Here is a 57,227-nt window from a genome sequence, read left to right on the forward strand (position 1 = left end):
CGTCCGGGCCGTAGGCCGGCGCAACCATGCCACCGACCATGCCGCCAACGACCTCCGCGGCCACGCGGGGACGCCGCACGGTCTCGCCTTCGACGATCCGCCAAGCCGTGCGATCCGCCATCAGAGCAGTCAGCACCGCATGGTTGAGCTTGTGACCGCCACGGACCGAACGATAGGTTCCGAGCATCGGCAGGCCGGCCAGCGCTAGATCGCCGATCGCATCCAGCACCTTGTGGCGGGCACATTCGTCGGCGTAGCGCAGACCTTCGGGATTGAGCAGGCGGTCCTCGTCGAACACAAGCGTGTTGTCGAAGGACGAACCGAGCGCGAAGCCGGCGCTCCACAGTCGCGACACGTCGCTCATGCAGCCGAAGGTGCGGGCGCGGGCGATCTCGCGGCGGAAGCGCTCGGGGCTGAGCTCGAAATGATAGGCTTGGCGGCCGATCACGGGGTTGGTGAAATCGATTTCGGCTTCGACCCAGAAGCCGGAGCTGTTTGGACGCAGCTCGCCCGTGGAGGCGCCGATGGTCACCTGGACCGGCTTGAGCACCTGAATGTAGCGCCGCGGAGCCGACTGATTGACGATCCCGGCCTGGTCGATGGCAGCGACGAACGGTGCCGCACTGCCATCCATGATCGGAACCTCGGGACCATCGACCTCGATCAGCGCATTGTCGACACCCATGCCGCGCAGCGCGGCGAGAACATGCTCGGCGGTGGACACCAGCGGACCGTTGCGGTCACCGAGCACCGTCGCCAACTCGGTGGCGATCACCGAGCCGAAGGACGCCTGGACCTCGCGGTCGGCGCCATCGAGGCCGGTGCGGAGGAACACGATCCCCGCATCGATCGGCGCAGGCCCGATCGTCAGGCTGACAGGCGCGCCAGAGTGGACGCCTACACCGGTGACGGTGGCTTGCGAACGAAGCGTTGTTTGCCGGCTGAATTTCATCGACGATCGCCCAAGACCCCGCCTGATCCCTCGTCAGCCCGCCCCTCGCGAACCGACTCACTTTCAGGCATCCCCAAGTCACGGCAGAACTTAACGAGAGCCCCAAAGAGCGCCAACTCACGCTTCTTTACGGATTGTTACCCCATCTCTGCCGTATTCGCGCCAACCCTTAACCAAACTGGAACGAGGCCTTAACCCTCCCGGTTCCCGATCTAAACACCGAAAGAATAATTAATCATTTAAAATCAGTTAGTTGAACGGCAATCACGGAGCCCCGGCGGCCCATGGAAAAGGCCCGGCTCTCGCGAGCCGGGCCTGTTCAGCACCATCAGGGCTGTAACAATTCTCAGGTTGCCTGCCGGCGGAGGAAGGCCGGGATATCCAAATGGTCGTCTCCCTGTGGCGCCGGGGACACAGGCGCAGGACGGCCATGGACGTCCAGACCCTGCGGCGCGGGACGGCGGGCATATTCCGAGACAGGCGATTCGTGGCTCGCAACCTGCTGAGCAACGTTCCGCTGCGACTTACGTTCCGGCAGGGGCGGCATCTGCGGCATGGCAGGACCCGCGGTCCGCACCGGCAGCGGCGGCTCGGCGTCCTCGTCCCGGCGGCCGAGACCGACATTGGCGAGACGCTGCAGCAGCGACATTCGGGTCTTCTGCGGATGCTCGTCGCCCTCGTCGCCCCTCGCCTGACGGATCTCGGCCTGGGCCGGCATCGGCAGGTCCTCGAACTTGGGCATGCGCGGCGCGCGGACCGGAACCCGCTCAGCGGCCTGGGGAATGAAGGTCTCGGGCGGGGCCGCCGGCTCGATCGGAGCCGCGCGCTGCGCCTCGGGCTCCGGGAACAGGGACGGCTTCTGCGCAATCGGGCGGACCGTCACGTCGCCATAAGAGGCTGCCGGCGCCGGGGCAGCCGAGGGCGCGGGCTCGCTTGCCATTGCGGCGGCAACGGCGGCCAGCGTGTCGCGCTCGAGATTCGGCGCCGGACGCGGCGCAGGCGCCATCGGCGCGGGCGCCGCGGCGGCGACGGCCGGAGCCTGCGACGCCTGCTGCTCGAGCTTGGCGGCGCGTTCAGCCAGGCGCTGATTGTCGGCGCGCAGGCGCGCAGTCAGATCGGCGAGGCGGCTTTCAGGGAGACCCGCGGCAGCGGTCGGGGCGGCGGCAATCGGAGCGACAGCCGCCGCCGGCTGTGAGGTCGTGACGTTCCGGTTGAACTGCGCCTGCTCGATGCCGGTCGCGACCACCGAGACCCGAATCAGCCCGTCGAGCGATTCGTCGAAGGTGGCGCCGACGATGATGTTGGCGTCCTGGTCGACCTCCTCGCGGATACGGGTCGCAGCTTCGTCGACCTCGAACAGCGTGAGATCCTTGCCGCCGGTGATCGAGATCAGGAGGCCGCGCGCGCCCTTCATCGACGAATCGTCGATCAGCGGGTTGGCGATGGCGGCTTCGGCGGCGGTGAGCGCGCGCTTGTCGCCGGAGGCTTCGCCGGTGCCCATCATCGCCTTGCCCATCTCACGCATGACAGCGCGGACGTCGGCGAAGTCGAGGTTGATCAGGCCTTCCTTGACCATCAGGTCGGTGATGCAGGCGACGCCGGAATAGAGCACCTGGTCGGCCATCGCGAAGGCGTCGGCGAAGGTGGTCTTCTCGTTGGCGACCCGGAACAGGTTCTGGTTCGGGATGATCAGCAGCGTGTCGACGACCTTGTGCAGCTCGGAGATGCCCGACTCCGCGGTGCGCATGCGGCGCGCGCCCTCGAAGTGGAACGGCTTGGTGACGACGCCCACGGTGAGAATGTTCATCTCGCGCGCGGTCTTGGCAATGACCGGAGCTGCACCGGTGCCCGTTCCGCCACCCATGCCGGCGGTCACGAACACCATGTTGGCGCCCGAGAGATGATCGCGGATCTCGTCGATCACCTCCTGCGCGGCGGCGGCGCCGACGTCCGGCTGCGAGCCGGCGCCGAGGCCTTGGGTCACCTGCGTGCCCATCTGGATGATGCGCTGAGCCTTGGACATGGTCAGCGCCTGCGCGTCGGTATTGGCGACCACGAAGTCCACCCCCTGCAGGCCGGCCGTGATCATGTTGTTGACGGCGTTGCCGCCCGCGCCGCCGACACCGAACACGGTGATCCGGGGCTTCAGCTCGTGGATATCAGGAGGGGTAATAGTGAGTGCCATGATTGCCTCTCGATCACGCGCGGGTGGGTTCGCCCCGGCCGCCGGCCGCGGTTGGTGTTGTTGAAAATCGCATGGGGTGGAAGCCGGTCATCAGAAGCCCTCGCGTAGCCATCGTCCGACCTTTCCGAAGTAGCCGTCGGTTCCTGTCCCGACCTGCCGCGTATGCCGCGGTTCGACGTGTTCCAGGTGCGCGTATTGCGGATAGACCAGAAGCCCGGTGGGCACCGCGAAGGCGGCGTTCTTGGCCTCGTTGGGGAGACGGCCGAAACCGAGCGGACGGCCGACGCGCACCGGGCGGTCGAGGATCCGGGTCGCAAGCTCGACCAGCCCCGTCAGCTGGGAGGCGCCTCCGCTAAGGACGACGCGCGCCTTGGGTTCTGCCGCAAAGGGCGAATCCTTCAGCCGGTCGCGGACCATTTCAAAAATCTCCTCTGCGCGGTGCCTGACGATGTTCGCGATGGTGGCGCGGGACACGATCTGCGGAACATCCCGCTCGTTGTCACCGGCCGTCGGAACAGACATCAACTCACGCGCGTCGGACCCGCCAGTCAGCACCGTGCCATATAACGTCTTGATTCGCTCGGCATCTGCAATGCACGCTGATAGTCCGCGCGCAAGATCCATGGTCACGTGATGCCCGCCGAGCGCAAAACCGGAGGCATGGACGAAGCGGCCGCCGGAATAGATCGCGATCGTCGTGGTGCCGGCCCCCATTTCGACCACCGCCGCGCCGAGATCGGCCTCGTCGTCGGTCAGCACCGACAACCCGGCAACATACGGGCTTGCCGCCATGGCCTCGACGTTGAGGTGGCAGCGCTCGACCACGAGCATCAGGTTCTTGGCCACGGTGGCGTCGGTCGTGACGACGTTCATGTCGACGCCGAACTGCCGCGCCAGCATGCCGCGCGGGTCGCGGATGCCCTTCACGCCATCGAGCGTGTAGCCGACGGGCAAGGCATGCAGCACCGCGCGCCCGTCACCGGTGGCGTGGTGCATGCCGGTTGAGGTCACGCGGCTGACATCGGCCTGGGTCACGGCGCCGCCGCGAATGTCCGAGGTGGCCTCGATCAGATGGCCCATGACGCGGCCGCCGGCGACCGGCAGCAGCACGGACTCGACCCGCACCTTGGCCATGCGCTCGGCCAGCGCGACCGCCTGCCGCACGGCCTGCTCGCATTCGACGGGATCGACGACGGCGCCGGCCTTGACGCCGCGCGACTGGATCTGGCTGTAGCCGATCAACTCGACCGTGTGGGTGCGGCCGCGCAGCGCGTCGCTGGGCGGCGCCGGCTTCAGCCGCGCGATCATGCAGGCGATCTTGCTGGTGCCGACATCGAGAGAGGCCACAAGCGCGGTGCGCTTCTGGCCCATCGGGCGCGTCTTCGGAGTCTGGCGATCGAAGCCGGTCATGCGTCACCGGCCTTCTTCTTGGACTTCTTGTCCTTGAACAGCTCGTCGTGCGCCTTCGCTGCGTCCTCGGACAGTTGCACCGTCAGCCGGTCCGACAGCCGCAAGTCGATGGCGACGATGTCGCGCGAGAACAGCTTGTCGTCCTGGTCGAGCTGGGTCAGGGTCGCGAGCGCATTACCGACATCGTGCTCGGGCAGGCGAATATCGAGGCCGTCCTTGGTCCGCAGGTTCCAGCGACGCTCGCCGACGAACACGGCGGCCTTGGTGACCGCGCGCACCTGCGGGTAGCGGGCGAGCAGCGCCAGGAAATCACGCGCGCGGCTTTCGGCTCCCTTGCCGACCACGAGCGGCAGGGTCAGGAAACGGCGCGAGACATATTGCTCGAGCACGGCGCCGTCATCGGCGATGACCGAGAGGCGGCCCTCCTGCTGCCAGAGCGCGAACGCCTTGCGCTCGACGACGTCGATCTGCAGTTGGTTCGGAAAGAACTTCTGCACCGTGGCGTCGGCGATCCAGGGGTTGGCCTTGAGCCTGTCGCGCACGGCGGCGGCATCGAGGAACAGCAACGAGGAGCGGCCGGTGACGCCGCCGACGGCGAGGATCTCGTCCTGGGTGAGCTGCTTGCGGCCATTGATCGCCACGGCCGTGATGCGGAAGCCGGCCGCATTGGCCAGGGCATTGCGGGTGTCGGACAGGGCCGCGCTGACGTCCTGGGCGTGGCCGCCCTTGACGATGCCGAGCCAGACGCTGCCGAACAAGAGCACCACGGTCGCCACGGTGCCGAGCCGGCGCGGCAAATAGCGCTCGACGAGCTCGACCACGCGCGGCGGCGCCTCGCGCTCGACCATCGGCGCGCGCGCGGCCTGCATCGACGCCAGATCTCTTCGGCTCGACCGCCAGCCTTGCTTCGTGCCGCCGTGCGCGAAGCCGATACGCGGAAGGCGGGCCGAGACATACTCGCGCAGCAGGATTGCCGCGCCAAGGGCAGCGGCTTTCAGGTTCGCTTGAGGCCTCTGCGATCGAGCGAGGCGTCCTGCACCATCCATTGCACGAGCTCATCAAACTGTTGCGCCCGCAGATACTCGCGGACCCACGCCTGCGCTCCCGGCCCGCCGGACGCTGGTGACGTCGCGATGCGTGACGTCACGACCCGGCAGCCGAGCACCACTGAGGCGCCAGCATTAACCTTCGGACGTCCTGGTAAACAAAAAGTAAAATCGGTCCGGGGAGACGAATTTTTTCTCCGATTTATGAGGACCTTGCCCGGAATTCTTAAGCATTTTACGGGTTACAGGAACCACCGGGAGACGCCGGGCCGGGTTCCTGCGGGGCGTCTACCGAACGCCGGATCGACGGCTGCGCCCCTCCGCCAAGGCGATCTGCTGATTGAGGAAATCGACAAAAGCGATCCCCTGCGCCGCGAGCGCCTTGGGATACAGCGAGGCCGCGGTCAGCCCGGGCAGCGTATTGGTCTCGAGATAAACGGGACCATTGGCCGAGACGATGAAGTCGGTCCGCGAATAGCCGCCGCAGGACAGCGCGCGATGCGCCTTGATCGCCTCCGTCTGCAGCGCGACCGTCACCTCCGGACTGAAGCGGCCGGGACAGATCTCCTTCGTCGCCGCGGCGAGGTACTTCGCGAAATAGTTGAAGGCGCCGTCGGCGGGGAGGATCTCGATCGGCGGCAGCGCGATCAGCGAGCCGTCTCCCTGCTCGAGCACGCCGCAGGTCGCTTCCGTTCCGGTGACGAACGGCTCGATCAGGTACTCCTCGGTCGCGGCCGCCGCTTTGACGGCAACGAGGTCCTGGCTGGCGTTGACGAAGATCAGCCCAAAACTCGATCCGTCCTTCACCGGCTTGGCGATCAGCCGGCCGTAGCGCGCCAGCGCCGCTTCGGCGTCATCGAACGCGACGCCCTCGGCCGCTGTGACCCCGCCGAGCACGGCGAAGCGCTTGGCGGCAACCTTGTCGAAGGCGAGGTGCGAGGCGGCCGAGCTCGAGCCGGTGAACGGCACGCCGCGAAGCTCGCACATCAGTTGAAGCTCGCCATTCTCCGCCCGGCCACCGTGGAGACCGAGCACCAGAACCCGATCCTCGGCCCTGGCGCGATCGAGCGCCTCGGCGAGCGTCCCGATACTCTCACCATCGGCGGTGAACGGCTCCTCGAACGGCTTGGCATGAGCCGTGAGCGCCGGGCCGCTCGCCTGATGCACCGTGTCGTCGGCCTCCCAGAACCAGAGGTCAGCCTCGGGCAGCGCGGCATGCAGCGCTTTGGCGCTGGCGACCGAGACGAGGCGCTCCTTGTTGGAGCCGCCGAACAAAATCGTGGTGCGCATCAATGTCTTCTCGGTTGATCTCACAACCGCAGTCGCGATTGCGCTGACGTCACTTGAGCAGGGGGGGCGATCAGCTCGCCTTGACTCCGATCCGCTTGATCTCCCACTGCAACTCGATGCCCGAACTCGCCTTGACCCGCTCGCGCACGGTCTCGCCGAGAGTCTCGATGTCGTCAGCGGTGGCGTTGCCGGTGTTGATCAGGAAGTTGCAGTGCATTTCTGAAACCTGGGCGCCGCCGACCTTGAGACCGCGGCAGCCGGCGGCATCGACCAGCTTCCAGGCGGAATGTCCCGGCGGATTCTTGAAGGTCGAGCCGCCGGTCTTCTCGCGGATCGGCTGCGCCGTCTCACGATGCGCCTGCACCTCGGCCATGCGCGCCCGGATCGCCTCCGGCGCCGACGGCGTGCCGCGGAAGCGCGCTGCCGTGAAGATCAGCGACGGATCGACGCCGCTCGCGCGATAGGTGAACTTCATCTCGGCATTGTCGAAGCGGTGCGTCTTGCCATGGCGGTCAATCGCGATCGCCTCGACCAGGATGTCCTTTGTCTCGCCGCCATTGGCGCCGGCATTCATCCGCAGCGCGCCGCCGATCGTGCCGGGAATACCGAACAGGAATTCCAGGCCCGCGAGATTGGCCGACGCCGCGATCTCGGCGACGCGCTTGTCGAGCGCGGCGGTGCCGGCGGTCACGATATCGCCCTCCGCCTTGACCTCGCCGAACGCGCGCGGCGCCAGCCGGATCACGACGCCCGGCACGCCGCCGTCGCGCGCGATCAGGTTGGAGCCGACGCCGATGACGTAGAGCGGCAGATCACTGGACAGGTGCTTGAGGAAGTAGGCGAGGTCGTCGGCATCCGCCGGCGTGAACAGCACCTGCGCCGGTCCGCCGACGCGAAACCAGGTGAGAGGCGCGAGACTCTCGTTGGCGAGGAGCCGCCCGCGCAGCTCCGGCATTGCGGCTTTGAGCTCGGGGGTGACGTCGGGGAAACTCACGCGGCTGCTCTCACATCGTGCGCCGACATCGTCAGGGTCGGCACGCACTCTCCGTTCCCTCCCCCCTTGTGGGGGAGGGTCAGGGAGGGGGGTGAGCCCCAGGTGCCGGCGCTCGTGGTCCCCCCCTCTCCACCTCTCCCCCACAAGGGGGGAGAGAGCAGAGTATGCCGCGTAGCTGCCAGCTCGCCCAACGACACCGCCCTCATCCCAGCGCCTTCAACTCGCCGGGCAGCGCGTAGGCCCATTGCGTGATGTTGTTGCCGGCGCCGAGGCACACGACGAGATCGCCCGGCTTGGCGAGGCCCTTGACGATGCCGGCGAGGTCCGCGGCCTTCGGCAGCGGCACCACGTCGCGATGGCCGTGGGCGCGCAGGCCGAGCACGAAATGGTCGCGATCGACGCCTTCGATCGGGGCTTCGCCTGCTGCATAGACGTCGGCGACGACGACGGCGTCCGCATCGTTGAAGCAGGTGCAGAACTCCTCGAACAGGGACTGCAGGCGGGTGTAGCGATGCGGCTGCACCACAGCGATGATCTTGCCATTGGTGGATTCGCGCGCCGCCTTCAGTACCGCCGCGATCTCGACCGGATGGTGACCGTAGTCATCGATCACGGTAACGCCATTCCATTCACCGGTGCGGGTGAAGCGGCGCTTGACGCCGCCGAAGCCAGCAATCGCCTTGCGGATGGCCTCGTCGGACAGGCCGAGCTCGCGCGCGACCGCGATCGCCGCCGTTGCGTTCGAGGCATTGTGCCGGCCTGGCATCGGCAGCGCGATGTCGGCAATCTCGTGCGTCTCACCGCTCTTGCGGTCGCGGAACACGACCTTGAATGACGAGCCGCCGCCCATCGGCGCGAGGTCGACAAGGCGGACATCGGCCTGCGGGTTGACGCCGTAGGTGATGATGCGGCGGTCCTCGATCTTTCCGACCAGCGTTTGCACCACCGGATGATCGATGCACATCACGGCGAAGCCGTAGAACGGCACGTTCTCGACGAAGGCGCGGAAGGCATCCTGCACGGCCTCGAAGGTCTTGAAGTGATCGAGATGCTCGGGATCGACATTGGTGACGATGGCGACATCCGCCGGCAGCTTCAGGAAGGTGCCGTCGCTCTCGTCGGCCTCGACCACCATCCATTCGCCGGCGCCGAGCCGCGCATTGGTGCCATAGGCATTGATGATGCCGCCATTGATGACGGTGGGATCGAGCCCGCCAGCATCGAGCAGCGCCGCGACCATCGAGGTGGTCGTTGTCTTGCCATGGGTGCCGGCGATGGCGACGCAGCTCTTCAGCCGCATCAGCTCGGCCAGCATCTCGGCACGCCGGACGACGGGAATGCGCTGGGCGCGCGCTGCCATCAGCTCGGGATTGTCGCGCTTGATGGCCGTCGAGACGACGACGACGTCCGCACCCGCGATGTTCTCGGCCTTGTGCCCGACGCTGACGGTGATGCCCTTCTCGCGCAGGCGTGCGACGTTCGCATTGTCCGAGGCGTCCGAGCCCTGCACCGTATAGCCGAGATTGCACAGCACCTCGGCGATACCGCTCATGCCGATGCCGCCGATCCCGACGAAGTGGATGGGTCCGATCTCGCGCGGCAGTCTCATGGGGGCATCTCGTCTCAAGGGTTCCGGGCGCCCGGTGGGAGGGGAGCGGCCGCGAATCGTCAGCCCTTCTTGCAAGACATGACCGACCTGGACAAGTCCGGCCAGGCCGTAAGAACTGCCAAATTCTCAGCCGTTCGCCCGATTTTGGCCGATTTTGGCAGCCCAGCCGGCGCGATCGGCCAGGAGTTCCCGCTCGATCCCACCTTTCACAAATTGTTAAGCGCGATCCCACGCTGCCCCCTCCCAACAGGATACCTGCAATTTTTGCGCGCTCACCGCGTCAGTTCGCGTGGCATGAGTAGCGGGCGGCCGGCGTGCCGGGCACGCATATTTCAATCTTTGATGGAGAACCCTCGTCGATGTGCTCGCTGTGTGAAACGCACCCTCCCGTATTGTCCCGGCGCCGGCTGCTCGGCGGCGGCGCAGTGCTGGCTGCCGCGGCGGTCGGCGCACTTCCGGCGTTTGCCAAAGAAGCCAAGCAGGCGAGCGACAGCGCGATGCCCCCCAACGCCATCTCTCCGGACGACGCGATGAAGCGCATCGTCGATGGCAACGCGCGCTACGTCGCCGGCAACCTCGACAACAAGGATTTCTCGGCCGGCCGGGCAGCGCGCGCCGCGGCCCAATACCCGATCGCCGCGATCGTGAGCTGCGCCGATGCCCGGGTCGCCCCCGAGCTGGTGTTCGATCAAGCGCCCGGTGAGCTGTTCGTGGTCCGGGTCGCCGGCAATTTCGTCAACGACGACGGTCTCGCCAGCCTCGAATATGGCGTCAAGTTCCTCGGCACGCCTCTCGTGCTGGTGCTCGGTCACAGCGGCTGCGGCGCCATCGATGCGACGATCAAGGTACTCAAGGACGGCACCAAGCTGCCAGGCCACCTGCCCGCACTGATCAATGCACTCAAACCCGGCGTCGAGGCTGCGATCGCGAAGAAGCCGCAGGATCTGCTGGCCGAAGCCACCGCAGAGAACGTGCGCAGCAACGTCCGGCGCCTGTCGACCGCCAAGCCGATTCTCGGCCGCATGGTCGCCGAGGGCAAGGTGAAGATCGTGGGCGGCATCTATGACATCGGCACCGGCCGGGTCACGATGATCTGACGCCTCAAGCTGGCCGCAGCACGCGATCCGCACGCGCGGCTGCGGCCGCGAGCCAACACACCTGGTGGCAGAACCAGGCCTCCACGGAGGCCACGAAACCCGGCGTCAGTATCAGATGCCGGCGCCCGTCGCCGAAGCGCAGCAGACCGCGCCCCTCCATGGTCGTCAGCAGGTTGCGGATATGGGAGCGCGAGACGCCGAGCGAGGTCGCAAGCTCCGCCGTCGAAATCGCGACGGCCTCGCGCCCAACGGCGGACCGGGCGACGAGCGTCAGCGCCAGATGGATGCCGCTGTCGTGCTCGTCGGTCCAGGCGAGATCGGGAAATCCCGTCAGGGGCCGATTGTCGCGGCACAGCCAGCTCGCACATTGCCGGATCGTCTCCGCATAGAACGCGGCGTCATCCTGCAGACGAAGGCTCAGTCCGCCGGCATGCGTCAATCGGGCGTGGCAATCCAGATGCATGGCAAGCCAGCCTCGCAGCCCCTCGAGGATGACGGGGCCGGGCACCAGGTAGCGGATACGAGCATCCTCGGGATCGCGCTCGACGGTCACCAGCGACAGACCGCGCAACACCGCGACGAACGCCGCCGTCTGCCGCGGACCCGGCAGCCGCCTCTGCAGGCGTGTCAGGGTCGGCCGCTCGACCGGCTTGCGCGCCGACATGTGCATCATCACGATGTGCGCAGCGATTTCCGTCGGAGCGCGCTGACCGAACAGCTTGATCATCAGGCGTTGACCGCGCAGCGGCGCAATCAGCTGGTCGCAAAATCCGACGAGCACAGGCACAAAGGACGGATGGCGCCGCAAGTGCATCGGATGATCGTCAAGCAGGACAGCGCCATTGTCGGAGCTCCGGTTCATCATGGGATCACCGTGCGCTTGCGCGACTAGAGCGCCGCCGTCCTGATCACGAGATCGGCCAGCCGTTCCGCGGCATCGAGCCGCCCGGCTGTGCGCGCAGCCTGGGCCATCGCGGCGAGACGCGTCGGCTCGGCGGCGAGCGCCGAGATCTCGGAGGCCAGCCTGTCGGAGGTGAATTCGCTCTGCACGATCCGGATCGCGGCGCTCGCGTCCGACAGCACGCCGGCATTCGCGAACTGGTCCTGGTCGATGGCGCCCGGCAGCGGCACCAGGATCGAGGGCCGGCCGATCGCGGCGAGCTCGGCCACGGTGCCGGCGCCGGAACGCGAGATCACGAGGTGATTGGCGGCGAGCCGCGCCGGCAGGTCGGTGAAGAAGGGTTGCAGATCGGCATTGATCTTGAGCCGGTCATAGACCGCGCGCACCCGCGCCATGTCCTCCTGGCGCACCTGCTGGGTCAGCACCAGACGGCCCCACAGCGCCGGCTCCAGCCGCTCGATCGCGCCGGGCACGATGTCGCTCATGATGCGCGCGCCCTGGCTGCCGCCGACGACGAGCAACCGCAGCGGCCCGGCGGTCTCCGGCGGGACATAGGGCACGCCCGCGGCTTCGAGGATTGCAGGTCGCATCGGGGTGCCGACCGTGGTCGTCTTGCCGGCCAGCGCGGGATCGCGGTCGAGCACGCCCGGCAACGAGGTTGCAATCGCCTTCACATGCGCGGACAGGAAACGATTGGCGCGGCCGAGCACGGCATTGGCGTCGTGGATCAGGCTGGGCACGCCGGCGAGGCGCGCCGCCAGCAGCGGCGGCACGGTCGGATAGCCGCCGAAGCCGATCACGGCCGCGGGCTTGAGCCGCCGCATCAGGTTGAAGGCCGCGATGGTGCCGGTGCCGAGCAGCAGCGCGGTGCGCGCGAGCGCGACCGGCGAGCGGCTGCGCACCGTCTCGCTCGGCACCACGTCGATCATGTCCTTGGTGAACAGGCCGCTGTAGCGCAGCGCGCGCGCGTCGGTGACGAGACGGACGCGATAGCCGCGCCTGATCAGCTCGACGCCGAGCGCTTCAGCCGGAAACAGATGGCCGCCGGTGCCGCCGGCCGCGAGCAGAATGAGAGGCGCGGTTGAGGTCATGCGCGCTTGTTTACAGGCAATGTCTCGTCATTGCGAGCCAGCAGCCTAAGCGTAATTGCGCAGCGCGCCGGCTGCGTCGCCGGCCTCGAGCTCCATCCGCGGCCGCTGTCGGGTCAGCGCCAGCATCATGCCGACGCCATAGGCCAGCGACACGATCGAGGAGCCACCGTAGGAGATGAAGGGCAAGGTCATGCCCTTGGCCGGGATCAACTGCAGATTGACCGAGATGTTGATGGCCGCCTGGATACCGAACAGGATCGCGAGGCCCGAGGCCGCGAAGCGCGCAAAGCTATCCTCGGTCGCATAGGCGCGCGACAGCGTGCGGATCACGATGAACGCAAACAGCGCGACCAGCGCCAGGCACAGGATGATGCCGAACTCCTCGGCAGCGACCGCGAACACGAAATCGGTGTGGCTGTCCGGCAGGCTGCGCTTGGCGATGCCCTCGCCCGGCCCCAGCCCGAACCAGCCGCCGTTGGAGAACGCCTCCATCGCGGTGTCGACCTGGAAGGTGTCGCCGGAGGCCGGGTTCATGAAGCGCTTGATGCGGCCGGCGACGTGCGGGACCAAGAGATAGGCGCCGAACAGGCCGGTGGCGGCGGCGCCCGCGAGGCCCGCAACCCAGATCATGCGCATGCCGGCGATGAAGAACAGCGAGCCCCAGACCATCAGGATCAGCATGGTCTGGCCGAAATCCGGCTCCATCACCAGGAGCGACACCAGCATCAGCAGCAGCACCAACGCCATCGTGGTCGCCGGCATGTCGGGCCGCCGCGCGGATTCCGAGAACAGCCAGGCGGAAACGACGACGAAGGCCGGCTTCGCCGCCTCGGACGCCTGGATGTTGACGCCGATCAGCGTGATCCAGCGCCGCGAGCCCTTCACCTCCGGGCCGATCGCGAGCGTCAGCACGATCAGCACGATGGCGATCGTGAACACCACCAGCGCGCTGCGCCGGATCTGGCGCGGCGACAGGAAGGAAACGCCGATCAGCACGATGAACGACGGCAGCAGGAACAGGACGTGGCGGTTGAAGAAGTGGAACGGATCGAGCCCGATCCGAGTCGCCACCGGCGGGCTGGCCGCGAGCGACAGGATCACCCCGCACAGCATCAGCGCGAGGATGGAGCCGAGCAGCGGCTTGTCGACCGTCCACCACCAGTCGGACAGCGGATTGCGTTCTTCACGGGAGAGCATCGGGCGTCCACCTGAGCCGAGTGTCAGCCCATTGGCACCCAGGATGGTTATCGAAGGGTTAAGAAAATCGCTGGCAATGCTGCCTCAGGCCACCCGCTCCACGCCCGGCAACGCCTGCACCAGGTCGCGGAAATGCGTGCCGCGGATTTCGAAGTTGCGGAACTGATCGAAGGAGGCGCAGGCCGGCGACAGCAGCACCACGACATCCTTCAGTCCCGAGGCCTCCGCATCGGCGGCCGCCTGGGAGACCGCGACCTCCAGCGTGCCGGACATGTCGTGCGGCACCTTGTCGCCCAGCGTGCCAGCGAACTCCGCGGCCGCCTCGCCGATCAGATAGGCCTTGCGGATGCGCGGGAAGAAACCCGCGAGGCCGGTGATGCCGCCGGCCTTCGGTTTGCCGCCGGCGATCCAGAAGATGTCGGCGAAGGACGACAATGCGTGCGCGGTCGCGTCTGCGTTGGTGCCCTTGGAGTCGTTCACGAACAGCACGTTGCCGCGACGGCCGACCTGCTCCATGCGATGCGCCAGGCCCGGGAAGCTGCGCAGCCCCTGCTGCAGCACGTCCTCCTTCACACCGATCGCGAGCGCCGCGGCGGCGGCGCAGGCCGCATTCTGAGCATTGTGCTGGCCGCGCAGCGAGCCGATGCCGCCAAGCCGGGCGACCTCGCTGCGGGCCCCGCCTGCACTGCACACAATCGTCTCGTGCTCGACATACAGCCCGTCCGCCAGCGGGTTCTTAACCGAGATGCGCACGACGCGCTTGCCGGCCCGGTCGAGCCGGTCGGCGATCGCGCGCGAGAAACCGTCGTCGACGCCGACGATCGCGGAGCCCTTGGACTGGACATTCGCCACCAAGCGCTCCTTTACGGCCGCGTAGTTCTCGATCGTGCCATGCCGGTCGATGTGATCCTCGCTGACATTGAGCAGGATGCCGACGCTCGGATCGAGCGATGGTGTCAGGTCGATCTGGTAGGACGACATCTCGATGACGTGGACGCGGCCCATGCGCGGCGGCTCGAGGGACAGGATCGCGGTGCCGATATTGCCGCCCATCTGGGTGTCGTAGCCGGCGACGCGCATCAGATGCGCGATCAACGCCGTCGTGGTCGATTTGCCGTTGGTGCCGGTGATCGCGACGAACGGCGCATCCGGCGCGTGCCGCCTGCGCTCGCGGCAGAACAGCTCGATGTCGCCGATCACCTCGACCCCGGCCTCGCGCGCCTTCAATACGGTCCAATGCGGCACGGGATGGGTCAGCGGCACGCCCGGCGCCAGCACCAGCGCGGCGAAGTTCGCCCAGGAGACGGTGCGCAAATCGGCGGTGATGAAACCCGCCTTCGCCGCTTCCGTCATCCGATCGGCGCCGTCGTCGGCCGCGATCACTTCGGCGCCGCCGGCCCGCAGGGCATGACACGAGGCCAGCCCCGAGCCGCCGAGCCCGAACACGGCGACGGTCTTGTCGGCAAATGCGGTGACGGGGATCATGTCAGCGCAGCTTCAGCGTCGAGAGACCGACCAGCGCCAGCATCACCGAGATGATCCAGAACCGGATCACGATCTGCGGCTCGGTCCAGCCGAGCTGCTCGAAATGGTGGTGGATCGGCGCCATCTTGAATATGCGCTTGCCGGTCAGCTTGAACGAGGCGACCTGCACGATCACCGACACGGCCTCCAGCACGAACAGGCCGCCGATGACAGCCAGCACGATCTCGTGCTTCACCGCGACCGCGATCGATCCGAGCATGCCGCCGAGCGCCAGCGAGCCGGTGTCGCCCATGAAGATCGACGCCGGCGGGGCGTTGAACCAGAGAAAGCCGAGGCCCGCGCCGAGCACCGCGCCGCACAGAACGGCAAGCTCACCAGTGCCCGCGACATAGTGGATCTGCAGGTAGTCCGAGAACACCGCATTGCCGGCGAGATAGGCGATCAGGCCGAAGCTGGCGGAGGCGATCATCACCGGCACGATTGCCAGGCCGTCGAGCCCGTCGGTCAGGTTCACGGCATTGCCGGCGCCGACGATGACGAACGCTCCGAAGATGACATAGAGCCAGCCGAACTTGATCACCAGATCCTTGAAGAACGGAATGGCAAGCCCGGTCGAGGACGGATCGCGCCCGAGCCGCACCAGCGCGTAACAGGCGACCAGAGCGATCGCAGCCTCGATCAGCAGACGCAGTCTGCCGGCAAAGCCGGAATGCGACTGCTTGGTCACCTTCAGATAATCGTCATAGAAGCCGACGAAGCCGAAGCCGAGTGTCACCGCGAGCACGATCCAAACATAGGGGTTGAGCGGATTGGCCCACAGCACGGTGGAGACGACGAGGCCCGACAAGATCATCAAGCCGCCCATCGTGGGCGTGCCCTTCTTGCTGATGATGTGCGATTGCGGGCCGTCGGTGCGGATCGGCTGGCCCTTGCCCTGGCGCAGGCGAAGATGATCAATGATCCAGGGCCCGAACAGGAACACGAACAGCGCCCCGGTGACGACGGCGCCGCCCGTACGGAACGTGATGTAGCGGAACACGTTCAGCAATCCGCGAAAGACGGACAGGCTCGGAAACGTATTCGTCAGCTCGATCAACCAGTAGAACATCCAACCCGCCTATGCCGCCTCACCGAGACCGCGAACACGAATTCGGTCGCGAATCCGGTCCAGCCTCTTTTAACCATGATCGGGGCCGGGTGCGAATCATAGCCCGGCGGAATGACCCATCCGGCACGACCGCTTCGACCACCAGTGGAAAATATCCTTCTGCCGCGCCGCGATATCGCCCGATTTTCAAGTGGGCCGCTGCAGCGCCGCGGCGAGCTTCGACACGAACTTATTGACCCAGAAGATCTTCTTGCTGCCCTTGATGACGACGACGTCGCCCGGCGCAAGCAGCGCCGCGACCCGACCGGGATCCAGAGTCACCGGATCCTCGTGCCAGCCGAGCCGCTTCGCGTGAGGCAGGCTGTCGAACAGGTGACGCATCAGCGGACCGACGCAATAGACGCCGTCGACCCCCGCGAGATGAGCGACCATCCCCTGATGATAGGCCGGCGCCTCGTCGCCGAGCTCGAGCATGTCGCCGATGATGGCGATCCGCCGTCCCCGCACCGGTCGCGCCTGCAGACTGTCGAGCGCCGCCGCCATGCTGGCCGGGTTGCCATTGAAGCTGTCGTCGATCAGAACAATGTCGCCGACGGTCTGCTCGACGCCACGGCCGGTCATGATGCCGACATCGCCGAGCGTCGGCGCGAGCAGCGCTGGATCGAGCCCGGCCGCTGCGATGGAGGCGAGCGCCGCCAGCGCATTGTGCAGGCGATGCGGCGCCCCCGGCGTCAGCGTGAAGGCGACGCGGCGACCGGCGATGTCGGCGCTCACATCCCAGGTCTCGCCGCGCGAGTCGTGCGAGAGCTCGCGGACGTCAGCGCCGCCACCGAAGCGGATCACCTTGCCGGTCCATTCCGGTGCTGCGAGATCGGCCGGCAACACGAGGACGCCGTCAGCCGGCAGCCCAAGCGCGATCGAGACCTTCTCTTTCCTGATCGCTTCCAGGCTGCCGAGCTTCTCCAGATGCACCGGCTGCACATTCACGACCAGCGCCACCGTCGGCTGCGACAGCTCCGTCAGCCGCGCGATCTCGCCTTTTTGATTCATGCCCATCTCGACGACCCACACCGAAGCGGAGGGATCGGCGTTGCACAGCGTCAGCGGTACGCCCCAGAAATTGTTGAAGCTCGACGGACTCGCAGACGCACCGGGATAGGCGGCGATGAACTCCTTGGTCGAGGTCTTGCCGGCGCTGCCGGTCAACCCGATCACCGGGCCATGGAAGCGCGCCCGCGCGGAGCGCGCCAGCGCCCACAGCCCATCGATCAGCGTGTCCGGCACCACGAGCTGCGGCACCGTGATCCCATCGATCCTGTGGGGAACGATCATCGCCACCGCGCCGGCCGCTTCGGCATTCGCCGCGAACTCCCAGCCGTCGCGGCTGGAGGCGAAGCTCGATACGAAGCCGCCACTCGGCGTGCCACTCAGTGCCACGAACAGGCTGCCGGGCTTCACCGCGCGACTGTCCTGCGTGACGAAGTCGATCGGGGTCTCCGGGTAGTCGCCGGCGAGGCCGAGCGCGCGCGCCGCCTCTGCCACGGTCCACAGCGCCTTCGTCATGATGTCCTCGCTGCCAACGCGTCCGCGACCGCTTCATGATCGCTGAAATGCAGAATAGTGCTGCCGATGATCTGTCCGGTCTCATGGCCCTTGCCGGCGATCACGAGCGCATCGCCGGGCTGCAGCTCGCCGATCGCGACGCGGATTGCCTCCGTTCGGTCGCCGATCTCACGCGCACCGGGCGCGGCGGCCAGGATTGCAGCGCGGATCGCAGCCGGATCCTCGCTGCGCGGATTGTCATCGGTGATGATGACACTGTCGGCCTCTTCGGCGGCGATCGCGCCCATCAAAGGGCGCTTGCCGGTGTCACGGTCGCCGCCGGCGCCGAACACGACGACGAGCTTTCGCGGAGCATAGGGCCGCAGCGCATGCAGCGCCTTGGCGAGCGCATCCGGCTTGTGCGCGTAGTCGATGAAAATGGGTGCGCCATTGTGCTCGCCGACCAGCTCGAGCCGGCCCTTGGCGCCCTCGAGCTGCTCGAGCGATTCGAACACCGCTTGCGGATCGCTGCCGGTGCCGATCGCGAGGCCCGCCGCGACCAGCGCGTTCTCGATCTGAAACGCGCCGACCAGCGGCAGGCGGACCGCATGCATGCGGCCGCAATGCTGGATCTGGAGCTGCTGCGCAAAGCCGTCGATTGCAACGGCCACGAGGCGAATGCCCTCGCCTGCACCGTCGCCATGCGTCCCCACCGTCATCAGGCGAAGACCGCGCGTCTGCGCCGCAGCGATGACTTCCGGCGAGCACTCATGATCGGCCGAGATCACCGCAGGCCCGCCCGGCGGCACGAGATCGCGGAACAGCCTCAGCTTGGCGTTGAGGTAGTGCGCGATGTCCGGATGATAGTCCATGTGGTCGCGCGACAGGTTCGTGAACCCGCCGGCCGAGACCCTGACACCGTCGAGCCTGAACTGATCGAGCCCGTGCGACGAAGCCTCGAACGCTAGATGGGTGACGCCATCCTGCGTGATCTCGTCGATCTGCCGATGCAGCGCGATCGGATCTGGCGTCGTCAGCGAGCCGTAGACGGTGCGCTTGTCCGACACCAGCCCGACGGTGCCGATGCTGGCCGAGCTGTGGCCGAGGCGCTGCCAGATCTGGCGCGTGAAGGCCGCGACCGACGTCTTGCCGCTGGTGCCGGTGACGGCGGCAATCGTCGCCGGCTGGCGCGGATAGAACCGGGACGAAGCGAGCGCGAGTGCCCGCCGCGGGTTCGGCAGCGCGATGAATGGAACGGCCAGCCCTGTTCCAGGGCCCGCCGCGCCGGCCACGGCGACCGCACCGGCCGCGATTGCCGCCGCAATAAAGCGGGAGCCATCGGTCTTGGTGCCGGAGAGTGCAAAAAACAGGTCGCCGGGCCGCACGGCTCGGCTGTCGACGGCGAGGCCGGATATCTCGACTGCGGCGATGGGAGCGTCGAGCGTCGCCTGATCGCCCAGGAGGTCGTGAAGTTTCATCCTGGTTCCGTGCCAGTCCTGGCCCCGCCCGGGATGGCGGCAGCTCCAAAGCCTGCGATTCGACGACGGCTTACTGTGTCAGCCGCGATGCCGCAAGAATTTGGCGGTCGGACGGCGGGAGGTCGAAACGGGGCTCAATTCCCAGCAGCGGCCCGATCCGGGAGATCACGTTGCCAGCGGTCGGCACCGCGTTCCAGCCCGAGGTGATGAAGCCATAGGTTTCCTTCAGCGGCTGCGGCTCGTCCAGCATGATCAGGAGCTGGTATTTTGGCTTGTCCGCCGGGATCACGGCGGTGAAGAGGGTCAGCACCTTCTTCTTGGCGTAGCGGCCGTTGATCACCTTCTCGGCGGTGCCGGTCTTGCCGCCGATGTAGTAGCCCTTCACGTCGGCCTTGCGCGCGGTGCCGACCTCGGCGTTCAGACGCATCAGATACCGCATCTTCTCCGAGGTCTCCGGCTTGATCACGCGCTTGGCGACCTGCATCGCCTCTGCCTCGGTGCGCTTCATGAAAGTCGGCGGGATCAGATAGCCGCCATTGACCAGCGCACTGACGCCCATCACACCCTGCAGCGGCGCCACCGCCATGCCGTGACCGAACGCGATCGTGACCGTGTTCAATTCGCCCCAGCGCTTGGGCAGGATCGGCGAGGCGCTCTCAGGCAGCTCGGTGCGCAACCGGTCGAACTGGCCCATCTTGCGCAGGAACGCCTTGTGCGCTTCCACGCCCTGCGTCAACGCGATCCTGGCGGCGCCGACGTTGGACGAGAAGTAGAACACTTCCTTCATGTTGAGGAAGCGGCCCTTCGGCTCGTCGTCATGAATCGCGAACTTGCCGTAGTGCAGCGGCCCGCGTGCATCCCACAGCGAATTGAGATCATATTTGCCGGTGTCGAGCGCCATTGCCAGGGTGAACGCCTTGAAGGTCGAGCCCATCTCGTACACGCCCGTGGTCAGGCGGTTGATCCGGTCGGGATCGTGCGCTTCCTTCGGGTTGTTGGGATCGAAATCCGGCAGCGACACCATGGCGATGATCTCGCCTGTCCTGACATTGACGACGAGACCGGAAGCTGCCTTGGCCTTGAACTTGTCCTTGGCCTTGAGCAGTTCGTCGCGCAGCGCGTGCTCGACGCGCAGATCGACCGAGAGCTCGATTGGGCGCTGCAGGCGATCGGTGGCGAAGCCCGCGCGATGCAGGTCGGCAAGGCCCTGATTGTCGAGCCACTTCTCCATGCCGGCGATGCCCTGGTTGTCGATGTTCACCAGGCCGATCAGATGGGCCACCTCGTTTCCGGTCGGATAGACGCGCTTGTTCTCGCGCAGGAAGCCGATGCCCGGCAGGCCGAGGCGATGAATGTCCTGCTGCTGCTTCGGCGTCATCTCGCGCTTCAACCAGACGAAACCCTTGCGCGACAACAGTCGGTCGCGGACCTCGCCCGTATCGAGATCCGGCAAGGTCGCCGTCAGAAGCTCGATTGCCTCGTCCTTGTCGATGAGACGACGCGGCTCGGCGAACAGGCTCGGCGTCTTCACGTCGGTGGCGAGAACGGCGCCATTGCGGTCGACGATATCGGGGCGCGCGGTGGCGATGGCGTCCTGCTGCGCGGCGCGCCGCGCGCTCGGACCATCCGAGCCGATCGCGAACATCACGAGGCGGCCGCCGATGACCGCGTAGACGGCAGCAAAGGCAATGATCGCGAGGCCGACTCGCGCGCGCGCCTTGGCAGTCCGATCGACATCGCGCCCATACAGCAGCGTGCGCACCAGACGTTGCCGCCAGGGTTCCTGCGGCTTGACGTCGGGCCGAAGCTGATCGGTCATTGCTGATCCTCCGGGCGACGCACCGACCCGGTCACGGGGGGCTCTTCGTTGATCGCGTCGATCGCATCGATCATCGATCCGATCGGATCCGGATTGTCCGGTCGCGCAAATCGCGGCGGCCGCTCCGGCAGATTCTTCAGGCTGTCGTATTGTGTGGCGTTGAGCGGCTTCAGCGGCAGATGCCGCTCGACCAGCCCTTGCAGCCGCAGCGGCGCGTCGAGCTTGGCCCATTCCGCGCGCAACACTGCGATGGCCTCGCGCTGCTCGCGGATCTCGGCGCGCAATTGCAGCACGCGCTCGACCCGCGCCGTGGAGTCCATCTTGATGCGATAGACATAGGCCGCCGCGAAGATCAGCGAGCAGATCACGACGAGATGCAGGAGGCGCATCGGTCACCCTCCTCGCAGGACATCGGCCAGCCGCGGCCAGGGCGACGAGGATGCCGAAGCGTGCGCCGGCGCCGCCGTGCGCTCGGCACCGCGCAGCTTGGCGGACCGCGCCCGCGGATTGGCTTCGGTCTCAGCCTCCGCGGCCACGACCGGCTTGCGGTTGAGCAACTGGAAGCTCGGTGCCTCCTGCGCGATCTCGGGCAGATGGCGCGAGCCGCCGCCGGTCCTGCTGCGCTCGGCGAGGAACGTCTTGACGATGCGGTCCTCGAGCGAATGGAACGAGACGACCGCCAGCCGGCCGCCCGGCGCCAGCACGCGCTCCGCTGCCGACAGCGCCTGTTCGAGCTCGTCCAGCTCCTCATTGACGAGAATCCGCAGCGCCTGGAACGTGCGCGTCGCCGGATGGATGTCGCCAGGCTTGGATCTCACCACGCGCGCGACGATGTCGGCGAGTTGCCGCGTCGTCGTGATCGGCTGTTCCTTGCGCGCGGCGACGATGGCCCGCGCCACGGCGCGGGAGTGCCGCTCTTCGCCAAAGATGTAGATGACGTCGGCCAAAGCGCGCTCGGCAGCGTTGGCGACGACATCGGCGGCCGTCGGTCCCGTGCCGCCCATCCGCATGTCGAGCGGGCCGTCGAACCTGAACGAGAAGCCGCGCGCGGCGGAGTCGAGCTGCATCGAGGAGACGCCGACATCCATCACGATGCCATCGACATGCGCAAGGCCTCGCGATGCACAGATGTCGGCCAATGCCGAGAAACGGTTCTCGACCAGTGTCAGGCGACCGCCCGCCTCAGTGAGGAGACCTGCGCCGCCGGCGATTGCGGTGCTGTCGCGATCGATCCCGATGACGTGTGTTCCCGCCGTTGCCAGGATCAGGCGCGTATAGCCACCGGCGCCAAAGGTCGCATCGACGTAGGTTCCGCCGCCACGTGGCGCCAGCATCTCGACCGCTTCGGGGCCGAGCACCGGGATGTGTCGCTGGTCAGCCGTGCTCACCCGGCCGCTCCGCACGCGCGCCGTTGCTTCAGACTGACTTTGGTTGGCAGCGAGCCCATCGCGCCCTCGATCCTCGCGCCCCGTCAATTCGCCAAGCCATCTCCCGGGACGCTCCGTCATCCGTCGCGCCGTCACAACATCAGCAGCACGATCCGGCCATGTCGAGATCCTCGATCCGACAGCGATCGCGCGGCGCCGGAGCGCCCCGGAACCGCTTTCGATCGTGATCTGCCGTGCAGGACCTTGCATCGTGGCGGCTTGCCGTCCCGAAAGCCGGCTTGGCTCTTCACCACTCAGTAACGGCGTTTAGCGTTAACAAACCGTTGATGGTCTGTGGCGGATGTTGGGCACTTGGACCGCGAGGCGGAGCTGCCCGGTAGACCTTTCGTCCTGCTCGCCGCCGTGCCGTTCGGCGGACCGGCGATCGCGATACAACGGTCCGCTCAATAGCGAGGGCTCGCATGCGATTTCGATTGCGGCTGGGTCATGTAAAAGAGTAGTGCCTGCCCATATCCGGTTTGAGCCACCGCCGCCGCCGTCCGCTTCGAGTCGTTCATGCCAAGTCCCTCCGACAAGCCGGAATCGAAGCGTCCTCGTGCGCTGCCGGTCCCCAAAGGCGTTTCCAACCTGCCGGTCTTCACGCCGGACTCGTCGGTTGCCTCCGACGTGATCCCGTCGGCCAATTTCGGCGAGCGCAAGGGTGGGCGCCAGCCGGACATGATCATTCTTCATTACACCGGCATGCCGGATGTCGAAGGGGCGATCACCAAGCTGTGCACCGCCGGCAGCGAGGTCTCCGCGCATTACGTCGTGCTCGAGGACGGACGCATCGTCCAGTGCGTGCCGGAGGCCTTGCGCGCTTGGCACGCGGGTCTCTCGTCATGGGACGGCGAGGAGGACATCAATTCCTGCTCGATCGGCATAGAGATCGTCAATCGCGGCCACGATTGGGGCTATCCGGATTTCCCACCGCGGCAGATCGCGGCGGTCATCGCGCTGTGCCGGGGCATCATGCTCCGCCGCAATGTCCCGGCGCATCGCGTGCTCGGACATTCCGACGTTGCACCCGCGCGCAAGAAGGATCCGGGTGAGAAATTCCCGTGGCATTCGCTGGCGAATTCGGGCGTGGGCCACTGGGTGCAGCCGGCGGCGATCACCAAGGGCGAGACGCTGAAGCTCGGCAGCATCGGCGACGACGTCAAGGGCTTGCAGAAGGCGCTCGCCAAATACGGCTATGGCGTGCCGATCACGGGTAAATTCGACGGCATCACCATGGACGTCGTCACCGCGTTCCAGCGGCACTTCCGCCCCGAAAAGATCGACGGCATTGCCGACCGCTCGACCTTGTGGACGTTGCATGCGCTGCTGACGAGCCTGCCGGCCGAGGATCAGGCGCCGCGCGTCTGACACGTCAGGCCTCCACATCGAGCTCACCGAGCCGCCGTGCATAGAGACGCTTGAGCGGCGCGAGCTGCGTGGCTGCGCTCGCCTCGCGGTAGGCGGCGCGCGCCTCGTCGCGCCGACCGAGCCGCCGCAGAAGGTCTGCCCGCACCGCCGGCAGCAGATCGTACTGCTTCAATCCGCCGCGCGCGGCCAGCGCATCGACCAGTGCCAGCGCCCGCGCCGGGCCGTCGACCATCGAGACAGCGGCCGCATGATTGAGCTCGATCACAGGCGATGGCGCGATCCGCAGCAGAACCTCGTAGAGCCCCACGATCTGCCGCCAATCCGTTTCAGCGTAGCTGGCGGCCTGAGCATGAAGCGCGGCAATCGCGGCCTGGACCGTATAGGGCTGCGGGAGCCCCTTCATGCCCAGGGCCTGTTCGACCAGCCCAAGCCCTTCGGCGATCTGCTCACGATTCCACAGCGAGCGGTCCTGCTCCTCCAGCAGGACGATGTCGCCCGCCGCATTGGTACGGCCGGCGCGCCGCGCATCGTGCAGCAGCATCAACGCGAGCAGGCCCTTGATGTCGCGCGCCTCCGGCATCAAGCCAAGCAGCAGGCGACACAGCCGGATCGCCTCGCGCGCGAGATCCTCGCGAATCAGCTCGGTGCCTGAGGTCGCGAGATAGCCCTCGGTGAACACCAGATAGATCACGGTCAGGACGCCGCGCAGCCGCTCCTCGAGCGCATCGCGTCCCGGCACCTCGTAGGGAATCCCGGCGAGGCGGATCTTCTGCTTGGCGCGCACCAGGCGCTGCGCCATCGCCTCCTCGCCGGTGACAAGTGCGCGGGCGACCTCGGCGGTGGTGAGGCCGCAGACCGTGCGCAGCGTCAGCGCCACCTGGACCTCCGGCGCGAACGACGGATGGCAGCAGGTGAAGATCAGCCGCAGCATGTCGTCGTCGAGATCGGCCGGCGCGTCGGCGTCGTCGTTGGCGGCATCACGCTCGATGGCGTGAACGATCTCCGCCTCCTTGTCGCGAAAATTGCTCCGCCGCCGGATCCGGTCGATCGCCTTGTTGCGGGCGACATTGACCAGCCACGCCCGCGGGTTGGCGGGGGCGTCGGACCCCCGCCATTTGAGCAGCGCCGCAGCGAACGCATCCTGCAGCACGTCCTCGGCCAGATCGAAGTCACCGACGAGCCGGATCAAGGTCGCGAGTGCGCGGCCGGCCTCATCGCGGAACACCTTGTCGATCGCATCAGGCGTCATCGGTGACCCTTCTCGGCCGCGAGCCGCACCGGTCTCAATGATTATATTGCCAGACCGGCCGCACCTCGATCGAGCCAAAACGGGCGCCGGGAATCCGCGCGGCAATCCCGATCGCCTCGTCGAGATTCTTGGCCTCGATCATGTAGTAGCCGCCGAGCTGCTCGCGGGTCTCGGCGAACGGACCGTCGGTGGTGAGGATCTTGCCGTCGCGCACCCGCACGGTCGTCGACGTCGTCGTCGGCTGCAGCCGGTCGCCGCCCTTGTAATTGCCGCTCGAGATGATCGACTGGGTGAAGGTCTGGTACTCCGCCAGCATCTTGCCCTCGGCCTCCTTCTCCATCTTCGCGTAGTCGACTTCGTTCTGGTAGATCATCAACAGATATTGCATCGAACTTGCTCCCTTGTTTCGGCCGGATCGCCGACATCCAGTCGAACGGCGCGCTCACGAAACGACACGCCCAGGATAATATTCTTGCCGGCGCAGCGATGGCTTGACCTGATGGCCGGGAAGCCCCATTCAAGCTGCGTCAGTCGGCCGGACGGCCGCTCCGGCAGGCGCCGAAAGGCCGCCGGGGAGGAAAGTCCGGGCTCCATCGACATGCGGTGCCGGATAACGTCCGGCGGGGGCGACCCCAGGGATAGTGCCACAGAGAACGAACCGCTTCCTCCCGCGAGGGAGGCGAGTAAGGGTGAAAAGGTGCGGTAAGAGCGCACCGCGGGGCCGGCAACGGAACCGGCATGGTAAACCCCACCGGGAGCAAAACCGAATAGGGACGGCCACGCGGAGACAATCGCCAAGGCAGATGATGCCAAGGCGATGACGTCCGCGGGAGCGATGTCAGGCTCGCCGTCCGGGTAGGTTGCCCGAGGTCGCGCGCAAGCGCGATCCCAGAGGAATGGCCGTCACGTATCGTCATGCGCAAGCATCACGGTGCCCTACAGAACCCGGCTTACAGGCCGGCTGATATGTTCATGAGGGGCTCGGCGCACCAGCGCCGGGCCCCTCACCATTTTTGTCAACCGGCGGCCGAGAGCTGGCCGAACTCGATGGCCTGGCGCTCGAACAGGCTGCGATAGAGTCCGCCGGGTCTGCCGACCAGCGTGGCGTGGCTGCCCTGCTCGACGATGCGGCCGCGGTCGAACACCAGGATGCGATCGAGGCTGCGCACGGTCGCCAGCCGATGCGCGATCACGATCGCCGTCCTGCCCTTCATCAGCCGCTCCATCGCCTCCTGGATCAGCGCCTCGGATTCCGAATCGAGGCTCGAGGTCGCCTCGTCCAGGATCAGCACCCGCGCGTCCGCCAGGAACGCCCGCGCCAGCGCGACCCGCTGCCGCTCGCCGCCCGACAGCTTGACGCCGCGCTCGCCGACCAGCGTGCCGTAGCCCTTCGGCAGGCGCGTGATGAACTCATGCGCGTTGGCGAGCCGCGCCGCCTGCTCGATCTCGGCCTGGCTGGCGCCAGGACGGCCATAGGCGATGTTCTCGGCCAGCGAGCGGTGGAACAGGATCGGCTCCTGCTGCACGATCGCGATCTGGCTGCGCAGCGAGTCCTGCGTGGCATGCGCGATGTCCTGCCCGTCGATGAGGATGCGGCCGCCGCCAACGTCGTAGAGCCGCTGCACCAGCTTGACGAAGGTCGTCTTGCCGGAGCCGGAGCGCCCGACGAGGCCGATCCGCTCGCCCGGCCGGATGTCCACCGACAGCCGGTCGTACAGCGGGGTGCGATGGCCGCCATAATGGAACGTCACCGCATCGAACACGATGTGCCCACCGGTCACCGCGATCGGCCTGGCGTCCTTGGCATCGACGATGCCGATCGGCTCGCTGTGGATCGCGACCAGCTCGTCCATGTCGTTGACCGCGCGCTGCAGGTTGTTGATGTGCATGCCGACGTCACGCAGATACGCATGGATGACGTAGTAGCTCGTCAGCACATAGGTGACGTCGCCTGGCGAGGCCTTGCCCGCCATCCACAGCAGCACGGCGCCGCCGATCACCGAGGAGCGCAGGCACAGCAGCACGCCGAGCTGCACGGCCGCCGTCGTGTTGTAGCGCAGCCAGGTTCGGTTGACGCGACGGCTCCAACGGCTGACGACGCGCATCAGCCGGCCGTCCTCGCGGGCTTCCGCCCCGAACGACTTGACCACCGCATTGCAGCTCAGCGCGTCCGCCAGCGTGCCGCCGACCTTGGTGTCCCAGGCGTTGGAGATCCGTGCGGCCGGGGCGATGTAGCGGGTCGAGAACGCGACGGTCATCGCGACGTACAGCACCGCGCCGACGGCGATCACGCCGCCCAGCGCGCCCCAGTGCAGGCCGAGCAGCACCATCGAGCCCAGCAGCACCGAGAGCGACGGCAGCAGCGCCAGCAGGATGGTGTCGTTATAGAGGTCGAGCGCCCACATGCCCCGGGTGATCTTGCGCACCGTGGAGCCGGCGAAGCTGTTGGCGTGCCAGTCGGTCGAGAAGCGCTGCACGCGCACGAAGGCGTCGCGCGCCACGTCGGACATGATGCGCAGGGTGAACGGCACGATCAGCTGCAGGCCCGACAATCGCAGCACGATCGAGGCGAAGCCGAGGGCTACGATGGCGGCGAACGCCACCAGCGCACTGTGCCGTGCATCGGCATTGCCTGGGCCCAGGGTGAGCGCATCGACCAGCCGGCCGGAGAACAGCGGCATGAACAGATCGGCGGCGGTGGCGCCCAGCAGCGCGCACGCAATGCCGAGCGTCATGCGTGGCTGCTTCAGCCAGTGGCGGGTCACGAACGGGATCACGACGCGGATCGCGGCGGGACGCTTGTCGGCCTTCAGGCCGGAGACGTCGACGGTCATGGCATCATCCGGCCGCGCTCGCAGCGCCAGCCGGCTCCAAATAGTGCAGACGCGACGCGGCGCGCGGTCTGCGGATGAGTAACTCAGGCGTTGGGAAGTTAAGCGATGGTGCTCAAAGCGAGCGGCCGAACACCAGAACAGGCATCGAGCGGGTGCATGCGATCTGCAGATGCGATGTGGTCATGCAAATCTCCCCGGTTCGAGCGACAATTCTTGTTCCATACCATCGACGGTATGATTTGGCAACCCGCGGCGCGCGCAGGAGCCGCTCACGTCAATGTGCGTCGCCGCCGCCCGCCATCGGCGAGCTCGGCTTGTTGAGCAGCATCACCATGAAGCTGAGCGCGATGTAGAAGCAGGTCAGCATGAAGAACGCATCGCCATAGCCCATCACGACGGCCTGGCGATGCACGATCTGCGACAGCTGCTTCATCGCCATCAGCGCCGAGTCGCCCATGCCCTGCAGCTTCTGCTGCAGCATGTTGAGGGTCTCGACCGCGGTGGCATTGCCCCAGTTGACGCGCTCGTGGAGGCGGGAAATGTGCAGGTCGGTGCGATCGTTCAGCACCTGGTTGATCACGGCAAGGCCGACGGCGCCGCCGAGATTGCGCATCAGGTTGAACAGGCCGGATGCATTCTTGACCCGATCCGGCGCCAGCGTGCCGAGCGCGATGTTGTTGGTCGGCACCATCGCGAACATCATGCCGACGCCGCGCAGCACCTGCGGCAGGAAAAGCTCCCAGAAGTCGTAATCGCGGGTGATGCCGGTCATCTGGTAGGAGCCGATCGCGAAGATCACGAGGCCGAACGCGATCATCAGGCGCATGTCGATCTTCAGCATCAGGCGGCCGACCACCGGCGCCATCAGGAACATGGTGACGCCGGAGACGAACATCGTCTCGCCGATCATCAGGGCGCTGTAGCCGCGAACTTCAGCGAGATAGCGCGGATAGATGTAGGTCAGGCCGTAGAGGCCGATGCCGATGCAGAACTGCAGGAGGCAGCCGACCGCGAAGTTACGGTTGCCGAATGCGAAGAGGTCGACGATCGGCTCGTCGGCCGTCAGCACCCGCCAGAAGAAGGCGACCGCCGACACCGCGCAGACCGCGGCGAAGATCGCGACCGACGTGTCCTGCAGCCACTCATATTGCGGCCCCTCCTCCAGCACATATTCCAGCGAGCCGAGGAAGCCGGCCATGAACAGCAAGCCCCACCAGTCGAAGCGGTCGAGCAGCTCGAAATGCGGCTCGTCGAAATCCACCAGCGCCAGCACGCCTGTCGTGATGATGATGCCTGGCACGATGTTGACGAAGAACAGCCAGTGCCACGACATCGCGTCGGTGATGTAGCCGCCGACCGTGGGACCCACCGTCGGCGCCAGCGTCGCGACCAGGCCGATGATGGGACCGACGATGTGGAATTTGGTGCGCGGGAACACCGTGTAGGCCGAGGCGAACACGGTCGGAATCATGCCGGCGCCGAGGAAGCCCTGCAGCGCGCGCCACACGATCATCTGCTCGATCGACGAGGCGAAGCCGCACAGGAAGCTCGAAATGGTGAAGCCGGCCGCCGAAATCGCGAACAACAGCCGCGTGCCGAGCGCGCGCGACAGGAAGCCGGACAAGGGAATCGCGATCACCTCGGCGATCAGATAGGCCGTCTGCACCCACGACACTTCGCTGGAGCTCGCCGACAGTCCGGCCTGGATCTCGCTCAGCGACGCCGAGACGATCTGGATGTCCAGGATCGCCATGAACATGCCGAACACCATGATCAGGAACGCGATCAGCCGCCGCGGCGCGATGCGGTCCGACGGCGCGGCCGGTGCGCTCATAGTGGGGTCGGCTGTCGTTGCGGTGGCCATGTTCTAATGAGTCCGCTGGAGTCGATGACCGCGCCGCGTCACAGGTGCGCTCCCCTCCCCCCGCGCGAAGCGGAGCTTCGCTAGGCGGGGAGGGGTCGGGGGCGGGGGTCCCCAACGGCGGTCTCGCCCGGAGACCCCCCACCCCAACCCTCCCCCGCAAGGGGGGAGGGAGCTGACTTCCGATGACGCAACAGCGAATGCAATCGCGTCAGTTAGATCACCTCGCTACTTCCCCTGCACCGTCGCCGGCGCGTCGAGATCTCCGTCGCTGTCGGCATCCTTGGCGCCGTCGGTGGTGTCGACGGTGACGTAGACCGACATGCCGGCGCGCAGCAGGTTCTGCCGCGCAACCTCCTTCGGCACGCGGATGCGCACGGGCAGGCGCTGCACGATCTTGGTGAAGTTGCCGGTGGCGTTGTCCGGCGGCAGCAGGGTGAACACCGAGCCCGAGGCCGGCGAGATGCTGTCGACCACGCCCTTGAAGCCGCGCGCGCCATAGGCGTCGACCTTGATCGTGACCGGCTGGCCCGGACGGATGCGCCTGAGCTGGGTTTCCTTGAAGTTCGCGTCGATGAAGACGTCGTCGAGCGGCACGACGTTGCCGAGCCGCTGGCCGACCGCGACGAAGTCGCCGGTGTTGACGAGACGGTTGGAGAAGGTGCCGTCGACCGGCGCGCGCACGGTGGCGAATTCGAGATCGCGCTCGGCCTTTGCAAGCGATGTCTTCAGCTCGGCGAGCTGCGCCTGGGCCTCGACCTGCTGCGCCTTCGTCACCTCGACATTGTCGCGCGCGGCGTCGTACGCGGCACGGGCGGCGCGGACCGCCGCCATGCCCTGGTCGCGCGCGGCTTCCGACTGCTCGAAGGTCGCATGCGAGGCAAAACCCTTGCTGCTCAGCGCCTGCTGGCGCTCATAGTCGAGCCCGGCGCGCTTCATCGCGGCTTCGGATGAGGTGAGATTGGCCTGCGCCTGCTCGGCGGCACTCTGCTGTGCGGCGACCTGGCGACCGATGCGCGCGATCGTCGCCTCCTGCGTGGCGATCTTGGTGCGGGCGGCGTCGACCGCGATCTTGTAGTCGCCGTCGTCGATGCGGAAGATCACGTCGCCCTTGCGAACCACCGAATTGTCCCGCGGCACGATCTCCTGGATGTGCCCGGAGACGCGCGCGCCCAGCATGGTGTTGTTGGCGCGGACGTAGGAATCGTCGGTCGAGACCATGAAGCGGCCGACCAGATAATAGTGCGTGGCATAGCCGGCGGCGGCGAGCGCGAGCAGTACGCCGATGCCCGCCAGCACGCGCTTGCGTTTGCCGGATTTCGGAGCGGCGGCGGGCGCGGCTTGCGGCTTCGCGCCCGTGGGAGCGCCGGCCGGCGCCGGCCGTTCAAGCGGCGCCTCGGTGCTGACGTCGGCCTTCGGGTCAGCCGGCTTGGCATCAACCGGCTTGCGCTGTGCCGCGTCGCTGGCCTGCGGCCGGACCGGCTCAGACCTCGTCTGTTCCAGCGTTTCCTCAGCGTCCGGACGGCGCGCCCGCACAGCCTGATCTCTCGCAGCGGCCATCAGAGACTCCCACCCATGACAGCGGGGCCGCTCAGGCCCCGAAAATCGAAAATCCCGACCGAACCGTTCGGTCAATCCACATCTATCATTGACCGAACCGTTCGGTCAATCTATATCTTCGCTACCGCAACATATCCGCGCAGATGCTTTTGTGACGTTGGCACCGGCCAAATCTTCGGGAACAGCCTAAACCAATGATTGAGCCGTACCAAAACACCACCCAGGCGACGACGGACGACGATTCCTCGAAGCGTCGGCAAATCCTCGAGGGCGCCCGCAAGGTGTTCATGGACATGGGCTTCGACGGCGCCAGCATGGGCGAGATCGCGCGCGTCGCCGGCGTCTCCAAGGGCACGCTGTACGTCTACTTCGCCGACAAATTCCGCCTGTTCGAGGCAATCGTCGAAGAGGAGAGCGTGCATCGGGGCGCCTCGAATTTCAGCTTCGACCCGGATCGCGATGCCGCGACCGTGCTCAGCGAGTTCGGCAAGGCCTGGATCGCGGTGGTCTGCCGGCCGGGCGGCGGATCGGCGATCCGTACCGTAATGGCGATCGCCGAGCGGATGCCGGACGTCGGCCGCCGCTACTACGAGTGCGTGCTCAACGGCACGATCAGCCGGCTGGCGGCCTATCTGCAGGCCCGTGTCGACGCCGGCGAGCTCGCCATCGACGACTGCCATCTGGCGGCCTCGCAATTCCAGCAGATGTGCCAGGCCACGCTGTTCCTGCCCTTCATCTTCCAGGCCGAGCCGGCCCCCTCTCCCGACCGCGTTCACAAGGTCATCGCCAGCGCCGTAGGCATGTTCCTCGCCCACTATGGCGTCAAGAACTGAGGACGGGCCGCGGATGGCGGCATCTGCGGCTCTGTTCTCACCAGCATCGGGCATGCGCTTTCCTTCTCGCGACGGATGACGTCCGAGCTTGGCGTCCGGATCACCCTCGAATCGATCGGAGGGTGCAGGGAAGGCCGGGCGCTGGCCGCGCCCGTGGCCCGCCTGCTCAAAAAAATGCAGGCGGCAGGTACCACAGGTTCAGCCGAGATCACCCGGCCCTCCCTGCGCGATGGGCTTACGACTTATACGTAGTCTCCCCGGTGTCCGGGCTTGTAGCCACCGTCATCAGCGCGATGCGCTGGGCATCGTCGCCAACTTGGCGCCAGCATCGGGGCGCCAGGACCATACGACTTCATCGTCCTGCCGGTCGCGTTCGTCCGCTCGCGATTTCAGCGCGCTGCGCGCCGACAGGCCACCGCTCCCCGCCTCCAACGCTCGTGACGACCGCGAAACGTCCCTCTTCGATCGAGGCGGGATGGCGGTAGACAACCATGAAATTCGGAAAAATGGAAGATCAAAATTTTTGCGCGAGGGACTGGACAGGGCAAATCAGTTTGATCGGGCAAACGAAATCGAATTCTGCGCGCAGCCGGCTTTAACCGCGCGCGACCGCAGCAGCAGCGGGCGACGATACCTCGGCGCCGTATCCGCGGAAGGAGCCTAGCGTCCGAGAAGGGTCGCGAGCCGACCTTGCAAGCGGTTGCGGATTGGGGCAATCGAAGCTCGGCAGCCGCGCATCCTGGGCCTACCATGTCAAAGTTCTTCGCTATGGAATCCGTCGGATCTCCCTGGGGTGACTACGGCGATATTCTTTTGAACGGCCTCGTTGAAGCGACCGAGTGCGTCGGGCCGCCGATCATCCGCATCTTGCGCACTGGCCCATATGTGCCGCCGATGACCCAGCCATTCGGCTTCATCATCGTCACCGACGAATTTCGACGTGACCTTGAACGCAGCCAGTTGACTGGCTTTGACTTCGAGCAGACTCAGTATGGGAAAGTCGTCCGCCTCGATTGGCAGACTTGGAGCACGGACACCAATGAGCCGATGTCGTATCCCGAGACAGGCGAACCAGAGGACTACATTTTGGGATGCCCCCACGACCCCACTCTTCTGGCGCAGATGCCTCGGTTGTGGGCTCTCGCCGTCCGGCCTACGCCCGAATTGCAGGTCCAGGGCACACATTCCTTCCGCGCAGATCGACATCCGGGCACGGACATCGCTCGTGAGCATACGCTCCATTGGGTAAGCGAGCGTATGAAGGTTTGGCTCGAAAGATCGTCGGCGGCGAGATGGATTGCGTTTCGTTCGATAAGGCCGCGATGAACAATGTCCGCTTCGGGACGAGACTGTTGACTAAGCCGCTGCTTAACGAGAACTGTCGTCGCCAACAACGTCTCGCTGCTGGTCCAAAATGCGCCTCAGCACCGACGAGGGTCGACGAATTGCTCGCTTGGCGCGTCGGCCAATCGATCTGCTGTGTCGGAAAAACGCATAACCAGCGAGCAGAATTGCAGTGACGCCAGAAATCACGTGACCAGCCGCTAGAGTCGCAAAGCAGAGCGGCCCACCGACGCAGATCACACCGGTCCATAGTAGACAGAATCCAAGGTAAGTCTTGCCTGTCGGGATGCCGCTGCTCATGGTCACAACCGTAGCGCCTTTATGATCTCTGGGCCCCGGCAAAATCGTCCGCGCCGCATCCGCACGTGGCCAATGGTGAATCTAGGATTGACGCTATCTGCCATTGTCCCGGTCGGACCAGGCGCTAGGTGTTTCGCCGACGGCATCCGCAGGCGCATGACCGGGCGCTGGCCCGCCGGCTCTGGGAGCGCTCGGAGCAGTTGCTCGACGCCGCCCCGACGATGTCACGCGCAGCCGTGCGGGCCATCTGATGGGTATCGGAAACATCAGTTGTAGGGTGGGCAAAGTAGCCGCCTGCAGGTCGGTCGCGTGCCCACCATCGCCCCGCGCACGAGAAAGCGGGATGGTGGGCACCGCGCGCGATGCATCACGTATGATCAGCGGCATCGGGGGCGCGCCTTTGCCCACCCTACCCTGTCGCCAACACAAGCGAAGCAGTCAGAGGCGCGGGAAGAGTCTGGATTGCTTCGGCGCAAGAGCGCCTCGCATTGACAGAGAGTGGGCAGGCTCCGCGCCAAAACCTCAACTGTCGTCGCCCGGCCCGACCGAGCGATCCAGTATTCCGCGGCGGCTGTGATGACACGCGACGTCATGGCGTACTGGATGCCCGCCGGAGCCTGCCCTCGGGCTCGCCAAAGGCGAGACCCGGGGGGCGGGCATGACATTGGAGGATTTGGCCGGCAGTGTGCCAAATCTCTTTCTGCTCTACTTCTTACCGCTCTTGGTCGTGTGGGAATGCGAATGGCTATGACTATGGGCGTGGCTATGACTATGCGCGTGCCCGTGGTCATGCGCCGGATCGACCGGCATCATCGCGACGTGGCCGTGGCGGACGCCGCGTTCGGCGATGACGTGGTCGGCGAAGGCCTTGACCTCGCGGCGCTCGCCCTTGAGCACGGTGACCTCTAGGCAGCTCTCCTGGTCGATGTGGACGTGCAGGGTCGCCTGGGCGAGACCGGAATGGTCGTGAGCCTCCTGCGTCAGGCGCTTCGGCAGTTCGCGCGCAGCGTGATCGTAGACGTAGCTCAGCGTCGCGATGCAATGGCGGCTGTCGCTGGCGCCGGCGTCAGCCGTTTCGAGGCCGCTGCGCAGCAGATCGCGAAACGCCTCCGAGCGGTTGTCGTAGCCGCGCCGGGCTATGAAGGCGTCGACCTCCGCGAGCAGATCGTCGTCGATCGTGATCGTCAGGCGCTGCATGTCCGTCTCCTCGATCTGCGCGGCAAGCGCCTATCCACCAGATGAGTATGATGTTTTCACGTTGACATCATACTGGTGTCACCTTAGCGTTCTTTAACACTCGACATCAGGGCGAACCAAGTGCGCGTGTCGCGGGCCAACGACGGCTCGCGGCAGATGATGACGCACGCCCGATGACGAGACCGAGGGGCGTGACGATGCGGTGGCGTGGGGCAAGTGTTGGCGTGCTGATGGCGGCATTGGCGCAGCAGGCAAACGCCCATCCGGAACGGGCCCCTGCCGAGTTGCCGACGGTCGACGTCGACGCCCCCCGACGCGCGGCCAAGCCCAAGCCGCTGGTCCGGCGCGCGGCGCAGCCGCCGAAGCCGAGCGCGGCCGGTGCGGCTGCGCATGTGATGCCGACCGCCACGACGGCGGCTGCACCGTCCGGCGCGCCCAATGTCGGCTCCGGCCCCGCGCGGCCGCAGGGCATGGCGAGCGAGGTCGTGATATCAGGCGAGGAGATCAACGCCCGCCCGGCCACGCGGCCCGGCGAGGTGCTCGAAGCAGTGCCCGGCCTGATCGTCACGCAGCATTCCGGCGAAGGCAAAGCCAACCAGTATTTTCTGCGGGGCTATAATCTCGACCACGGCACCGACCTCGCGCTCCATGTCGACGACGTGCCGGTGAACATGCGCACCCACGCGCACGGCCAGGGCTATGCCGATCTCAACTGGCTGATGCCGGAGACGATCGGCCGCGTCGACGTGCGCAAGGGGCCTTACTTTGCCGACGAGGGCGACTTCGCCTCCGCCGGCAGCGTCCATATCGGCCTGATCGACAGCGTGCCCAAGGCGATCGCGCAGGTGACGGCGGGCAGCTTCGGCTATCGCCGTTTCTTCGGCATGGATTCGGTGCATGTCGGCGACGGCCATCTGCTGATCGCCGGCGAGGCCGGCCGCTATGACGGACCCTGGACCACGCCCGACGACGCCAAGAAGCTGAACGGCCTGATGCGCTATTCGCAGGGCACGGCGACCGACGGCTTCTCGATCACCGGCATGGCCTATGCGAACCGCTGGACCTCGACCGACCAGGTGCCGGAACGCGCCATCACCTCGGGCGATCTCGGCCGCTACGACGCATACGATCCGACCGACGGCGGCAAGACCAACCGCTTCGCGCTGTCCGGCCGCATCGCCGGCACCGACGACGCCGGCTTCTGGAAGGCCAACGCCTACGTGGTGAAAAGCCAGCTCGATCTCTACAACAACTTCACCTACGCGCTGAACAACCCGACCTATGGCGACCAGTTTCACCAGCACGACGACCGGCTGATGCTCGGCGCCAATGCGTCACGCACCTTGAACGGCAGCTTCGCCGGCCGCCCCATGGAGACGACGTTCGGCGTCCAGACGCGCTACGACGACATCGCGCTGGCGCTGACCAATACGCGTCAGCGGGTGCTGCTCTCCGACATCGATCCCTTGAGCACCGGCGTCGTTCGCGCCGACAAGGTCGGCGAAGGCAGCGTCGGGCTCTATGTCGAGAACACCGTGCGCTGGACCGACTGGCTGCGCACCACGGTCGGCTATCGCGGCGACTATTATCAGACCCACGTCTATTCGCTGACCAACGGCAACAACACCGGCGATGCCGCGGCCAGCCTCGGCAGTCCGAAATTCAGGATGGTGATCGGGCCGTTCGACAAGACCGAGTTCTTCGTCGGCGCCGGCTATGGCATGCACAGCAACGATGCCCGCGGCGCGACCACTACGGACGATCCGGCTGCGCCGGGCACCAGGATCGACTCCTCGCCCCTTCTGGTGCGCACCAAGGGCGCCGAGGTCGGCGTGCGCACGCGCATCATTCCGGGGCTCGACTCGTCGCTCAGCTTCTTCCTGCTCAACCAGGATTCCGAGATCCTGTTCTCGGGCGATGCCGGCAACACCGAGGCGAGCCGACCGAGCCGGCGCTATGGCTTCGAGCTGACCAACCATTACCGCCCGGCGTCGTGGATCGACATCGATGCCGATCTGGCGATGACGCATGCGCGCTTCGTCGGCGACAACACCGACCAAGCGGCGGTCTACGCCTCGCTCGCAGGCTACCCCCAGGCCCAGCTCGGCAATGCGCCCGGCAACTACATCCCCAACGCGCCGGCGATGATCGCGTCGGCCGGCATCACGCTCGGCGAGAAGACCGGCTGGTTCGGCGGTCTGCGCTGGCGCTATCTCGGCTCCACGCCGCTGACCGAGGACAACTACTTCCGCTCCACCCCGACCAGCGTGTTCAACGGCCGCATCGGCTTCCGCGACGCCAATGGCTGGCGCATCCAGCTCGACGTGCTGAACCTGCTCAACACCAAGGCCAGCCAGATCTCCTACGGCTACGGCTCGCTGCTGCCGACTGACCAGCTCTACCAGGCGTGCTACGGCTCATCGACCTCCCCGTTGCCGCCCCCGCCGGTGCCGCCGGCCCAGGTCTGCCAGACCGGCGTGATGGACCGCGTGCTGCACCCGATCGAGCCGCTGACGTTTCGGGTGACGGTGGCAGGGACGTTTTGATGCGGAGCTTGCTAGGTCTCACGCCCTCTCCTCGCGGACGGTGAACTCCCCTCCCCCTTGCGGGGAGGGGTTGGGGGTGGGGGACCACGAGTCCCGCTGTTCGTGATGGAGAGTCGATCTATCAAGAACACTGGAGAATCATCGCGCGCGTCGAACGACCGCAGTCGAACGCGTGAAATCGTTCACGCGTGAAGTGTGCCCCATGGAACGTTCAGCGCGTGGGGACCCCCACCCCCGACCCCTCCCCGCAAGGGGGAGGGGACTCACCGCCGGCTGGGCAAGAGTTCGAGCCGTCGCGTGCTATAATGTGTGCCTCTTCTCGGGACCGAAACCATGTCCGACCGCACCACCCATTGGCAGAACGTCTACACCACCAAGGCCGAGACCGAGGTGAGCTGGTACCAGGACGACCCGGCGACGTCGCTGCGGATGATCCGCGAGGCCGGTGCGACACCGACATCGCGGATCATCGACATCGGTGGCGGCGCCTCGCGGCTGGTCGATGCGCTGCTCGCGGCCGGCTACGGCGCGCTCGCCGTGCTCGACATCTCCGACGCGGCACTGGCGACGGCGCGCCGCAGGCTTGGCGCGGCGGCGGCCGGGGTGACGTGGATCGCCTCCGACGTCACCACCTGGACGCCGGACGCGCGCTACGATGTCTGGCACGACCGGGCCGCCTTCCATTTCCTCACCGCGCCCGAAGACCGCGCCGCCTATGTCGACCGCCTGCGCGCGGCCGTGGTGACCGGCGGGGCCGTCATCATCGGCACGTTCGCGCCCGATGGTCCGGAGAGGTGCAGCGGACTGCCGGTCGTCCGCTACGACGCCCACGGACTGGCCGCTGCGCTGGGTCCTGCTTTCACGCTGGAGGACAGTTGCACCGAGGTGCATCGCACGCCATGGGACTCGACGCAGCAGTTCCAGTTCTGCCGCTTCCGCGCCGGTTAGAGCATGATCCGGAAAAGTGGAAACCGGTTTTCCGAAAAGATCATGCTCAAACAAGGAGATGAGATCATGATGCGATTCCGTGGAATCGCATCATGATCTAGTCAGCAGCACAGAGGCGGGCCATCCGACACGACGAGAACCTCGGTGTCGGCATCCTCGCTGCGCGCGGCATCCTCCGCTCCACCAGCCGACGTCTCGCTCTCCGGCGGCGTGCGCCAGGGAATCGGCTTCGGCGGCATCCGCTCCAGACGCTGCGCATCGGCGACGGCGCGGCGTGCCGTCTTCAGCGAGCGGCAGACCAGCACGGCCTGCTCGGCGGTGCCGACCTCGAAGCCCGCCCCAATCGCCTTGATGCGATACGATGCCATCTCCGCCTCTCCCAATCCGGCAGCAACCAGAACCCCGCGCGCCTTGTTCCTGGCGACTGTGGCAGGTCTAGTGTCGGCCAAAGGCGGACGGCAAAACTGGTCAACGGACTCCTAATCTGCAGCGCGTGACGTCGGGGTTTCCGTTTCGGGGCGGGACAGAGCGCGGTCAGGCGCGGCTGACGGCGAAAGAAATCCACAGCCGCGCACAGGAGGGGCGAATGGCGAATGGCGAATGGCGAATGGCGAGCAGGTGATCGCCCCGATCCCGATTCGCTACTCGCTGTTCCCTATTCGCCCTCTCAATAGTCCCGGAATTCGTCTTCCTCGTTGATCAGCTGGCCGATGCTGCGCGGCTGCTTGCGCGACGGGATCGAGCTGGTCACGTCGGGCTCGCGCTGGCCGTAGCCATAGCGCCGCTGCTGCGCACGTGCCGCCACCGCCTCGCCGGATTGCGCGGCTGGCTGGCAGATCATGCGGCGGCTGGCGCGGCGCATCAGGTCCACATGGATGTGGTCGTAGTGATAGACGTTGGAGCCGGGCGCCAGCACGGTGGTGAACTGCTGGCACGCCCCGCCCTGGATGTCGCGCAGAAAGCCCTGCTCCTCGGGCAGGCCGATCCAGCCGTCCTTGACGCTGATGCGGCGGCCGTCGGCGAGCGTGAAGGCGGCGATATCGAGCGCGTTGCCGAAGGCATGCTCGGAAATGTGCGCGCTCGGATTGCCGTTCATGCCGCGGCAGGAATAGGCCGAGATCTGCTTGATCTCGACGACCTTGGTGCCGAACCAGCGCTGGGCTGCCGGCTGCACCGACTCCGCGATCCAGCGGTCGAGTGCCGAGACGATCGGACAGGCGAGCGTCGCGGTCGGCTTCACCGCGACCGGGCCGACGGTGCCGACCGGATCGCGCGACGGTCCGAGCCGCGGCGGCGGTTCCTGCTGCGGATAGGCGGTGCGAGCGGCCGGCTGACCGCCAGAGGGCGAATAGGCCGCGTCGGCCGGCTGATCGACGTCGTCCTCGCCGACCGGCGGCTCGAGCTGCAGTGGCGCGCCGGGAGGGGCGCCATGGGACGGCGATGCCGAATTCGGATAGGCCGCGCTCGACGCGGGATAGGCCGGCTGCGGCGCGGCCTGCGGCTGATAGGTCGCGGGCGGGGCGTAGCGTTGCGGCGGCTGGTTGATCGGCCAGCGCGGCTGGCCGCCGATCGCGGCCGGTGGACGCAGGCTTTCATCGGCGAAGCCATAGCTCGTGGTCGCTTCGCCGAGCGCCGCCACCTTCAGCGGATAGTCGGCGCCGCACATGCCGGGGCCGGAGATCGGATTGATGCGGACGATATCCGCGCTCTCCTTCACCGCGCCCGATTTCAGGCAGGCGATCTCGGCCTCGGCCCGCCACGGCTCGCGCTCCTGGAAGAATCCACGGCCGCAACCCGCAAGCGAGACAAGGACGATGGAGCCGACGAGATACAAACGAACTCCGCGCGTCATATGCAGAGGTTTGCGGCAATTTGCTTAAGGACCTGTCAATGCCGTCCATTTACGGCGCGCAAACCATCGTGACGTGAAAGGCAGTCCATTTACGGGGAAGCGACAACCGCGCTGTCTTTTTTGCCGATGCCGATCGGATAAGTGTGGCGCGCGCTTTGCGGAGCAGGCGTCAAGCGCGAGCGCACGCCAGGTGCGCGAGATGCGAAACGGGAGCGGTCCCATGAGCCTTGCCGATCGGCTGAGCATGGTGGTCACGTATGTCGTGTTTGCATTTGTCGGCGCGATCATCGTCGGGATGATCTGATCGCTGCGATCCGACCTCGATCGATTGACGGGCCGCGGTGGGCCGCGTGCGGCCCCAGCCGCATTGCCTTTTCGGCTGTGACCCTTGTCACAGATCGCGCCGTCACCCGCGTCTAAGAGTTCCCTCCAGGTTCACGACGCCGTCCGAGGGAGCTCATTCATGAAGACCGTGTATCTGGCCGCAGCAGCCGTTCTGATCGCGAGCAGCGCCGCGCAGGCCGGCAGCTCGATCGCGTTCAATTTCGACGGACACAAGATCCGCGTCACCGTGCCGCGCAACTGCCAGTCGCTGTCCTGCCTGCAGGTGTCCGGCATCGACCTCAGCGGGCTGAAATCATCCAAGCTCGACGATGACGATGCGCCGGCGGGCAGCGCGCCTGCGGCCGGCGCTCCGGCCCCCGCTGTCGCGGCGCCCGTGGCGGCTCCGCCGGTCGTCAACGCGCCGGCGCCCGCCGCCACCGCGCCAGCCGCGGCCGCGCCAGCCCCTGCATCGCCCACTGCCGCTGCGCCATCCACGACCGTGCAGATGCCGGTGCCGCCGGCGCCGGTCGCGGCGACCGCGCCTGCTCCACAGCCAGCCCCGGCACCCGCGCCGGTCACGGTTGCCGCGGCGCCTGCCGCAGTTCAGCCGGCGCCGGCAGCCGATCCGAACTCGCCGCTCGGGCTGTGGGCCACCGAGGGCGGCAAGGGCAATGTCGTGATCGAGCCGTGCGGCGCCAACATCTGCGGCTTTGCCGAGAAGACGCGGGAGAAGATCCTGATCAACATGAAGCCGAAGGACAGCAAATGGGTCGGCCGCATCCACGATCCGGACGGCGGCGGCAACTACGACTCCACCGTGGTGCTCAAGAATCCGAACACGCTGCGGGTCCAGGGCTGCGCCTTCGGCGGCCTGTTCTGCGGCGGACAGACCTGGAAGCGCGTGAGCTGATCGCCGTCCCTCGACATCGGCGAACGCAAAGGCCCCGCCGGGCTCGGCACCGGCGGGGTTTCCTCCTCGTGGCGTCTGCTACGCCACCTTGGCGGGGATCGCCGCGGGCATCGCGAGGCGCAGCGGCAGCGACAGCCGTACCCGCAGGCCGCGCGGGGCGTTGGGCATCAGCGCGATGCCGCCGTCATGCTTCTTCATGATCTCCTGCGCGATCGACAGGCCGAGGCCGAAGCCGCCGGCGGAGCGCGCCTGGTCGAGCTTGACGAACGGCTCCAGCGCCCGCGCCTGCAGCGCCTGCGGAATGCCCGGGCCGTCATCGGCGACCTCGATCGCGATCATGCCGTCGGCCAGGGTCGACAGGCTGACCACGACCTCGCTGCCGTGCTTGACCGCGTTCTCGACCACGTTGGTGACGGCGCGCGACAGCGCCCGCGCCCGGCCCTCGCAGACCAGCCGCGACGGTCCATCGAAGCTGACGGCGTGGCCGACATCGGCGAAGTCGCAGCAGATCGTCTCGAGCAGGCTCGCCAGCTCGATCCGCGCCGGCTGCTCGGCCTTGGTGTCGTCGCGCAGGTAGTCGAGCGTCTCGTCGAGCATGCGGCTGACCTGGTCGATGTCGCGCAGCATCGCGCTGCGCATCTCCCCCTGCCCGATGCGCTCCGAGCGCAGCCTGAGCCGCGTCAGCGGCGTGCGCAGATCGTGGCTGATGGCCGCCAGCATGCGCGTGCGGTCATCGAGCAGCGCGCGGATGCGCGCCTGCATCTCGTTCAGTGCGTCGGCGACCTGCACGATCTCCTTCGGCCCGCGCCGGCCGAGCGGCTCCTGCGCCCCCGGCGAGCGGCCGAACGCGGCCGCCGCGCGCGCCATGTCCGACAGCGGCCTGATGATCGCGCGCGCCGCGTAGATCGACAGCAGCACGCCGAGGATCAGGATGAGAAACAGGAATACGGCGGTCGGCTTGAGCACGATCGACCAGAATTCCAGCCGCGGTACGTCGTCAAACACCAGCGCGCGCTCGCCATCGACCTGGACGATGATCTGGGTCGGCGGCGCCGCGCCATAGCCGACGCCGTGCAGCAAGGTGACGTCGCGCAGCACGCCGAGCTGGCGGCGCGCGAGTTTCGATGTCAGCGGCACGCTGCGCTCGGGCTTTGGCAGCGAGGTGAGCGCCGTCAGAGGCACCAGCTCGACCTGGATGCCGGAGCTGCGCAGGCTGGACAGGCTGCTCTCGACGGCGACGGGATCGTTGGCGGCGCGGACGAAATGCACCGCCTCGCTGACGCGGGCGACACCATAGGCCGGCGATTCCTGCTCGTCGGGCGGATCGAAGAACAGCAGCACCGCCGCGATCATCACGACCATGCCGAACAGCACCGACAGCGACGCCAAGGTCACGATCTGCGTGGTGAGGCCGAGGCGCGGGCACGGCTTGCTATCTGGCGTCATCGGTGGTCTCGACTCTTGGCGTGAATACGTAGCCGCCGAGGCGCACCGTCTTGATCAGGGTCCAGCTCCTGGCGCCGGGCTCGATCTTCTGGCGGATGCGGCTGATGTGAACGTCGATGCTGCGCTCGACCGGCCCGGCCTGCCCGCCGTGCGCCAGCTCGATCAGCTGCTCGCGCGACAGCACGCGGCCGGCATTGCGGCAGAACGCCAGCAGGATGTCGAACTCGGCGCTGGTCAGCGTGATCTTGACGCGGTCGGGATCGAACAGCGTACGCGTCGCCGGCTCGATGCGCCAGCCGTCGAACGTCATCGGCGCCTGCCGCGCCGCGATCACGGCGGGATGCAATTGCGACCGGCGCAGCAGCGCGCGGATACGCGCCACCAGCTCGCGCGGATTGAACGGCTTGACGACATAGTCGTCGGCGCCGAGCTCAAGGCCGAGGATGCGGTCGATGTCCTCGCCTTTTGCGGTCACCATGATGATCGGCACGGTCGAGATCTGGCGCAGGCGGCGGCAGATGCTCATGCCGTCGTCGTCCGGCAGCATCACGTCGAGCATGATGAGGTCGACCTGCTCGCGCTGCAGGAGGTCGTTCATCGCGGCCGCGGAGGACACGAAGCGCGGCGCGAAGCCGTGCTCCTGCAACAGCTCGGTGAGCAGCGCCGCAATCTCCCGGTCATCTTCGACGCAGAGAATGCGCGCGGCTGCCGGTATGTTCGCGTCTGCGGACACGGCGGTATCGTGTGACGACATCATGCGCGGAACATGGTCGATTTGAGTCCAAAAGAACAGCCCGAAGCGAGGTCCGATCGTGGCGAAAGTAAGCTGTATTGTTAAGGCGGAAACATTTCTTCACGCGACTTAATCCTGCGCAATCGTTAACCTGCCTAGGCTCCGCGCATCAAACAAACACGGGGAAGTCCTGCGGCGTGGCCGACCAGCCGGCGCGGCCTCCTTTCGAACCGCGATAGTATCAGCCGCCGTGAAGCCCGTCCTGCTCGCACTCTGCCTCGCCACGCCGCTGCTCGCCGGCTGCGCCGTCGGCCCCGATTACGTGACGCCTGAGTTCGGCGTGCCGAAGCGCTGGAGCAGCGACCGCAATCGGCCGGCGCAGACGCTGAAGCTCGCGCATTGGTGGCGCAACCTCAATGATGACCTGCTCGATCAACTGATCAGCGAGGCGGTTGCCGGCAATCTCGACGTCGCCGCCGCCAAGGCGCGCATCCGCGAGGCGCGGGCGACGCAGCGCCAGGCGGTCGGCGCGCTGTTTCCGTCCGTCAGCGGCACCGGCACGGCAACGGAGACCCGCAGCGCCGGCAGCTCGACGAGCGGCATCGCGATCGCTCCGACCACCTACAGCCAGTACCAGGCCGGCTTCGATTCGAGCTGGGAGCTGGATCTGTTCGGCGCCAACCGCCGTGCGGTCGAGGCGGCGACCTACGGCGTCGATGCCGCCGAGGACGATCTGCGCGCGACCTTGCTGACGCTGCTCGGCGACGTCGCCTCCAACTACATCGATGCCCGCGCCTACCAGGCGCGAGCGGCGCTGGCGCGGCGCACTGCCGCCTCGCAGCGCGAGACCGCGGCGCTGACCGAGCGCAAGCAGAATGCCGGCTCTGCCTCGGCCGTCGACACCGCCAAGGCGAGCGCGCTGGCCGCGAGCACCGAAGCAACCATCCCGACCTATGAGAGCAGCTATCAGCAGGCCGTGCATCGGCTCGGCGTCCTGCTCGGCCGCGACCCGACGGCCCTGAATCTCCGCCTGTCGCGTGCGACGCCGATCCCATCGCCGCGCCTGCCGCTGCCGAAGGGCATCCCGGCCGACGTGCTGGTCATGCGGCCCGACGTGCGCAAGGCCGAACGGCAGCTCGCGCAGTTCACCGCGAAGATCGGCCAAGCCACCGCCGCGCTGTACCCGGATGTCAGCCTGACCGGCACGGTCTCGACCACGGCGCTGAAGCTCGGCGATCTCGGCAAGAGCTCGACGATCGGCTGGTCGATCGGCCCGAGCGTCTCGGTGCCGATCTTCAACGGCGGCAAGCTGCAGGCCGCCGTCGAGGTCGCGGAAGCGCAGCGTGACGAATACCACGTCGCCTGGCGCAGCGCGGTGCTGAGCGCGCTCGAAGACGTCGAGAACGCCATCGTGAGCCTCGGCCAGGAGCGCATTCGCATCCGCAGCCTGAGCGAGTCGGCGCGGCGCTATGGCGAGGCCGCGCGGCTGTCGCGCTCGCTCTACCAGACCGGCTCCAGCACGTTCCTCGACGTGCTCGATGCCGAGCGCTCGCAATTCACCGCCGAGGACAGCCTGCTCGCGAGCCGCGCTACGCTCGCGAAGAACTACGTGGCGCTGGCCAAGGCGCTGGGCGGCGGTTGGACCGCAGCGATCGACAGCTCGCTGCCCGAGGTCGTCGACAGCGGCACCGGCCCGCATCTCGCACAGGCCGTCGCGCCCAAATAATCTACGATCTGAACTTCAAAAAGTGCCTCCGAAGTGATCCGATGAACGCACCCTTATCCCACATGCCCCGACCGGTCGCGGTCGATGGCGGCCTCGCGCCGGCGCCGAAGCCGAAGCGGCCACGCCGCTGGCCGCTGCTGATCGCCGGAGCGCTCGTCGTTCTGGCCGCCGCGATCGTGCTGGTCATGAGGCTGACCAGCAATCCCAACGCCAATCTCGTCACCGCGCCCGTCACGACCGGCGACATCGAGCAGACCGTGCTCGCCACCGGCACGCTGAAGCCGGTCAAGCTTGTGGCGGTCGGCGCCCAGGCGTCGGGACGGCTGGTCGCGCTCAACGTCAAGCTGGGACAGAAGGTCAGGGCCGGCGATCTGATCGCCGAGATCGACTCGCTGACGCAGCAGAACACGCTGCGCACCAACGAGGCGAGCCTGCGGAGCGTGCGGGCGCAGCGTGACGAGAAGGTCGCCACCCTGGCGCTGGCCGAGGCGAACCTGGCGCGGCAGCAGGTCACGCTGGCGCAGAAGGCCTCGTCGCGCGCCGACTACGACAGTGCCGAGGCGACCGTCAAACAGACCCAGGCCCAGATCGCGCAACTCGACGCGCAAATCGTCGAGGCCGAGGTCGCGATCGAGACCGCGCGCGTCAACCTCGGCTACACCAAGATCACGGCCCCGATCGACGGCACCGTGCTGTCGATCGTCACCCAGCAGGGCCAGACCGTGAATGCGGTGCAGTCGGCGCCGACCATCGTCGTGCTCGGCCAGGTCGAGACGATGACCGTGCGGGTGGAGATTTCCGAGGCCGATGTCGTCAAGGTCAGGCCCGGACAGAACGTCTACTTCACCGTGCTGGGCGAGCCCGATCATCGCTACGAAGGCACGCTCGGGTCGATCGAGCCGGCGCCCGAATCGATCAAGAGCGATTCGAGCTTCTCGTCGAGCACGACGACCACGTCGAGCAGCAGCTCCTCCTCGTCCACCACGTCCTCCGCGATCTACTACAATGGCGTGTTCGATATCGCCAATCCGGACGGGCGGCTGATGACCTACATGACGGCCGAGGTCCACATCCTGCTCGGCGAGGCCCGCAAGGTCCCGACCATTCCGTCGTCCGCGCTTGGCAACGCCAATCCCGATGGCAGCTACACGGCGCGCGTGCTGACCGGCGCAGGAACGCTGGAGAAGCGCACCATTCGCGTCGGCCTCAACAACAAGATCCGGGCCGAGGTGCAGTCCGGCCTGCGCGAGGGCGAGCGGGTCGTGATCTCGGCGCCCGAGGAGGGCACGAAGCGAACCGTGATGCCCCCGCCCGGAGGCGCGTGATGACGGAGGTCCTGATCGACCTGCAGAATGTCGGGAGGCGCTACGCGTCCGGCGAAGGCACGGTCCATGCTTTGCGTGGCGTCGACCTCCAGATCGCGCGCGGGGAGATGGTGGCGATCATCGGCCAGTCGGGCTCCGGCAAGTCGACGCTGATGAACATTCTGGGCTGCCTCGACCGCCCGACATCCGGCAGCTACCGGATCGCCGGCCGCGAGATGGGCTCTCTCGATCCGGACGAACTGGCGGCGTTGCGGCGCGAGCATTTCGGCTTCATCTTCCAGCGCTACCATCTGCTGGGCGAGCTCAGCGCCGCCGACAATGCCGAGGTGCCTGCGGTCTATGCCGGGCTCGGCCCGGCGGCACGCCACCGCAAGGCCGAGGCGCTGCTGCAGCGGCTCGGCATGGGCAGCCGTACCGACCACAAGCCGGGTCAGCTCTCGGGCGGCCAGCAGCAGCGGGTCTCGATCGCCCGCGCGCTGGTCAACGATCCCGACGTGATCCTGGCCGACGAGCCGACCGGCGCGCTCGACCGCGCCAGCGGCGAGGAGGTGCTGCGCATCCTCGACGAGATCAGCGCCTCCGGGCGCACCGTCATCATCGTCACGCACGATCCGAGCGTCGCGCAGCGCGCCCGGCGCATCATCGAGATCGAGGACGGCCGCGTCATTTCCGACCGGCTCAATCCGCGGACTTCGGAACCCGCGCCAGCCGCAGCGACCGAAGACCACGCAGCGCAGGCGGCGTCGTGGTGGCGCAGCCAGCTCGACCGTTTCCGCGAGGCCGCGCGGATGGCGCTGCTCGCCATGAATGCGCACCGGATGCGCGCATTCCTCACCATGCTCGGCATCATCATCGGCGTCGCCTCGGTCGTGCTGGTGCTGGCGCTCGGCAAGGGCTCGCAGGCCAAGGTGCTGAAGGACATCAACCGGCTCGGCACCAACACGCTGGAATTCTTTCCCGGCAAGGATTTCGGCGATACGCGCTCCAGCAAGATCAGGACGCTGGTGCTCGCCGATGCCAAGGTCATGGCGCAGCAGCCTTATGTCGATGCGATCTCGCCGACGGTCTCGACCACCAGCACGCTTCGGTTCGGCGCTATCGAGGTCAGCGCCCAGATCTCCGGCGTCGGCGAGCAGTATTTCCGGGTCAAGAACACCGAGCTTGCCGAAGGCAGCTATCTCGATGCCGATACCGTGCGCTCCTACGCCCAGGACGCCGTGATCGACGACAATGCGCGCAAGGCGCTGTTTCCCGATCCCGACGTCAGTCCGCTCGGCAGCGTGGTCCTGATCGGCAAGGTGCCCTGCCGCGTCGTCGGCATCACCAAGCAGCAGCAGGCCGGCTTCGGCTCCAGCTCCACGCCGATCGTGTACCTGCCCTACACGACCGTGCAGGCGCGCTTCCTCGGCAACCAGGTGCTGCGCAGCATCAGCGTCCGCGTCGACGAGGCGACGCCGATGGCGGCGGCCGAGCGTGCCGCAACGGCGCTGCTGACGGCGCGGCACAATGCCAAGGATTTCTTCGTCCTCAACACCGATGACATCCGCAAGACCGTCGAGAGCACGACGCAGGTGCTGACACTGCTGGTGGCGGCCATCGCCGTGATCTCGCTCTTGGTCGGCGGCATCGGGGTCATGAACATCATGCTGGTGTCGGTGTCGGAGCGCGTCGGCGAGATCGGGGTGCGCATGGCGGTCGGCGCCCGCCGCAGCGACATCCTGATGCAGTTCCTGATCGAGGCGGTGCTGGTCTGCCTGCTGGGCGGTGCGCTGGGCCTTGCGCTCGCGGTCGGCTTCGGCACGGTCTTCAACGCGCTCGACGTCGGCTTCCAGCTGATCTATTCGCCGCTCGCCATGGTCGGCGCCGCCGTCACGTCGATGGCGATCGGCATCGGCTTCGGCTACATGCCCGCCCGCAGCGCCTCACGGCTCGATCCGGCAACGGCTCTGGCAAGGGAGTAGGTCGGAAAGAATGAGCTCCACTCCTCCGGACAACAACCGGATCGATCTACTTCACCGGGCGCTTCTCCAGCTTGCGCGCGAGCGTCCGGCGATGCATGCCGAGCCTCCTCGCAGCTTCGGAGATGTTGAAGTCGGTCTCGATCAGGGTCTGGTGGATGCGCTCCCATTCCAGCGTCTTGATCGAGGTGGAGCGCTCCGCCAGGGCCACTTGCGCATTGCCCTGCGCCTTGCGGAACGCCTCCTCGATGTCGTCGGTGTTCGACGGCTTGGCCAGATAGTGGCAGGCGCCGAGCTTGATCGCCTCGACAGCAGTGGCGATGCTGGCAAAGCCGGTCAGCACCACGATCAGCATCTCCGGATCGTGCGCATGCAGCTTCTCGACGCAGACGAGGCCGGAAGCGCCGCCGAGCTTGAGATCGACGACTGCATAGCCGAACGTCTTCTTCTTGAGGATCTCGTCGACGTCCTCGAGCGAGCCGGCGACGACGGCCTCGTAGCCGCGCCGTTCGAACGAGCGCTTCAGGGTGCGTGCAAAACCGTCATCGTCCTCGACGATCAGGAGGGACAGGTCATTCGCCATCGCGCTCTCCAATGACAAGCGTCGACAACGGCAGTGACAGCCGGACGGTCGCTCCACGTCCCCGGTGGTTCCAGGCGGAAACGCTGCCGCCCAGCTTGCGGATCACGTTGACCACCAGGAAAAGACCCAGGCCGCGGCCCGGGCGGCCCTTGCTCGACTGATAGGGACGTCCGAGTTGCCCCAGCATCGCCGGATCAAAACCCGGCCCGCGATCGCTGACGCTGAGCAGCAGCTGATCACCATCTCGTTCGACCACGAACTCCACCCACTCGCGCGAGACTTCGAATGCGTTGTCGAGCACGTTGACGATCGCCTGCTTCAGGGCGACGTCGGAGACGATCGCCGGATCCGAGCCGAACTCGTTGCGGAACATCAGATTGCGCGCCGAGCGCGCCGCGCTCCATTCGGCGACCAGCGTCGTCAGGAACGCCTTCAACGTGGTCGGCGCCGAGCCTTCGCCGCGCGCCTGACCGGCCGAGACCAGGATGTCAGTGACGATCGACTTGCAGCGCTGCACCGCCGCTTCCATTTCGGTGAAATCCTCCGCGAGCGTCGGATCGGCAGAGATCGCGGTCATGCGGCGCCAATCGTTCAGGATGACCGAGATCGACGCCAGCGGCGTGCCGAGCTCATGCGCGGCGCCAGAGGCGAGCAGGCCCATGCGGATGATGTGATCCTGCTCGACGGCGTGCTGGCGCAGATCGGCGAGTTTGGCGTCGCGCTCGCGCAGGTTCCGGTTGATGCGGGTGACGAAGACGACGAGCAGCACGGCGTCGAGCATGAAGCCGACGAACATGCCGGTGATGTGCAGGGTGAAGGCATCGCTGACGTGATGCTGCGGCAGTTGCAGCGGGCGGTACTCGATGGTGAGCCAGATGAAGCTGAGCACCGTCAGCGCGACCAGCGACCAGGACGAGCGCGCGTCGAGCAGTACGGCCCCCAGCGTCACCTGCAGCAGATAGAGGCACGTGAACGGGTTCGACGCGCCGCCGGTGAGATAGAGCTCCGATGTCAACGCCACCACGTCGAGCATCAGCGCGATCAGCAAATGGCGATTGCCGACGTCGTCGCGCCTGCGCAGCCAGATATGGCTGGCGATGTTGAGCACCACCAGCGCGCAGATGATCGCCGCCATCGGCAGCACCGGCAGCGCAATGCCGAACCAGGTGGTCACGAAGCCGATGGTGACGATCTGGCCGACCACGGCGATCCAGCGCAGCTGGATCAGCAGCACCATGTTCTTGCGGTTGGTCGCGTCCTTGGTCGGCAGCGGCGCGTTGATCTCGGGTGTGGCGATCGCGGCCACGACTCCGAACGGCAAATTGGGGGCCTCGCTGCTCATGAGGGCCCGTCCGATCTCCGCCGGCAGAACGGCAAGCGTCGATCGCTCAAGACGCCGTCCCGCATCCACCCATGTCCTGCCGCTGCTGATCCCATTCCACATCCTGCGCTGCCGGCGCGCCGGGCTCATGCTGCGCGCGGCGGAGCCGCTGCAGCCCGGCGCCGGCCAGCATGAGGGCCAATGTAAACCAGGTCAGCGCGTAAACCAGATGGTTGTTCGGAAACGAGATCACGGTGAGTCCGCCGATTGGAAGTCCGCCAGGATTCGGGGTCGCATCGGCATCGACGAAGAATGGTGCGACGTCGGACAGACCGCGCGCCGCCGCGATCGCCGCGACGTCACGTGAATACCAGCGATTCCCCGCGGGATCGTTGTGGCGAAGGAAGCCGCCGCCAGGCTCGGAGATCCGCAGCAGTCCGGTCACGCTGACCGTGCCATTCGGGTTCCCGGCGCTGCGGCTTGCGGGCGCGCGGCGATCCGCGGGCACAAAGCCACGATTGACGAGCACGGCGCCGCTGGCGGTCTGCAGCGGCGTCACCACCCAATAGCCGGAGCCCTCGACCGTCAGCGCCTGGACCAGCGTCTCGCGGTCGTTGAGGAAGCGGCCGCTCAACGTTATCAGCTTGTACTCGTCGTTGCTGCGATCGATGGCCGGCCAATCCGCCCGGCTCGGCGCCGGCACGGGCGCGGCATGAACGCGGCGCTCGACGCGATCGATCAGGTCGAGCTTCCAGGCCCGCCGCTCGATCTGCCAGACGCCCAGCGACAGCAGCATCGCGACGCAGGCAACCCACGCCGCAACGATCGCGAGCCGCAGCGCGCCGGATCGCCCGCGGCTGGCCTCGTCGCGTTCCCCTGCCCCGTCGGCAGGAGCTGACATCACGGCGTCTGGCCCATCTCGTGTACCGGCATCATGTTGGTGGTCAGGTGATGCATGACCCAGAGCGAGCCGCTGAGCGCGATCACCACCATGATGATGGTGAAGATCAGCGCCATCATGGTCCAGCCGCCCTCGGCCTTGGTGTTCATGTGCAGGAAGAAGATCATGTGGACGACGACCTGCACGGCCGCGAATGCCATGATGATCAGCGCCGTGGCCTGCTTGTCGAGCGAGCCGTTCATGACCAGCAGAAACGGAATCGCCGTCAGGACGACGGAGGCGCCGAAGCCGATCAGTTGGCCCGAGCGCGTGCCGGCATGGTCGTCCGCCGAACCGTGCGCGTGTGCATCAGAGCTCATCGAAGCATCCCCATCAGATAGACGAAGGTGAAGACACCAATCCAGATCACGTCGAGGAAGTGCCAGAACATGCTGAGGCAGACCAGCCGGCGGCGGTTGGCCTCGATCAGGCCGTGGGTCCCGACCTGCACCATCAGGGTGACCAGCCAGACCAGACCGAACGTCACATGCAGGCCGTGGGTTCCTACCAGCGTGAAGAACGACGACAGGAAGGCGCTGCGCTGCGGCGTCGCGCCCTCGTGGATCATGTGCGCGAACTCGGTCAGCTCGATGCCGAGGAAGGCGAGGCCGAACAGCCCGGTCACCACGAGCCATGCCTGCATCGCGCCAACGCGGTTCCGCTGCATCGACAGCATCGCGAAGCCATAGGTGAGCGACGACAGCAGCAGGAACGAGGTGTTGACCGCGACCAGCGACAGGTCGAACAGGTCCTTCGGCGCCGGCCCGGCCGCGTACCTGGCGCCGAGCACGCCATAGACGGCAAACAGGATCGCAAAGATGAGACAGTCGCTCATCAGATAGATCCAGAAGCCGAGCATCGTGCTGCTGCCTTCGGGATGCTCGTGCTCGTCGACGACATAGAAGACCGGCTCCCCGGCCTTCATCGTGCCCATCGCAACGGTCATGACTTGGCTCCTGCCACGAGCAGCTTGGTGCGCGCGCGCTCGACGCTTATGACCTCATCGGCCGGGATGTGGAAGCTGCGGTGATAGTTGAAGGTGTGGCCGATCGCGACCGCGAGCAGCGCGACGAAGCTGCCTGCCGCCATCCACCACATGTACCAGATCAGTCCGAATGCCATGGTGGTGCTGAGGCCCGCCAGGATCACGCCGGTACCGGTGTTGCTCGGCATGTGGATCGCCTTGAAGCCGGCGAGCGGACGCGCGTAGCCGCGGCGCTTCATGTCCCACCAGGCGTCGTTGTCGTGGACGACGGGCGTGAAGGCGAAGTTGTAGGCCGGCGGCGGCGACGACGTCGCCCATTCCAGGGTGCGCGCATTCCAGGGATCGCCGGAGAGGTCGGCGAGCTGCTCGCGGCGGAGGATGCTGACCGCGATCTGGATCAGGAAGCTCGCGATGCCCAGCAGGATCAGGAACGCGCCGATGCCGGCGATGATGAACCATATCTGCAGGCTCGGATCGTCGAAGGTGCGCAGCCGACGGGTCACGCCCATCAGGCCGAGCACGTAGAGCGGCATGAAGGCGAAGTAGAAGCCCACCGTCCAGAACCAGAACGACATCTTGCCCCAGAACGGATCGAGCCTGAAGCCGAACGCTTTGGGGAACCAGTAGGCGATGCCGGCGAACAGGCCGAACAGCACGCCGCCGATGATGACGTTGTGGAAATGCGCGACCAGGAACAGGCTGTTGTGCAAGACGAAGTCGGCCGGCGGCACCGCAAGCAGCACGCCGGTCATGCCGCCGATCACGAAGGTCAGCATGAAGGCGACCGTCCACATCATCGGCAGCTCGAAGCGGATGCGGCCGCGATACATCGTGAACAGCCAGTTGAACATCTTCGCGCCGGTCGGGATCGAGATGATCATCGTGGTGATGCCGAAGAACGAGTTCACGCTGGCGCCGGAGCCCATCGTGAAGAAGTGGTGCAGCCAGACCAGGTAGGACAGGATGGTGATGACGACGGTGGCGTAGACCATCGAGGTGTAGCCGAACAGCCGCTTGCCCGAGAAGGTCGAGGTCACCTCGGAGAAGATGCCGAAGGCCGGCAGGATGAGGATGTAGACCTCCGGATGGCCCCAGATCCAGATGAGGTTGACATACATCATCGGATCGCCGCCGAAATCATTGGTGAAGAAGTTGGTTCCGACGTAACGATCGAGCGACAGCAGCGCCAGCACCGCCGTCAGCACCGGGAAGGAGGCGACGATCAGCACGTTGGTGCACAGCGAGGTCCAGGTGAAGACTGGCATCTTCATCATGGTCATGCCGGGCGCACGCATTTTCACGATCGTGCAGATCAGGTTGACGCCGGACAACAGCGTGCCGACGCCGGCGACCTGCAGCGCCCAGATGTAATAGTCGACGCCGACATCCGGACTGTAGGAGAGATTCGACAGCGGCGGATAGGCCAGCCAGCCGGTGCGCGCGAACTCGCCGACGAACAGCGAGCACATCACCAGCACGGCGCCCGACGTGGTCATCCAGAAGCTGAAATTGTTGAGGAACGGGAACGACACGTCGCGGGCGCCGATCTGCAGCGGCACGACGTAGTTCATCAGGCCGGTGACCAGCGGCATCGCCACGAAGAAGATCATGATCACGCCGTGCGCCGTGAACACCTGATCATAGTGGTGCGAGTTGAGATAACCTTCGGAGCCGTTGAACGCGATCGCCTGCTGCAGCCGCATCATCAGCGCATCGGCGAAGCCGCGCAGCAGCATGACGATGCCGAGCACCATGTACATGATTCCGATGCGCTTGTGGTCGACGGTCGTGAACCACTCCTTCCAGAGATAGCCCCACAGCCGGAAATAGGTGATGGCGCCGAACAGCGTGAGGCCGCCGAGCGCGACCATCGCGAAGGTGCCGACGATGATTGGCTCGTGCAACGGCAGCGACTCCAGCGTCAGCCGGCCGAAGATGAACCTGGTGAGATTGGCAGTGTCGAACATGATGTGACCCTCACGAATCCGACTTTGAGGTTGGCCCCGTGATGAAGGATGCCTTGGATGGCCGCAGCAGTCCGGGCCGCGCCAGTCCGCGCCCCTGCAATGGCGTCCAGTCCAGCGGCGCCAGCACGGTCGGCGAGGAGTCCTCGGCCATCCGCGTGACCTGATCGCCCGGCACGCAGACGCCGCCGGCGACGAAGCTCGGCCCGGCGCCGAACACGGCGCCGCGCCCGGCGAACTTGTCATAGGCGAGCGGCAGCGTGTTGCGGACGCCGGCCATGCCCATGCCGCCTCTCGCGTCGATCGCCATCATCTCGCTCATGCACATCTTGCCGGGCTCGACGCACATGTTGAGAATGGCGCGAAACAGGTCGCTATCCACCGATGCGTAGTAGCGGACCGGCTCGTTCGCGCTGGGACGCTCCAGCTTGAGATAGTCCGGCTTGCCAAGCTCGGCACCGCTGGCCTTGGCCTTCTCGATCCAACCGGCGAATTCGACATCAGACAGGCCATGAAAGGCAAAGCGCATGCCGGAGAAACCGGCGCCGCTGTAGTTCGCCGAGAAGCCGCGATAAACGCCGGGCTTGTTGATGACGGCGTGCAGCCGGCTCTGCATGCCAGGCATCGCATAGATCTGGCCGGCGAGCGCGGGGATGTAGAACGAGTTCATCACCGACGACGAGGTGATCCTGAAATCGAGCGGCCGGTTCACCGGCGCCGCAAGCTCGTTGAGGCTGGCGATGCCATATTCGGGATAGATGAACAGCCACTTCCAATCGAGCGCGACGACGTTGACCTCGAGCGGCTTGTCCTGCGGCGTCACCGCGCGCTCGGCGGAGATGCGTCCGAGCGTGCGATAGGGATCGAGCAGATGCGTGCCCATCCATGTGACCGCGCCCAGGCAGATGATGATGAGCAGCGGCGCCGCCCAGATTAGAAGCTCGAGCTGGGTGGAGTGATCCCAATCCGGCGTGTAGGTCGCCGCCTGGTTCGACTGGCGGTAGCGCCAGGCCACGATGGCGGTCGCCGCCATCACCGGCACCACGATCAGCAGCATCAGCACGGTTGCGATGATCACGAGATCGCGTTGCTGGGCGGCCACGTCACCGGAGGGCGAGAGCACGACCAGATTGCAGCCTCCGAGCGCGAGCCCCAGCGGCAGCAGTGCCAAGAATTTCCAGTAACGCACGCTCAACCTCGTCGCACGGCGGATCTCTGAACGAGACCTCACGTAGCGACCGGACGACACGGCCGACATTGGACAATTTGTCCAATACCGGAGCGGCGCCGAGGACGACAATTACGGGGCGACAATAGAGTATGAGAGGACTGCAGGCAGCGCGATGACACAGGCAGCGGCGACCGCCGACGGCGAAACCCATCTCTCCCGCACGCATGAGGCGCATCCGGGCGAGATCGCGATCGGCGTGATCATCGGGCGCACGTCGGAGTTCTTCGACTTCTTCGTCTATGCCATCGCCTCGGTGATCGTATTTCCGCGCCTCGTGTTTCCGTTCGCCGACGAGCTGACGCAGACCCTGTATTCGTTCGCGCTGTTCGCGCTCGCCTTCATCGCACGCCCGTTCGGCAGCGTGATCTTCATGGCGATCGACCGCCGCTACGGCAAGAGCGCCAAGCTGATCACCGCATTGTTCCTGCTCGGCACCTCGACCGTCGCGATCGCGTTCCTGCCGAGCTACCACACCGTCGGCGCCGCGGCGATCTGGCTGCTGGCGCTGGCGCGGATCGGCCAGGGCCTCGCCTGGGGCGGCGCCTGGGACGGGCTGGCGTCGCTGCTCGCCATGAATGCGCCGGAGCACCGGCGCGGCTGGTATGCGATGATCCCGCAGCTCGGCGCGCCGCTCGGGCTGATCGTCGCCAGCGTGCTGTTCGCGTTCTTCGTCGGCTATCTCTCCGCGGCCGACTTCTTCGACTGGGGCTGGCGTTACCCGTTCTTCGTGGCGTTTGCCATCAACGTCGTGGCGCTGTTCGCGCGGCTGCGCATGGTCGTGACGCCGGAATATGACGAGCTGTTCCAGTCGCGTGAATTGCAGCCGGCACGCGTCGCCACCACGATTCGGCACGAGGGTCGCAACATCGTGATCGGCGCCTTCGCGCCGCTGGCGAGCTTCGCGCTGTTCCACATGGTGACGGTGTTTCCGCTGTCCTGGGTGTTCCTGTTCACCAAGGAGACGCCGGCGCGCTTCCTGCTTATCGAGGCCATCGGTGCGGTGTTCGGCGTCGTCGCCATCGTGGCGTCCGGCATGCTGGCCGACCGCATCGGGCGCAAGTCGCTCCTGATCGGCTCGGCGATCGCGATCGCGGTGTTCTCCGGCTTCGCGCCGCAACTGCTCGACGCCGGCCCGGTCGGCGAGACCATCTACATGGTGCTCGGCTTCATCCTGCTCGGCCTGTCGTTCGGCCAGTCCTCGGGCGCGATTGCCGCCAACTTCGCGCGCACCTATCGCTATACGGCCTCGGCGCTCACG

General features: G+C 66.6%; 46 protein-coding genes and 1 other RNA gene (2 of these 47 cut by a window edge). 13 read left to right on the forward strand and 34 right to left on the reverse strand.

The genetic code is table 11. The annotated features are described in order from the left end of the window. From lpxC to murC, 7 genes are all read right to left on the reverse strand, one after another. Positions 1-952, reverse strand: the 5' portion of a protein-coding gene (gene lpxC, locus ACQR0U_RS10040) for a UDP-3-O-acyl-N-acetylglucosamine deacetylase (RefSeq protein ID WP_315713427.1). It extends 8 nt beyond the left edge of the window; the window shows 952 of its 960 coding nt (coding positions 1-952); its start codon is at positions 950-952; its stop codon lies off the left edge, out of view. Between the two features lie 346 nt (positions 953-1,298). Further along, positions 1,299-3,137, reverse strand: a complete 1,839-nt coding sequence (gene ftsZ / locus ACQR0U_RS10045) for a cell division protein FtsZ (RefSeq protein ID WP_316226152.1) — start codon at positions 3,135-3,137, stop codon at positions 1,299-1,301. 90 nt (positions 3,138-3,227) lie between these two features. Further along, positions 3,228-4,547 (reverse strand): cell division protein FtsA, encoded by a 1,320-nt coding sequence (ftsA, locus tag ACQR0U_RS10050; protein WP_315713429.1) that lies wholly within the window; start codon positions 4,545-4,547, stop codon positions 3,228-3,230. After that, the gene (locus ACQR0U_RS10055) at positions 4,544-5,593 is read right to left on the reverse strand and encodes a cell division protein FtsQ/DivIB (RefSeq protein ID WP_434843139.1); all 1,050 of its coding nucleotides are present in this window, start codon (positions 5,591-5,593) and stop codon (positions 4,544-4,546) included. The genes ftsA and ACQR0U_RS10055 overlap by 4 nt, the downstream gene beginning before the upstream one ends. Before the next feature lie 288 nt (positions 5,594-5,881). Continuing rightward, a complete protein-coding gene (locus tag ACQR0U_RS10060) occupies positions 5,882-6,883 on the reverse strand; it encodes a D-alanine--D-alanine ligase family protein (protein ID WP_434843140.1) in 1,002 nt (333 codons plus the stop codon). A 70-nt stretch (positions 6,884-6,953) separates the two neighbouring features. Continuing rightward, the gene (gene murB, locus ACQR0U_RS10065) at positions 6,954-7,877 is read right to left on the reverse strand and encodes a UDP-N-acetylmuramate dehydrogenase (RefSeq protein ID WP_434843141.1); all 924 of its coding nucleotides are present in this window, start codon (positions 7,875-7,877) and stop codon (positions 6,954-6,956) included. Positions 7,878-8,079: 202 nt separating this feature from the next. Next, positions 8,080-9,486: a UDP-N-acetylmuramate--L-alanine ligase gene (gene murC / locus ACQR0U_RS10070; RefSeq protein ID WP_434843142.1), complete on the reverse strand. Its 1,407-nt coding sequence runs from the start codon at positions 9,484-9,486 to the stop codon at positions 8,080-8,082. Between the two features lie 359 nt (positions 9,487-9,845). Here murC and ACQR0U_RS10075 point away from each other — a divergent pair, with 359 nt between their 5' ends. Then, positions 9,846-10,583, forward strand: coding sequence for a carbonic anhydrase (locus tag ACQR0U_RS10075; protein ID WP_316226154.1), 738 nt, complete (start codon positions 9,846-9,848; stop codon positions 10,581-10,583). A gap of 4 nt (positions 10,584-10,587) precedes the next feature. Here the strand turns inward: ACQR0U_RS10075 and ACQR0U_RS10080 are convergent, their stop codons facing one another. Beyond that, positions 10,588-11,247, reverse strand: coding sequence for a helix-turn-helix domain-containing protein (locus ACQR0U_RS10080; RefSeq protein ID WP_434843143.1), 660 nt, complete (start codon positions 11,245-11,247; stop codon positions 10,588-10,590). Between the two features lie 15 nt (positions 11,248-11,262). On the opposite strand from ACQR0U_RS10080, the gene ACQR0U_RS10085 reads away from it, so the two are divergent. After that, complete coding sequence (locus tag ACQR0U_RS10085) at positions 11,263-11,475, forward strand: hypothetical protein (protein ID WP_315752429.1); 213 nt, start codon at positions 11,263-11,265, stop codon at positions 11,473-11,475. Here the strand turns inward: ACQR0U_RS10085 and murG are convergent. From murG to rsmH, 9 genes are all read right to left on the reverse strand, one after another. Further along, positions 11,472-12,575, reverse strand: coding sequence for an undecaprenyldiphospho-muramoylpentapeptide beta-N-acetylglucosaminyltransferase (gene murG, locus ACQR0U_RS10090; protein ID WP_315713437.1), 1,104 nt, complete (start codon positions 12,573-12,575; stop codon positions 11,472-11,474). The two genes, ACQR0U_RS10085 and murG, sit on opposite strands and share 4 nt — an antisense overlap. A gap of 45 nt (positions 12,576-12,620) precedes the next feature. Then, positions 12,621-13,772: a putative lipid II flippase FtsW gene (ftsW, locus tag ACQR0U_RS10095; RefSeq protein ID WP_315752427.1), complete on the reverse strand. Its 1,152-nt coding sequence runs from the start codon at positions 13,770-13,772 to the stop codon at positions 12,621-12,623. A gap of 84 nt (positions 13,773-13,856) precedes the next feature. After that, entirely contained in the window at positions 13,857-15,257 is a 1,401-nt protein-coding gene (gene murD, locus ACQR0U_RS10100; RefSeq protein WP_434843144.1) for a UDP-N-acetylmuramoyl-L-alanine--D-glutamate ligase, read from the reverse strand. Between the two features lies 1 nt (position 15,258). Then, entirely contained in the window at positions 15,259-16,365 is a 1,107-nt protein-coding gene (gene mraY / locus ACQR0U_RS10105) for a phospho-N-acetylmuramoyl-pentapeptide-transferase (protein ID WP_315713440.1), read from the reverse strand. Between the two features lie 186 nt (positions 16,366-16,551). Further along, positions 16,552-17,928 (reverse strand): UDP-N-acetylmuramoyl-tripeptide--D-alanyl-D-alanine ligase, encoded by a 1,377-nt coding sequence (locus tag ACQR0U_RS10110; protein WP_434843145.1) that lies wholly within the window; start codon positions 17,926-17,928, stop codon positions 16,552-16,554. Continuing rightward, complete coding sequence (locus ACQR0U_RS10115) at positions 17,925-19,385, reverse strand: UDP-N-acetylmuramoyl-L-alanyl-D-glutamate--2,6-diaminopimelate ligase (RefSeq protein WP_315752423.1); 1,461 nt, start codon at positions 19,383-19,385, stop codon at positions 17,925-17,927. Before ACQR0U_RS10115 ends, ACQR0U_RS10110 begins: the two co-directional genes overlap by 4 nt. A gap of 70 nt (positions 19,386-19,455) precedes the next feature. Continuing rightward, complete coding sequence (locus tag ACQR0U_RS10120; RefSeq protein WP_315752422.1) at positions 19,456-21,204, reverse strand: peptidoglycan D,D-transpeptidase FtsI family protein; 1,749 nt, start codon at positions 21,202-21,204, stop codon at positions 19,456-19,458. After that, complete coding sequence (gene ftsL / locus ACQR0U_RS10125) at positions 21,201-21,593, reverse strand: cell division protein FtsL (protein ID WP_315713444.1); 393 nt, start codon at positions 21,591-21,593, stop codon at positions 21,201-21,203. Before ftsL ends, ACQR0U_RS10120 begins: the two co-directional genes overlap by 4 nt. A gap of 3 nt (positions 21,594-21,596) precedes the next feature. Continuing rightward, the gene (rsmH, locus tag ACQR0U_RS10130) at positions 21,597-22,592 is read right to left on the reverse strand and encodes a 16S rRNA (cytosine(1402)-N(4))-methyltransferase RsmH (protein ID WP_316165941.1); all 996 of its coding nucleotides are present in this window, start codon (positions 22,590-22,592) and stop codon (positions 21,597-21,599) included. A gap of 555 nt (positions 22,593-23,147) precedes the next feature. Here rsmH and ACQR0U_RS10135 point away from each other — a divergent pair. Further along, positions 23,148-23,999, forward strand: a complete 852-nt coding sequence (locus tag ACQR0U_RS10135) for a peptidoglycan recognition protein family protein (RefSeq protein WP_434843146.1) — start codon at positions 23,148-23,150, stop codon at positions 23,997-23,999. A gap of 4 nt (positions 24,000-24,003) precedes the next feature. Here ACQR0U_RS10135 and ACQR0U_RS10140 read toward each other — a convergent pair whose 3' ends face one another. Further along, positions 24,004-25,248, reverse strand: coding sequence for an RNA polymerase sigma factor (locus ACQR0U_RS10140; protein ID WP_434843147.1), 1,245 nt, complete (start codon positions 25,246-25,248; stop codon positions 24,004-24,006). 34 nt (positions 25,249-25,282) lie between these two features. Next, positions 25,283-25,636 (reverse strand): YciI family protein, encoded by a 354-nt coding sequence (locus tag ACQR0U_RS10145; protein WP_315713448.1) that lies wholly within the window; start codon positions 25,634-25,636, stop codon positions 25,283-25,285. 139 nt (positions 25,637-25,775) lie between these two features. On the opposite strand from ACQR0U_RS10145, the gene rnpB reads away from it, so the two are divergent. Beyond that, positions 25,776-26,217: RNase P RNA component class A (gene rnpB, locus ACQR0U_RS10150), an RNA gene on the forward strand. Between the two features lie 47 nt (positions 26,218-26,264). Here the strand turns inward: rnpB and ACQR0U_RS10155 are convergent. The 3 genes from ACQR0U_RS10155 to ACQR0U_RS10165 all read right to left on the reverse strand — a co-directional run bounded on the left by ACQR0U_RS10155 (position 26,265) and on the right by ACQR0U_RS10165 (position 31,503). After that, positions 26,265-28,082, reverse strand: coding sequence for an ABC transporter ATP-binding protein (locus tag ACQR0U_RS10155; protein WP_434841426.1), 1,818 nt, complete (start codon positions 28,080-28,082; stop codon positions 26,265-26,267). 274 nt (positions 28,083-28,356) lie between these two features. Next, on the reverse strand, positions 28,357-29,946 hold the full coding sequence (locus tag ACQR0U_RS10160; protein WP_434841427.1) for a DHA2 family efflux MFS transporter permease subunit: 1,590 nt from the start codon (positions 29,944-29,946) through the stop codon (positions 28,357-28,359). Positions 29,947-30,171: 225 nt separating this feature from the next. Beyond that, the gene (locus tag ACQR0U_RS10165; RefSeq protein WP_316203169.1) at positions 30,172-31,503 is read right to left on the reverse strand and encodes an HlyD family secretion protein; all 1,332 of its coding nucleotides are present in this window, start codon (positions 31,501-31,503) and stop codon (positions 30,172-30,174) included. Between the two features lie 194 nt (positions 31,504-31,697). Here ACQR0U_RS10165 and ACQR0U_RS10170 point away from each other — a divergent pair, with 194 nt between their 5' ends. Both ACQR0U_RS10170 and ACQR0U_RS10175 read left to right on the forward strand, forming a co-directional pair. Beyond that, a complete protein-coding gene (locus tag ACQR0U_RS10170; RefSeq protein WP_315752415.1) occupies positions 31,698-32,336 on the forward strand; it encodes a TetR/AcrR family transcriptional regulator in 639 nt (212 codons plus the stop codon). Positions 32,337-33,086: 750 nt separating this feature from the next. After that, on the forward strand, positions 33,087-33,662 hold the full coding sequence (locus ACQR0U_RS10175; RefSeq protein ID WP_316159281.1) for a hypothetical protein: 576 nt from the start codon (positions 33,087-33,089) through the stop codon (positions 33,660-33,662). A gap of 1,023 nt (positions 33,663-34,685) precedes the next feature. Here the strand turns inward: ACQR0U_RS10175 and nikR are convergent. Then, positions 34,686-35,177, reverse strand: a complete 492-nt coding sequence (nikR, locus tag ACQR0U_RS10180; protein WP_434841428.1) for a nickel-responsive transcriptional regulator NikR — start codon at positions 35,175-35,177, stop codon at positions 34,686-34,688. 173 nt (positions 35,178-35,350) lie between these two features. Here nikR and ACQR0U_RS10185 point away from each other — a divergent pair, with 173 nt between their 5' ends. Both ACQR0U_RS10185 and ACQR0U_RS10190 read left to right on the forward strand, forming a co-directional pair. Beyond that, positions 35,351-37,723, forward strand: coding sequence for a TonB-dependent receptor domain-containing protein (locus ACQR0U_RS10185; RefSeq protein WP_434841429.1), 2,373 nt, complete (start codon positions 35,351-35,353; stop codon positions 37,721-37,723). A 333-nt stretch (positions 37,724-38,056) separates the two neighbouring features. Continuing rightward, positions 38,057-38,671: a class I SAM-dependent methyltransferase gene (locus ACQR0U_RS10190; protein WP_315825287.1), complete on the forward strand. Its 615-nt coding sequence runs from the start codon at positions 38,057-38,059 to the stop codon at positions 38,669-38,671. Positions 38,672-38,772: 101 nt separating this feature from the next. On the opposite strand, the gene ACQR0U_RS10195 is transcribed toward ACQR0U_RS10190, so the two are convergent. Further along, positions 38,773-39,039 carry a hypothetical protein gene (locus ACQR0U_RS10195; protein ID WP_315713457.1) on the reverse strand — a complete coding sequence of 89 codons (267 nt, stop codon included), beginning with the start codon at positions 39,037-39,039 and terminating at the stop codon, positions 38,773-38,775. Between the two features lie 299 nt (positions 39,040-39,338). Continuing rightward, a complete protein-coding gene (locus ACQR0U_RS10200; RefSeq protein ID WP_434843148.1) occupies positions 39,339-40,523 on the reverse strand; it encodes an extensin family protein in 1,185 nt (394 codons plus the stop codon). A 463-nt stretch (positions 40,524-40,986) separates the two neighbouring features. Here ACQR0U_RS10200 and ACQR0U_RS10205 point away from each other — a divergent pair, with 463 nt between their 5' ends. Next, complete coding sequence (locus ACQR0U_RS10205; protein WP_315752406.1) at positions 40,987-41,757, forward strand: DUF2147 domain-containing protein; 771 nt, start codon at positions 40,987-40,989, stop codon at positions 41,755-41,757. A 78-nt stretch (positions 41,758-41,835) separates the two neighbouring features. Here ACQR0U_RS10205 and ACQR0U_RS10210 read toward each other — a convergent pair whose 3' ends face one another. Together ACQR0U_RS10210 and ACQR0U_RS10215 are read right to left on the reverse strand one after the other, a co-directional pair. Beyond that, a complete protein-coding gene (locus ACQR0U_RS10210; protein WP_316192828.1) occupies positions 41,836-43,203 on the reverse strand; it encodes an ATP-binding protein in 1,368 nt (455 codons plus the stop codon). Continuing rightward, positions 43,190-43,960, reverse strand: coding sequence for a response regulator (locus tag ACQR0U_RS10215; protein ID WP_434843149.1), 771 nt, complete (start codon positions 43,958-43,960; stop codon positions 43,190-43,192). The genes ACQR0U_RS10210 and ACQR0U_RS10215 overlap by 14 nt, the downstream gene beginning before the upstream one ends. Before the next feature lie 226 nt (positions 43,961-44,186). Here ACQR0U_RS10215 and ACQR0U_RS10220 point away from each other — a divergent pair, with 226 nt between their 5' ends. From ACQR0U_RS10220 to ACQR0U_RS10230, 3 genes are read left to right on the forward strand one after another with little or no spacing between them, the layout of a single operon-like run. Then, positions 44,187-45,662, forward strand: a complete 1,476-nt coding sequence (locus ACQR0U_RS10220) for an efflux transporter outer membrane subunit (RefSeq protein WP_434843150.1) — start codon at positions 44,187-44,189, stop codon at positions 45,660-45,662. Positions 45,663-45,703: 41 nt separating this feature from the next. Next, entirely contained in the window at positions 45,704-46,987 is a 1,284-nt protein-coding gene (locus ACQR0U_RS10225; RefSeq protein WP_434843151.1) for an efflux RND transporter periplasmic adaptor subunit, read from the forward strand. Next, positions 46,987-48,948, forward strand: a complete 1,962-nt coding sequence (locus ACQR0U_RS10230) for a MacB family efflux pump subunit (RefSeq protein ID WP_315713465.1) — start codon at positions 46,987-46,989, stop codon at positions 48,946-48,948. The genes ACQR0U_RS10225 and ACQR0U_RS10230 overlap by 1 nt, the downstream gene beginning before the upstream one ends. Before the next feature lie 46 nt (positions 48,949-48,994). Here ACQR0U_RS10230 and ACQR0U_RS10235 read toward each other — a convergent pair whose 3' ends face one another. From ACQR0U_RS10235 to cyoA, 7 genes are read right to left on the reverse strand one after another with little or no spacing between them, the layout of a single operon-like run. Beyond that, on the reverse strand, positions 48,995-49,528 hold the full coding sequence (locus ACQR0U_RS10235; protein ID WP_315752400.1) for a response regulator transcription factor: 534 nt from the start codon (positions 49,526-49,528) through the stop codon (positions 48,995-48,997). Then, positions 49,518-50,870, reverse strand: coding sequence for an ATP-binding protein (locus tag ACQR0U_RS10240; protein WP_434843153.1), 1,353 nt, complete (start codon positions 50,868-50,870; stop codon positions 49,518-49,520). The genes ACQR0U_RS10235 and ACQR0U_RS10240 overlap by 11 nt, the downstream gene beginning before the upstream one ends. Before the next feature lie 46 nt (positions 50,871-50,916). Continuing rightward, positions 50,917-51,750, reverse strand: a complete 834-nt coding sequence (locus tag ACQR0U_RS10245; protein ID WP_434843154.1) for an SURF1 family protein — start codon at positions 51,748-51,750, stop codon at positions 50,917-50,919. Further along, positions 51,750-52,109: a cytochrome o ubiquinol oxidase subunit IV gene (cyoD, locus tag ACQR0U_RS10250; RefSeq protein ID WP_315752397.1), complete on the reverse strand. Its 360-nt coding sequence runs from the start codon at positions 52,107-52,109 to the stop codon at positions 51,750-51,752. Before cyoD ends, ACQR0U_RS10245 begins: the two co-directional genes overlap by 1 nt. Beyond that, positions 52,106-52,735 (reverse strand): cytochrome o ubiquinol oxidase subunit III, encoded by a 630-nt coding sequence (cyoC, locus tag ACQR0U_RS10255; RefSeq protein ID WP_315825292.1) that lies wholly within the window; start codon positions 52,733-52,735, stop codon positions 52,106-52,108. Before cyoC ends, cyoD begins: the two co-directional genes overlap by 4 nt. Continuing rightward, entirely contained in the window at positions 52,732-54,741 is a 2,010-nt protein-coding gene (cyoB, locus tag ACQR0U_RS10260) for a cytochrome o ubiquinol oxidase subunit I (protein WP_434843155.1), read from the reverse strand. Before cyoB ends, cyoC begins: the two co-directional genes overlap by 4 nt. 10 nt (positions 54,742-54,751) lie before the next feature. After that, on the reverse strand, positions 54,752-55,927 hold the full coding sequence (cyoA, locus tag ACQR0U_RS10265) for a ubiquinol oxidase subunit II (RefSeq protein ID WP_434872135.1): 1,176 nt from the start codon (positions 55,925-55,927) through the stop codon (positions 54,752-54,754). 154 nt (positions 55,928-56,081) lie between these two features. On the opposite strand from cyoA, the gene ACQR0U_RS10270 reads away from it, so the two are divergent. Continuing rightward, positions 56,082-57,227, forward strand: the 5' portion of a protein-coding gene (locus ACQR0U_RS10270; protein WP_434872136.1) for an MFS transporter. 165 nt of this gene lie beyond the right edge of the window; 1,146 of the gene's 1,311 nt are visible here — the first part of the coding sequence; it begins with the start codon at positions 56,082-56,084; its stop codon lies beyond the right edge, outside the window.

This window comes from Bradyrhizobium sp. HKCCYLRH3097 (genome assembly GCF_051167875.1).
Lineage (GTDB): Bacteria > Pseudomonadota > Alphaproteobacteria > Rhizobiales > Xanthobacteraceae > Bradyrhizobium.

Bases quoted from the DNA above. Each gene is read 5' to 3' on its own strand.
- ftsZ (WP_316226152.1), bottom strand. From the start codon at position 3,137: ATGGCACTCACTATTACCCCTCCTGATATCCACGAGCTGAAGCCCCGG.
- ftsA (WP_315713429.1), bottom strand. From the start codon at position 4,547: ATGACCGGCTTCGATCGCCAGACTCCGAAGACGCGCCCGATGGGCCAG.
- ACQR0U_RS10055 (WP_434843139.1), bottom strand. From the start codon at position 5,593: ATGGATGGTGCAGGACGCCTCGCTCGATCGCAGAGGCCTCAAGCGAAC.
- ACQR0U_RS10060 (WP_434843140.1), bottom strand. From the start codon at position 6,883: ATGCGCACCACGATTTTGTTCGGCGGCTCCAACAAGGAGCGCCTCGTC.
- murC (WP_434843142.1), bottom strand. From the start codon at position 9,486: ATGAGACTGCCGCGCGAGATCGGACCCATCCACTTCGTCGGGATCGGC.
- ACQR0U_RS10075 (WP_316226154.1), top strand. From the start codon at position 9,846: ATGTGCTCGCTGTGTGAAACGCACCCTCCCGTATTGTCCCGGCGCCGG.
- ACQR0U_RS10080 (WP_434843143.1), bottom strand. From the start codon at position 11,247: ATGTCGGCGCGCAAGCCGGTCGAGCGGCCGACCCTGACACGCCTGCAG.
- murG (WP_315713437.1), bottom strand. From the start codon at position 12,575: ATGACCTCAACCGCGCCTCTCATTCTGCTCGCGGCCGGCGGCACCGGC.
- ftsW (WP_315752427.1), bottom strand. From the start codon at position 13,772: ATGCTCTCCCGTGAAGAACGCAATCCGCTGTCCGACTGGTGGTGGACG.
- murD (WP_434843144.1), bottom strand. From the start codon at position 15,257: ATGATCCCCGTCACCGCATTTGCCGACAAGACCGTCGCCGTGTTCGGG.
- mraY (WP_315713440.1), bottom strand. From the start codon at position 16,365: ATGTTCTACTGGTTGATCGAGCTGACGAATACGTTTCCGAGCCTGTCC.
- ACQR0U_RS10110 (WP_434843145.1), bottom strand. From the start codon at position 17,928: ATGACGAAGGCGCTGTGGACCGTGGCAGAGGCGGCGCGCGCGCTCGGC.
- ACQR0U_RS10115 (WP_315752423.1), bottom strand. From the start codon at position 19,385: ATGAAACTTCACGACCTCCTGGGCGATCAGGCGACGCTCGACGCTCCC.
- ACQR0U_RS10120 (WP_315752422.1), bottom strand. From the start codon at position 21,204: ATGACCGATCAGCTTCGGCCCGACGTCAAGCCGCAGGAACCCTGGCGG.
- ftsL (WP_315713444.1), bottom strand. From the start codon at position 21,593: ATGCGCCTCCTGCATCTCGTCGTGATCTGCTCGCTGATCTTCGCGGCG.
- ACQR0U_RS10135 (WP_434843146.1), top strand. From the start codon at position 23,148: ATGCCAAGTCCCTCCGACAAGCCGGAATCGAAGCGTCCTCGTGCGCTG.
- ACQR0U_RS10140 (WP_434843147.1), bottom strand. From the start codon at position 25,248: ATGACGCCTGATGCGATCGACAAGGTGTTCCGCGATGAGGCCGGCCGC.
- ACQR0U_RS10145 (WP_315713448.1), bottom strand. From the start codon at position 25,636: ATGCAATATCTGTTGATGATCTACCAGAACGAAGTCGACTACGCGAAG.
- ACQR0U_RS10155 (WP_434841426.1), bottom strand. From the start codon at position 28,082: ATGACCGTCGACGTCTCCGGCCTGAAGGCCGACAAGCGTCCCGCCGCG.
- ACQR0U_RS10160 (WP_434841427.1), bottom strand. From the start codon at position 29,946: ATGGCCACCGCAACGACAGCCGACCCCACTATGAGCGCACCGGCCGCG.
- ACQR0U_RS10165 (WP_316203169.1), bottom strand. From the start codon at position 31,503: ATGGCCGCTGCGAGAGATCAGGCTGTGCGGGCGCGCCGTCCGGACGCT.
- ACQR0U_RS10170 (WP_315752415.1), top strand. From the start codon at position 31,698: ATGATTGAGCCGTACCAAAACACCACCCAGGCGACGACGGACGACGAT.
- ACQR0U_RS10175 (WP_316159281.1), top strand. From the start codon at position 33,087: ATGTCAAAGTTCTTCGCTATGGAATCCGTCGGATCTCCCTGGGGTGAC.
- nikR (WP_434841428.1), bottom strand. From the start codon at position 35,177: ATGCAGCGCCTGACGATCACGATCGACGACGATCTGCTCGCGGAGGTC.
- ACQR0U_RS10185 (WP_434841429.1), top strand. From the start codon at position 35,351: ATGACGAGACCGAGGGGCGTGACGATGCGGTGGCGTGGGGCAAGTGTT.
- ACQR0U_RS10190 (WP_315825287.1), top strand. From the start codon at position 38,057: ATGTCCGACCGCACCACCCATTGGCAGAACGTCTACACCACCAAGGCC.
- ACQR0U_RS10195 (WP_315713457.1), bottom strand. From the start codon at position 39,039: ATGGCATCGTATCGCATCAAGGCGATTGGGGCGGGCTTCGAGGTCGGC.
- ACQR0U_RS10200 (WP_434843148.1), bottom strand. From the start codon at position 40,523: ATGACGCGCGGAGTTCGTTTGTATCTCGTCGGCTCCATCGTCCTTGTC.
- ACQR0U_RS10205 (WP_315752406.1), top strand. From the start codon at position 40,987: ATGAAGACCGTGTATCTGGCCGCAGCAGCCGTTCTGATCGCGAGCAGC.
- ACQR0U_RS10210 (WP_316192828.1), bottom strand. From the start codon at position 43,203: ATGACGCCAGATAGCAAGCCGTGCCCGCGCCTCGGCCTCACCACGCAG.
- ACQR0U_RS10215 (WP_434843149.1), bottom strand. From the start codon at position 43,960: ATGATGTCGTCACACGATACCGCCGTGTCCGCAGACGCGAACATACCG.
- ACQR0U_RS10225 (WP_434843151.1), top strand. From the start codon at position 45,704: ATGAACGCACCCTTATCCCACATGCCCCGACCGGTCGCGGTCGATGGC.
- ACQR0U_RS10230 (WP_315713465.1), top strand. From the start codon at position 46,987: ATGACGGAGGTCCTGATCGACCTGCAGAATGTCGGGAGGCGCTACGCG.
- ACQR0U_RS10235 (WP_315752400.1), bottom strand. From the start codon at position 49,528: ATGGCGAATGACCTGTCCCTCCTGATCGTCGAGGACGATGACGGTTTT.
- ACQR0U_RS10240 (WP_434843153.1), bottom strand. From the start codon at position 50,870: ATGAGCAGCGAGGCCCCCAATTTGCCGTTCGGAGTCGTGGCCGCGATC.
- ACQR0U_RS10245 (WP_434843154.1), bottom strand. From the start codon at position 51,750: ATGTCAGCTCCTGCCGACGGGGCAGGGGAACGCGACGAGGCCAGCCGC.
- cyoD (WP_315752397.1), bottom strand. From the start codon at position 52,109: ATGAGCTCTGATGCACACGCGCACGGTTCGGCGGACGACCATGCCGGC.
- cyoC (WP_315825292.1), bottom strand. From the start codon at position 52,735: ATGACCGTTGCGATGGGCACGATGAAGGCCGGGGAGCCGGTCTTCTAT.
- cyoB (WP_434843155.1), bottom strand. From the start codon at position 54,741: ATGTTCGACACTGCCAATCTCACCAGGTTCATCTTCGGCCGGCTGACG.